Origin of the sequence: Streptomyces sp. SLBN-118 (assembly GCF_006715635.1) — a bacterium.
Classification (GTDB): domain Bacteria; phylum Actinomycetota; class Actinomycetes; order Streptomycetales; family Streptomycetaceae; genus Streptomyces.
The window spans coordinates 3945413-3988041 of the sequence record NZ_VFNP01000001.1 but is presented as its reverse complement, the minus strand read 5'-3'; the positions used below and the strand labels follow the sequence as shown (position 1 = coordinate 3988041).

Annotated in this window: 42 protein-coding genes, 3 tRNA genes and 1 pseudogene (1 of these 46 cut by a window edge); 13 read left to right on the top strand and 33 right to left on the bottom strand. The window is 70.0% G+C overall.

Features of this window, described 5'->3' with window-relative positions; all coding sequences use genetic code 11:
- The 14 genes and pseudogenes from FBY35_RS18310 to FBY35_RS18235 form a co-directional block, all read right to left on the bottom strand.
- Positions 1–1931: glycosyltransferase family 39 protein (locus FBY35_RS18310; protein ID WP_142214817.1), on the bottom strand; the 1931-nt coding region annotated here is incomplete at its 3' end.
- Entirely contained in the window at positions 1928–3238 is a 1311-nt protein-coding gene (locus FBY35_RS18305; RefSeq protein WP_142214816.1) for a glycosyltransferase, read from the bottom strand. The genes FBY35_RS18310 and FBY35_RS18305, both read right to left, overlap by 4 nt.
- A gap of 25 nt (positions 3239–3263) precedes the next feature.
- Positions 3264–4829 carry a cell wall metabolism sensor histidine kinase WalK gene (locus FBY35_RS18300; protein ID WP_142214815.1) on the bottom strand — a complete coding sequence of 522 codons (1566 nt, stop codon included), beginning with the start codon at positions 4827–4829 and terminating at the stop codon, positions 3264–3266.
- Positions 4829–5566, bottom strand: coding sequence for a response regulator transcription factor (locus FBY35_RS18295; RefSeq protein ID WP_313904666.1), 738 nt, complete (start codon positions 5564–5566; stop codon positions 4829–4831). Before FBY35_RS18295 ends, FBY35_RS18300 begins: the two co-directional genes overlap by 1 nt.
- Before the next feature lie 272 nt (positions 5567–5838).
- Complete coding sequence (locus tag FBY35_RS18290) at positions 5839–6243, bottom strand: hypothetical protein (protein WP_260848648.1); 405 nt, start codon at positions 6241–6243, stop codon at positions 5839–5841.
- 83 nt (positions 6244–6326) lie between these two features.
- Positions 6327–6695 (bottom strand): hypothetical protein, encoded by a 369-nt coding sequence (locus FBY35_RS18285; protein WP_142214813.1) that lies wholly within the window; start codon positions 6693–6695, stop codon positions 6327–6329.
- Positions 6696–7017: 322 nt separating this feature from the next.
- Positions 7018–7143 (bottom strand): annotated as a pseudogene (locus FBY35_RS37195) (transposase); the annotation flags it as partial.
- A gap of 22 nt (positions 7144–7165) precedes the next feature.
- Positions 7166–8041, bottom strand: coding sequence for an amidohydrolase family protein (locus FBY35_RS18275; protein ID WP_313904665.1), 876 nt, complete (start codon positions 8039–8041; stop codon positions 7166–7168).
- Complete coding sequence (locus FBY35_RS18270) at positions 8028–8372, bottom strand: antibiotic biosynthesis monooxygenase (RefSeq protein ID WP_142214811.1); 345 nt, start codon at positions 8370–8372, stop codon at positions 8028–8030. The genes FBY35_RS18275 and FBY35_RS18270 overlap by 14 nt, the downstream gene beginning before the upstream one ends.
- A gap of 87 nt (positions 8373–8459) precedes the next feature.
- Entirely contained in the window at positions 8460–9326 is an 867-nt protein-coding gene (locus tag FBY35_RS18265; RefSeq protein ID WP_142214810.1) for a DUF2797 domain-containing protein, read from the bottom strand.
- 141 nt (positions 9327–9467) lie between these two features.
- Positions 9468–9896, bottom strand: coding sequence for an NUDIX domain-containing protein (locus tag FBY35_RS18260; RefSeq protein ID WP_142214809.1), 429 nt, complete (start codon positions 9894–9896; stop codon positions 9468–9470).
- 387 nt (positions 9897–10283) lie between these two features.
- Positions 10284–10808, bottom strand: a complete 525-nt coding sequence (locus tag FBY35_RS37190; RefSeq protein WP_186356961.1) for a DUF5959 family protein — start codon at positions 10806–10808, stop codon at positions 10284–10286.
- A gap of 110 nt (positions 10809–10918) precedes the next feature.
- Positions 10919–10991 (bottom strand) — tRNA-Arg (locus FBY35_RS18240).
- A gap of 184 nt (positions 10992–11175) precedes the next feature.
- Positions 11176–11269 (bottom strand) — tRNA-Ser (locus FBY35_RS18235).
- Positions 11270–11505: 236 nt separating this feature from the next.
- On the opposite strand from FBY35_RS18235, the gene FBY35_RS18230 reads away from it, so the two are divergent.
- Both FBY35_RS18230 and FBY35_RS18225 read left to right on the top strand, forming a co-directional pair.
- Entirely contained in the window at positions 11506–11958 is a 453-nt protein-coding gene (locus FBY35_RS18230; protein ID WP_142214807.1) for an SSI family serine proteinase inhibitor, read from the top strand.
- 169 nt (positions 11959–12127) lie between these two features.
- A complete protein-coding gene (locus FBY35_RS18225) occupies positions 12128–15925 on the top strand; it encodes a PAS domain-containing protein (RefSeq protein ID WP_142214806.1) in 3798 nt (1265 codons plus the stop codon).
- A 63-nt stretch (positions 15926–15988) separates the two neighbouring features.
- Here the strand turns inward: FBY35_RS18225 and FBY35_RS18220 are convergent, their stop codons facing one another.
- The 8 genes from FBY35_RS18220 to FBY35_RS37185 form a co-directional block, all read right to left on the bottom strand.
- Positions 15989–17635, bottom strand: coding sequence for a long-chain fatty acid--CoA ligase (locus tag FBY35_RS18220; RefSeq protein WP_142214805.1), 1647 nt, complete (start codon positions 17633–17635; stop codon positions 15989–15991).
- Positions 17636–17838: 203 nt separating this feature from the next.
- The gene (locus tag FBY35_RS18215) at positions 17839–18411 is read right to left on the bottom strand and encodes a SigE family RNA polymerase sigma factor (RefSeq protein ID WP_142214804.1); all 573 of its coding nucleotides are present in this window, start codon (positions 18409–18411) and stop codon (positions 17839–17841) included.
- Between the two features lie 126 nt (positions 18412–18537).
- Entirely contained in the window at positions 18538–19704 is a 1167-nt protein-coding gene (locus FBY35_RS18210) for a lipid-transfer protein (RefSeq protein ID WP_142214803.1), read from the bottom strand.
- Positions 19701–20102 (bottom strand): MaoC family dehydratase, encoded by a 402-nt coding sequence (locus FBY35_RS18205; RefSeq protein WP_142214802.1) that lies wholly within the window; start codon positions 20100–20102, stop codon positions 19701–19703. The genes FBY35_RS18210 and FBY35_RS18205 overlap by 4 nt, the downstream gene beginning before the upstream one ends.
- Complete coding sequence (locus tag FBY35_RS18200) at positions 20089–21216, bottom strand: acyl-CoA dehydrogenase family protein (RefSeq protein ID WP_142214801.1); 1128 nt, start codon at positions 21214–21216, stop codon at positions 20089–20091. Before FBY35_RS18200 ends, FBY35_RS18205 begins: the two co-directional genes overlap by 14 nt.
- Positions 21216–22127, bottom strand: coding sequence for a bifunctional MaoC family dehydratase N-terminal/OB-fold nucleic acid binding domain-containing protein (locus FBY35_RS18195; RefSeq protein ID WP_142214800.1), 912 nt, complete (start codon positions 22125–22127; stop codon positions 21216–21218). The genes FBY35_RS18200 and FBY35_RS18195 overlap by 1 nt, the downstream gene beginning before the upstream one ends.
- Positions 22124–23314, bottom strand: coding sequence for an acyl-CoA dehydrogenase family protein (locus FBY35_RS18190; RefSeq protein WP_142214799.1), 1191 nt, complete (start codon positions 23312–23314; stop codon positions 22124–22126). Before FBY35_RS18190 ends, FBY35_RS18195 begins: the two co-directional genes overlap by 4 nt.
- Before the next feature lie 233 nt (positions 23315–23547).
- Positions 23548–23670, bottom strand: coding sequence for a hypothetical protein (locus FBY35_RS37185; protein ID WP_260848647.1), 123 nt, complete (start codon positions 23668–23670; stop codon positions 23548–23550).
- A 310-nt stretch (positions 23671–23980) separates the two neighbouring features.
- Here FBY35_RS37185 and FBY35_RS18185 point away from each other — a divergent pair, with 310 nt between their 5' ends.
- Positions 23981–24856: a bifunctional DNA primase/polymerase gene (locus FBY35_RS18185; protein ID WP_142214798.1), complete on the top strand. Its 876-nt coding sequence runs from the start codon at positions 23981–23983 to the stop codon at positions 24854–24856.
- A 98-nt stretch (positions 24857–24954) separates the two neighbouring features.
- Here the strand turns inward: FBY35_RS18185 and FBY35_RS18180 are convergent, their stop codons facing one another.
- The 8 genes from FBY35_RS18180 to FBY35_RS18135 all read right to left on the bottom strand — a co-directional run bounded on the left by FBY35_RS18180 (position 24955) and on the right by FBY35_RS18135 (position 30275).
- Positions 24955–25230 carry a hypothetical protein gene (locus tag FBY35_RS18180; protein WP_142214797.1) on the bottom strand — a complete coding sequence of 92 codons (276 nt, stop codon included), beginning with the start codon at positions 25228–25230 and terminating at the stop codon, positions 24955–24957.
- On the bottom strand, positions 25211–25657 hold the full coding sequence (locus FBY35_RS18175; RefSeq protein WP_142214796.1) for a MerR family transcriptional regulator: 447 nt from the start codon (positions 25655–25657) through the stop codon (positions 25211–25213). Before FBY35_RS18175 ends, FBY35_RS18180 begins: the two co-directional genes overlap by 20 nt.
- Positions 25654–25989 carry a hypothetical protein gene (locus FBY35_RS18170; protein ID WP_142214795.1) on the bottom strand — a complete coding sequence of 112 codons (336 nt, stop codon included), beginning with the start codon at positions 25987–25989 and terminating at the stop codon, positions 25654–25656. Before FBY35_RS18170 ends, FBY35_RS18175 begins: the two co-directional genes overlap by 4 nt.
- A 277-nt stretch (positions 25990–26266) precedes the next feature.
- A complete protein-coding gene (locus FBY35_RS18165) occupies positions 26267–26983 on the bottom strand; it encodes a hypothetical protein (protein WP_260848646.1) in 717 nt (238 codons plus the stop codon).
- A gap of 428 nt (positions 26984–27411) precedes the next feature.
- A complete protein-coding gene (locus FBY35_RS18150) occupies positions 27412–27714 on the bottom strand; it encodes a hypothetical protein (protein ID WP_142214794.1) in 303 nt (100 codons plus the stop codon).
- A gap of 535 nt (positions 27715–28249) precedes the next feature.
- On the bottom strand, positions 28250–28375 hold the full coding sequence (locus FBY35_RS18145) for a helix-turn-helix domain-containing protein (protein WP_399208315.1): 126 nt from the start codon (positions 28373–28375) through the stop codon (positions 28250–28252).
- 129 nt (positions 28376–28504) lie between these two features.
- A tRNA-Ser gene (locus FBY35_RS18140) sits at positions 28505–28591 on the bottom strand.
- A gap of 142 nt (positions 28592–28733) precedes the next feature.
- Complete coding sequence (locus FBY35_RS18135) at positions 28734–30275, bottom strand: S1C family serine protease (protein WP_142214793.1); 1542 nt, start codon at positions 30273–30275, stop codon at positions 28734–28736.
- A gap of 242 nt (positions 30276–30517) precedes the next feature.
- Between FBY35_RS18135 and FBY35_RS18130 the strand changes: the two genes are divergently transcribed.
- The 3 genes from FBY35_RS18130 to FBY35_RS18120 all read left to right on the top strand — a co-directional run bounded on the left by FBY35_RS18130 (position 30518) and on the right by FBY35_RS18120 (position 33133).
- Positions 30518–31318: a glycerophosphodiester phosphodiesterase gene (locus FBY35_RS18130; protein WP_142214792.1), complete on the top strand. Its 801-nt coding sequence runs from the start codon at positions 30518–30520 to the stop codon at positions 31316–31318.
- 5 nt (positions 31319–31323) lie between these two features.
- Positions 31324–31971, top strand: a complete 648-nt coding sequence (locus FBY35_RS18125; RefSeq protein ID WP_142214791.1) for an ATP-binding protein — start codon at positions 31324–31326, stop codon at positions 31969–31971.
- Between the two features lie 193 nt (positions 31972–32164).
- Complete coding sequence (locus FBY35_RS18120; protein WP_142214790.1) at positions 32165–33133, top strand: DUF5926 family protein; 969 nt, start codon at positions 32165–32167, stop codon at positions 33131–33133.
- 193 nt (positions 33134–33326) lie between these two features.
- Here the strand turns inward: FBY35_RS18120 and FBY35_RS18115 are convergent, their stop codons facing one another.
- Together FBY35_RS18115 and FBY35_RS18110 are read right to left on the bottom strand one after the other, a co-directional pair.
- Positions 33327–33965 (bottom strand): hypothetical protein, encoded by a 639-nt coding sequence (locus tag FBY35_RS18115; protein ID WP_142214789.1) that lies wholly within the window; start codon positions 33963–33965, stop codon positions 33327–33329.
- Positions 33966–34166: 201 nt separating this feature from the next.
- The gene (locus tag FBY35_RS18110) at positions 34167–34850 is read right to left on the bottom strand and encodes a bifunctional DNA primase/polymerase (protein WP_142214788.1); all 684 of its coding nucleotides are present in this window, start codon (positions 34848–34850) and stop codon (positions 34167–34169) included.
- Between the two features lie 488 nt (positions 34851–35338).
- Between FBY35_RS18110 and FBY35_RS18105 the strand changes: the two genes are divergently transcribed.
- Positions 35339–36889, top strand: a complete 1551-nt coding sequence (locus tag FBY35_RS18105; protein WP_142214787.1) for a PP2C family protein-serine/threonine phosphatase — start codon at positions 35339–35341, stop codon at positions 36887–36889.
- A gap of 131 nt (positions 36890–37020) precedes the next feature.
- On the top strand, positions 37021–38478 hold the full coding sequence (locus tag FBY35_RS18100; RefSeq protein ID WP_142214786.1) for an aminopeptidase P family protein: 1458 nt from the start codon (positions 37021–37023) through the stop codon (positions 38476–38478).
- A 37-nt stretch (positions 38479–38515) separates the two neighbouring features.
- Here the strand turns inward: FBY35_RS18100 and FBY35_RS18095 are convergent, their stop codons facing one another.
- Positions 38516–38980: an ATP-binding protein gene (locus FBY35_RS18095; protein ID WP_142214785.1), complete on the bottom strand. Its 465-nt coding sequence runs from the start codon at positions 38978–38980 to the stop codon at positions 38516–38518.
- Positions 38981–39207: 227 nt separating this feature from the next.
- On the opposite strand from FBY35_RS18095, the gene FBY35_RS18090 reads away from it, so the two are divergent.
- The 5 genes from FBY35_RS18090 to FBY35_RS18070 all read left to right on the top strand — a co-directional run.
- Positions 39208–40011 (top strand): hypothetical protein, encoded by an 804-nt coding sequence (locus FBY35_RS18090; RefSeq protein WP_142214784.1) that lies wholly within the window; start codon positions 39208–39210, stop codon positions 40009–40011.
- A 96-nt stretch (positions 40012–40107) separates the two neighbouring features.
- A complete protein-coding gene (locus FBY35_RS18085; protein WP_142214783.1) occupies positions 40108–40848 on the top strand; it encodes a YcnI family protein in 741 nt (246 codons plus the stop codon).
- 32 nt (positions 40849–40880) lie between these two features.
- Positions 40881–41534: an SCO family protein gene (locus FBY35_RS18080; protein WP_142214782.1), complete on the top strand. Its 654-nt coding sequence runs from the start codon at positions 40881–40883 to the stop codon at positions 41532–41534.
- Complete coding sequence (locus FBY35_RS18075; protein WP_142214781.1) at positions 41531–41977, top strand: copper chaperone PCu(A)C; 447 nt, start codon at positions 41531–41533, stop codon at positions 41975–41977. The genes FBY35_RS18080 and FBY35_RS18075 overlap by 4 nt, the downstream gene beginning before the upstream one ends.
- Positions 41978–41999: 22 nt before the next feature.
- Positions 42000–42629: the 5' end (the start) of a copper resistance protein CopC gene (locus FBY35_RS18070; RefSeq protein WP_142214780.1), read on the top strand. Its footprint extends 1296 nt past the window's final position; the window shows 630 of its 1926 coding nt (coding positions 1–630); it begins with the start codon at positions 42000–42002; its stop codon lies off the right edge, out of view.

Genomic DNA, 42629 nt, shown 5'->3' with positions numbered 1-42629 from the left:
AAGCCGCCGATCGCCATCACCGGCTTCTCGGTGGCGAGTTGATAGCCGGCGGCGTTCTGGGAGCCGACGGCCGCGGCGACCCAGGTGTAGTCGCCGGCGTTCTGCTTCAGCTTGGCCTCGACCTCGGCGCTGACCTTCGCGCCGTTGAGGAGACCGCCCATGCCACCGATCCCGGGGCCGCGCTCGCCCTGGCCGCTGGGGAATCCGCCCGGCAACTGCCCCTGGCCCTGACCGGCTCGGCCCTGGCCCTGGCCCTGGCCCAGTGGCCCGCCGGTCGGGGGCTGCCCCATGCCGCCGCCCTGCCCGGCACCCTGGCCATGGCCCAACTGCCCGGGCGGCTGCATCCGCCCACCGTCACCGCCGAGCCGCCCACCCGGACCGCCGCCGCCCGGACCGCGGAGGCCGCCCAGGCTGCCGGCCACCGCCGGTCCGGCCGTCACGATCGAGCCCGCATGGCTCTCGCTCACCGTCGTGAGGGAGTACGCGACGGGCCCGGCCAGCGAGGCCCCCAGCCCCAGAGCCGCCGCACCGAGCGCCAGTCGGCGGCCGATCCGGCCCGCGAGCAGCAGTCCGACCGCGGCCGTCAGTCCACCGATCAGCACCGCCCACCGCAGCCACGGAAGAAAGTCAGTGCTCCGGCCGAGCAAGGTGTACGACCAGTACGCCGTCACCGCGACCGTGGCGCCCAGCACCGCCGAGGCCGCGTACGAACGCCGCTCCTCCCACAGCACCGTCGCACCCATGCCGACCAGGGCGGCGATGTACGGCGCCAACGCCACCGTGTAGTACTCGTGGAAGATCCCGGCCATAAAGCTGAAGATCCCCGCGGTCATCAGCAGGGAGCTGCCCCAGGCCAGGAACGCGCCCCGCGCGGTGTCCGTTCGGCCGGCCCGCCAGGTGACGACAAGTCCCGCGACGAGCAGCAGCAGCGCGGCGGGCAGCAGCCAGGAGATCTGGCCGCCGATGTTCCCGGCGAACATCCGGTCGATGCCGGTCTCGCCCCAGCCGCCGCCCCGGCCTCCGCCGCCACCTCCGACGCTGCCGGTCTCGTTGCCGTTGATCCGCCCGAGGCCGTTGTAGCCGAAGGTCAGCTCCAGGAAGCTGTTGTTCTGCGAGCCGCCGACATAGGGACGCGAGGACGCGGGCCACAGCTCGACGATCGCCACCCACCAGCCGCCCGCGACGACCGTCGCGAGCCCGGCCACAGCGAGCTGGCCGAGCCGCCGCCGCACGGTCGTCGGTGCGCACACGGCATAGATCACGGCAAGCGGCGGCAGGATCAAGAACGCCTGCAGCGTCTTCGTCAGGAACGCGAAGCCGACCGCCACACCCGCCCAGACCAGCCATTTCGTGCGCGCGCCTTCGAGGGCACGCAGTACGCAGTACACCGTCACCGTCATCAGCAGCGCGAGCAGCGCGTCCGGGTTGTTGAAGCGGAACATCAGCGCGGCGACGGGTGTCACAGCCATCGCGGCGCCCGCGATCAGACCCGCGGCGGGGGAGAAGCGCCGGCGCACCGCCCCGTACAGCACAGCGACCGTCGCGACCCCCATCAGCACCTGGGGGACCAGGATCTGCCAGGAGCCGAGCCCGAAGAGCCGTACGGACAGGGCCATCGGCCAGAGCGAGGCCGGGGCCTTGTCGACGGTGATGGAGTTCGCGGAATCCAGCGAGCCGAAGAAGAATGCCTTCCAGCTTTCGCTGCCCGCCTGCGCGGCGGCGGAGTAGAAGGAGTTGGCGTAGCCGGACGCGCTCAGGCCGTAGAGGTAGAGCAGCGCGGTGACCAGCAGAAGTCCGAGGAAGGTGGGGCGCACCCAGGCGGCGTCGTCGGCGCGCCCGCGCCAGATACGGGTGCCCGGTGCGCTGCGGGTGCGGGTGTGCCCGGGGCTGTCCGCCACCGAGAGGCCGTCGTGCGGAAGAGCGGTTGTCATCGTGAGTTCCTTACGGTGTACGGGAGTGCGGAGGCGGTCCGCTTGTCGTCGGCCGGGACGTAGTTCTCGCGCCGGTCCGGGAAGACCCACGCCCGGAAGAGCAGGAAGCGCAGCATCGTGGCCGCGAGGTTCGCCGCGACCAGGACCGCGAGCTCGACGGCGTGCGAGGGATGTCCGGCCGCCGCTGACAGGGCGGCCAGCGAGCCGCTGGTCAGCGCGAGCCCGATGCCGAACACGACCAGGCCCTGCGCCTGATGGCGCATGGCCCGCTCCCGGCCCCGTATCCCGAAGGTGAGCCGCCGGTTCGCGGCCGTGTTCGCCACGGCGGACAGCAACAGCGCGCCCGCATTGGCTACTTGGGGTCCGGCCCCCGTCCTGAAGAGCGAATACAGCAGCAGGTACAACAGCGTGGACAGCGCACCGACCACACAGAAGCCGACCAGCTGCCGTGCGAGACCACCCGGCACCCCGCTGAGCTGCCGGTCGCGCGGATCGTCGCCGAAGGGCCTCGCCAGCCGGTCCAGCGGCAGCGCACCGAGGGCCAGCGCACGCCCCACCCGCCAGACGCCCTTGAGGTCCTCGGTCGCCGTGCTCACGATGTGCACCGTCGAGTCCGGGTCGTCGACCCAGTCCACCGGCACCTCGTGGATCCGCAGCCCGGCCCGCTCGGCCAGCACCAGCAGCTCGGTGTCGAAGAACCAGCCGGTGTCCTCGACCATCGGGAGCAGCCGCTCGGCCACTTCGCGCCGTATCGCCTTGAACCCGCACTGGGCGTCGGAGAAGCGAGCCGCGAGCGAGCCGCGCAGAATCAGGTTGTAGGCGCGCGAGATGAACTCCCGCTTCGGCCCGCGCACCACACGTGACGAACGCGCGAGCCGGGACCCGATCGCGAGGTCCGAATGCCCGGAGATCAGCGGTGCGACCAGCGGCAGCAGTGCGTTGAGGTCGGTGGACAGATCGACGTCCATATAGGCGAGTACAGGGGCGTTCGAGTGCGACCACACGGTGCGCAGCGCCCGGCCCCGGCCCTTCTCCTCCAGCCGGTACGCCTCCACCTCGGGGATCGAGTGGGCGAGCCATGTCGCCACCTGGGGCGTGCTGTCGGTGCTCGCGTTGTCGGCGACGGTGATCCGGAAGCCGTACGGGAAGGTCCGGGCGAGGTGGTCGTGCAGCCTGCGCACGCACCGTTCGAGGTCGTTCTCCTCGTTGTAGACCGGGATCACCACGTCGAGTACGGGCCGGCCGGCCGTGTGGGCGAGCAGATGCTCCCGGGCCGGAAGAGTCCCCCTTGGGGTGTCGGTTCGCATGGGACGACACTCGGCGGCGGCGCTGTCATGCCCGTGTGATGTGCCTGTGCGCCGTCTGTGAGTCGTGTGCGGAAGGCATGCCTGTGGAGGCGGGCAGGTCTGTGGAGGCGGGCATTCCCGCGGACGCGGGGATTCCCACGGAGAAGACCGTGTGCCCGGGTTCGGAGCGCACGGCCACCGTTCCGCTGTGCGCGGTGACGACCGCCTGCACGATCGCCAGGCCGAGTCCGGTCGATCCGGCGTGCCGGGACCTGGAGGCGTCACCGCGGGCGAACCGTTCGAAGATGTGCGGCAGCAGGCCCGGCGGAATGCCGGGACCGTCGTCCTCGACCTCGAGGATGACGCCCGGGCCGTCGCGTCGCAGGCGTGCGGTGACGGTCGTACCCGGTGGTGTGTGGGTACAGGCGTTCGCGAGCAGATTGACGAGCACCTGGTGCAGGCGGGCGCCGTCGCCCCGTACCGTCGCCGGTTCGGCCGGCAGCTCCAGCCGCCACTTGTGGTCGTGTCCCGCCGCCTGCGCATCCCCCACCGCGTCCACGATCAGCGGCGAGAGATCGGTGCTCTCGTAAGAGAGCGGTCGTCCGGCATCGAGACGGGCGAGCAGCAGCAGATCCTCCACCAGTCCCGTCATCCGCGTCGCCTCGGACTCGATACGCCCCAGCGCGTGCCGGGTGTCCGCGCCCACGTCCTCGCGTCCGCGCCGGGTCAGCTCCGCGTAGCCGCGGATCGACGCCAGCGGCGTGCGCAGCTCATGGCTGGCGTCCGCGACGAACTGCCGCACCCGCGTCTCGCTCTCCTGCCGCGCCGCGAGCGCCGAACCGACGTGCCCGAGCATCCGGTTGAGCGCCGCGCCGACCTGGCCGACCTCGGTCCGAGGATCGGCCTCGGCGTCCGGGACCCGCTCGTGCAGGGCGACCTCGCCACTGTGGAGCGGCAGTTCGGAGACACGGGTGGCGGTCGCGGCGACCCGTCGCAGCGGCCGCAGCGCAAAGGCGACCAGGGCAGTGCCCGTGATTCCGGCGGCGATCAGCCCGGCACCGGTGACGGAGACCTCGACCAGGACCAGCGTGGCCAGCGCGTCCTGCACGTCACTCAGGGGAACCCCTACGAGGTAGGACCCGCGAACCCCCGTGACGTACTCGACCCGGTAGTCGCCCCGGCCAGGCAGCTCCAGGGTGTGCGGACGGCCGTCTCGCGAGACCTGGGCGAGAGCCTTGGACTGGGCCTCGGTGAGGGGGCTCGGAAGGGGCTCCAGCGCATCACTCGTCCGTTCGACGCTGGCCACGGCCTCGGAGACCGTGCCGTCGCCGGCGAGCTTGGCGCCGACGGTGCCCACCGGCGTACCACCGCCGATGACGAAGTCGAGCGGCCCCCTGCCCGAAGGCATGCTGTCGACCGGGCCGGGTGGGCCGGAGGCGCGCATGCCGACCGTGGTCAGCTGAGTGTCCAACTGCCCGTACAGATAGGTGCGGTAGGCGATCGTCGTGACCGAGCCGATCACCGCCGACACCACCGCGATCAGCGCCACCGCCGAGATCACGAGCCGGGTCCGCAGCGACCATCTGCGCCGCCGTCCACGTGCGCCGGGCACTACTCACCCGGCTTGATCAGATACCCGGCCCCGCGCCGGGTGTGAATCATCGGCGGACGCCCCGCGTCGATCTTCTTCCGCAGATACGAGACATACAGCTCGACGACGTTGGCCTGCCCGCCGAAGTCGTACGACCACACCCGGTCCAGGATCTGCGCCTTGCTGAGCACCCGCCGCGGATTGCGCATCAAATAGCGCAGCAGCTCGAACTCGGTCGCCGTCAGACGGATCGGCTCACCGCCCCGGCTGACCTCGTGGCTGTCCTCGTCGAGGATCAGGTCCCCGACCGCGAGCAGCGATTCGCTGCGTACGGTCGCGGCGCCGGACCTGCGGATCAGACCGCGCAGCCTGGCCACCACCTCCTCCAGCGAGAAGGGTTTGGTGACATAGTCGTCGCCCCCCGCCGTCAGTCCGGCGATCCGGTCCTCGACCGCGTCCCTGGCGGTGAGGAACAGCACCGGCACCTCGGGCAGTTCGCGCCGCAGCCGCCCCAGGACGGCGAGCCCGTCCATGTCGGGCAGCATCACGTCGAGCACCACCGCGTCGGGGCGGAAGTCCCGCGCGGAACGCACCGCGCCAGCGCCGTCCCCGGCGCTGCGCACCTCCCAGCCCTCGTAGCGCAGGGCCATCGACAGCAGCTCGCTCAGCGCGGCCTCGTCGTCCACGACGAGCACCCGGACGGGGCTGCCGTCCGGCCTGAGCATTTCGATACGCCCCTGGGGCGAGGTCGCGGTCATGCTCGTCACTCTGCGACCCCGCCCTGAGAGGGTCCTTGCGCTCAGCTGTGAATTCCCTGAGAAAAAGCTGAGCGAGAGCGCTGGGCGGGAGCGGGGGCTAGGCCCAATGCCGGTGATTTTAGGTTGTCGGCTGGGTGATGGTGACTGTCGCTGGGGCTGGTAGTGGCCAGTTGCGGTGTGCTGCGCGTTTGAGGGGCCAGTTGGACATTTTCCGTTTGATCACGCGGGGGCAGGTCCGGTGGCGTCGTGGGGGCAGCAGGCGTTCGGTGATCTCAGTCAAGGTGCGGGTCAGTGCCCGGGCGAGTCTGCCGGGGGGAAAAGGCCGCCTGGGCCGGGACCTGGCGGCGCACGATCCGCAGGGAGCGTGTGAAGGACATGCGGTCGGGGTCGAGATCGTGGTCGAGGGCGGCCCCGGCCTTGCCGTAAGACATGAGCAGGTACACGATCGGGCCCGATGCCTCATCGATGACTGGTGTCGACGCCCACACGACGTTGCGGTCGACGTCATCTGGGTACTGCGCGACGAGGGCTTCCACGTACGCCGCGATGCGTGGCGCCGGAGGCACGACGACATCGTCCGACTCAAGGTAGCGCTCGTAGAGCTCGTCATACATCGAGCCCGCTTGGCGGTTGTCGAATGGACGGTCGCCGTCCCACACACCAAGGTCATAGCTCACAAGCGCATCGTCGCAGGCAGCAGTTCTGTCAACGCAAGCTGGTCCTGCAATCGAAATTCCGCCAGTGATCCGTAAGAGAGCTCCTAGGTCACCTCGCAGTACTCGTCTCCGCGAGTGGTGACGCAGTACTTGAGGAGGTTCCCGTCGGCGTCGAGGAGGTCGACCACGACCGAGGAGGCTCCGCCCGGCACGTCCCAGCTGAGCGGGATGTCCCGTTCCACGGCCCCGTTGCACACGAGGGACGTAGTCTTGTGGGCCAGCGGGTAGCCGCCGGCGTCGTAAGCCCATGCCCCTCCCCTGCGGCATCCGGTGCTCAGGCCCCGCAGGACGCCGTCGACAATGACCGATCGGTTGTAGAACTCGATCGTGCCGCGGTAGTAGGTCGCAGCTACGGTGACGTCGAACGTGGCCCGATCGGCGGCAGCCGCGTCGGGTGCACCTGCCAGATTCAATCCCGCTGCCGCCGCAAGGGTAGCTGCGACAGCGGTCGCTCTTTTCGTTGTCCGTCGGATGCGTGGACGCATGTCAACCTCACTTCTATTCAACACAGTTGATCTCGGACCGGTCGAGGTGCACCCCCTCAGTGCTTCCCGCGCACGCCCTTCAACAACCTCCGGACTGCGTCGACGTGGAAACCGGAACGTGTGGCCGACGACGTCGTCGTGTGGTTGAGGGATGGCCTCAACCGACCTTGGGGTCCGGGACAAGGCTCTTTGCCACTTCTAAAGCGGCTCACCACCAGGGCGACGTGTACCCGTGCACTCAGATCCCCTCAACGACCGCATCGATCACCTCACGGTGATCCCGCCACCGACCACCCCGCCTGGGCGTCCGGTCCGGTAACAACGGCTCGATCCTCGCCCACTGCGCGTCAGTCAACGACACGCCCAGACCAACGATCAAGTGATCCGAACGAAACGGCCTAGGCGAGGCCGAACAGCGCCGCCCCGTTGTCGTGACACACCGCCCGCAGCCAGTCGTCACCGAGATCCAGCCGCTCCAGCGACCGCAGTTGATGGACGTACGGATACGGAATGTTCGGGAAGTCCGTCCCCAGCAGTACGCGGTCCCCCAGCGCCGCCAGCCGGGCCCGTTCCCCGGCCGGGAAGGGGCTGAAGCGCTCGCTGAAGTCCGTGAACGCCATCGTCGTGTCCAGCCGCACCTCCCGGTAGCGCTCCGCGAGATCGAGGAAGTCGGTGTACTCCGGCATCCCCATGTGGGCGACCACCAGCCGCAGCCGCGGATGCCGCGCGAGCAGACGCCCCACCGGCTCCGGCCCGGTGTGCTTGCCGGGCACGGGCCCCGACCCGCAGTGCGTCACCACCGGGACTCCGGCCTCGGCGAGCAGTCCCCAGACGGGATCGAGCAGCGGGTCGTTCGGGTCGTACGCCCCCACCTGGAGGTGCGCTTTGAAGACCCGCGCCCCGCCCTCGACCGCCTCGCGCACGTACCGCTCGACGCCGTCCTCCGGGAAGAGGGTGGCGGTGTGCAGACAGCCGGGGGTGCGCTCGGCGAACTCGGCGGCCCAGCCGTTCAGCCAGGCGGCCATGCTCGCCTTGTGCGGATAGACCATCGAGGTGAAGGAACGCACCCCGAACTCCCGCAGCAGCGCGACGCGTTCCTCTTCCTCCTGCCGGTAGGTGATGGGCCACTCCATGCCGGTCAGCGGTCCGACGGCATCGAAGTACGCCCACACCTTCCTGAGTACCTGCTCGGGCATGAAATGGGTGTGTACGTCGACGAGTCCGGGCAGTCCGAGCCGCTGCCAGAACGTCCGGACGTCGTCATTCCCGCTCAAAGCCGTAACTCCGTTCCACCTTGCCGATATGCACGCTGTAGCTTTCGTACCACTCCGCGCGTCCGCGCTTCTGCGCGGCCTGGTGCTCCAGACTCTGCTGCCAGGCGGCGATGGCCTCCTCGTCCCGGAAGTAGCCGACGGTGATCGCGAGCCCGCCGGGAGTCCTGGCCGACTCGTACCCGAGGAACCCGGGCACCTCCTGCACCAGTTCGTTCAGCCGCTCGGCGGTCTCGCCGTATCCCTCGGGCCGGTCGGGCCGGACGGAGGTGAAGACCACTGTGTAGTAGGGCGGTTCATGCGCTGCGACACGTCCGATGTTCTCCATGCTCATGACGCCCAGCCTCCGTTCCCGGTCAGGGAGGTGTCCAGCCTCATTGCAGTAAGGGAACCAAAGGGGATCCAGCGTTTGACCATTCGGTCAGAAGATCCCGTCCTGAACGGCCCCGCCGGCGACGTCGAGCAGCGGCACCGTCACGCCCTCCCCCGCCTCGGCGCCGACGAGCGACCACCCGGTCATCAGCCGCGTATCGAGCACGACAAGCCCGTCGTCCGCGGTCCGCAGATGCAGATCGGGCCCGGCCGCCGCCACCACGCGCCCGGCGACGACCCCGCCGTCCACGAGCTCGCGCACGACTGCGGTCGCCGCGGGCAGACCATCGAGCCCGAAGACCTCGGCGTGGTCGACCGCCTCGAAGTCCAGCCGCTCCAGCGACCCGGCCCAACCGGCCAGCCCCACCGCGCGGCGGTGCAGCTCCCCGATCTCCGCGGCACGCTCGGCCGCCCCGGGCAGGCCGGCCCGCACGGCGCGCTTGGCCGCGTACGGAATCCGGTCCGGCACGCCGAGCGCGCTGCGCAGCAGTTCCTCGGTCCGCCGCGCGGCCATCAGCGGCCCGCGCCCCAGCCAGCTGAAGACGACGGCCCCCTGCTCCAGCAGCCGCGCGGGTCCGCGCTCCTCGGCGGTGATGCCGACCTTGACCATCGCGGGCCCGAACCAGGCGAGATACACGCGGTACGTCCTCGGATCGTCAGCGATGGTGTCGGCGGCCACCGAGTGCGCCCGGTCCAGCCGCGCGCACTGCGCACACCGCGCCTGTGTGGCCCGCGACGCCACAACGGCCCCGAGCGGACAGGGATTGCCCCGCGCCCCGAAGCACCGCCGCTCGCCCTCGGCGCAGAAGCCGAGCTCCTTCCCCGCGGTGAGCGGACTGACCCGACCGCCCTCCCACGCGAGCACGGCAATTTGGGTCTCCCGCGGCCAGCTGAGCCCCGCGCAGCGCCACGTCATACACACCTCCGGCCGAAAACGGGGACGTTACCGGAGCCCACGGACACCCGCTCAGGCTTACGGCTCGTCCACGGCATCGCCGAGGTGCCGCACCACCACTCGGCACCGGCAACCCGATCGGCCCAGAGGCGATCGACGAGGTCAGCCGAGAAAGGGACGCTCTCGGTACTCCAGGAAGTGACGAACCCTGAGTCGCTGCGTGTGATGCATCGGCAGTTGATCAATCTCCGCTGTCTCGACGAACCGCAGCTCCATGGACTCGTCCGAGATCGCGAGGCGGCCACTGACCACACGGGCGGTGAAGCAGACGTTGAACTGTCTGCGCACCTCACCGTCCGAATAGGCAATGACGTGGCGAGGGTCGTCGTACGAGCCCACGAGCCCGGTGATCTCCACGTCCAGACCCGTTTCTTCCTTCACCTCACGGACGGCCGTTCCCGGGAGTGAGTCGGTCATCTCCATTCCACCGCCAGGGAGCGCCCAGAGATCGTTGTCCCGGCGGCGCTGAAGGAGCACGCGCCCTTCGTCGTCGGTAACCACGGCGGACGCGGCGACCCGCAGCAGCCTCATCCCGGGGCAGGCTGGCAGTCTCCCCCGGGCGGTGGCACACCGTATGGAGCAGCACCGCCAAGAAAGAAACGGCGGAAGTGGCCGTGGGTACTACTCGTCCTGGTCCTGCTGGCGGCAGGCGGCTGCGTAGCCATCGTCGGGAGCATTTCCCACGAAGTGTCGAAAGAAGTCACCGTGGAATACACGGTCACTGGCGACGCGAGAGACGTAACCATCGCCTACTCCGTCTGGAACGATGACGGCATCTCGTCAAGATCCGAAACCGTCAAGTCGCTGCCGTGGCAGAAGACCCTGACGACGAAGGGCTTCGTGAAGGGCGGATCACTGCTCATCAGTCTCAGCGGGTCAGGGGGCACGGCCACTTGCTCGGTGACCGTGGACAACGACTCACCAAAGACGGCCACCGCCTCGGCCATCGGCGGCAGCCACATGCAGCGGCTTCTGAGCCGAGCCCTTTGAGGGCAAGCGGCAGGACGCCGGGCTCCGGTCGATCCCTCTCCGGAACACCCGGCACACCTGCACCTCTCTTCTGGTCGCACTCGAGGTGCACCCGAAGGTGGCAACGCGCATCCGTCGGCATTCACAGATCGCGATGACGATGAGGCATACGCCGAGGCTCGCGAGGAAGAAGTGCGCGACGCGCTCAGCAACCTGTCGGACGCCATGGGCGCCGCGTGATGGGGCGCCCAGGGGCACTCGAGTCGTCCTCGTCCCGTCGTCGACCTCCTCGACGACGTCCGGGAGCGAGCCCCACTCCTCGATGTCGCCGGCATCGAACCCGCTTCGAACCGAGGCGTTGACGAAGTCGCTACGGATGGCTATCTCGGCCTCGTAGTAGTCCCCCTGCTGGGAGAGCAGCCGGACCGTGACGCTCTGCAAGCCGTCATCCAGACGGATGAGTTCCAGCGGCATGGCCTCATCAGCCTCGGCTCCCCCTCGGGCTGACACGGTTGCTGTACTTCGCTGATGTACGGCCAAACGCCAGAGGGCCCGGACTTGTCGTCCGGGCCCTCTGGCATGTGTGCACTCGGCAGGATTCGAACCTGCAACCTTCTGATCCGTAGTCAGATGCTCTATCCGTTAAGCTACGAGTGCTTGTGCGTTCCGGGCTTTTCTGCCCGGTCGGCGTTGCGGGAACAACATTACATGACCCGCGCCTTCAGGTGAAATCCGTTAAGCACATCCCGCCTGACCTGCGAAAACGCCCTAGAAACGCCCCCACCAAGAGCCCGTGAACGACCGAAGCCCCGGCCATCAGGACGGGGCTTCGGTGATCAACTGGCGGAGGCGGAGGGATTTGAACCCTCGATGGGCTTTAAGACCCAAACCGCATTAGCAGTGCGGCGCCATAGACCGGACTAGGCGACGCCTCCAGCACACCCGCGCGGGCGCGAGTGGTGCGTGCAGATGATGACACAGCCCAGCGGGGTGTCACCAATCGCTGTCCACGGTACTAGGCACGCGGGCCACAGAGCAAAGTCCGAGAGCTGCGGGTGTCCCCCAGAGAGCACAGCTCCGGTTGCGCAACGCCGCGGCCCACGGAGCGTTAAAGATGCCAGGGCGCCACCGCCCCGGACGGAACCGTGACTCTCGAGCTCCAGGAGTTTCCATGCTGCGCCGCATCGTCCTCACCGCATTCGTCTCCGCCGCCGCCCTGGCCGCCGCCGTGCCCGCCGCCGGCGCCTCGCCGCTTCCGCTGCCGCTGCCGCTGCCGCTGCTGTCAGCGCAGGCGCCTGCGGGGGACCAGCTGACCGTGACCGTCTCCGACACCGCGCGGACCGACGGGCTGTACGAGCTTCGGTGCGGGCCCACCGGCGGGGACCACCCGGCGGCGCAGGCCGCCTGCGACCGGCTCGACGAGCTGGCGCAGCAGGGGGACGACCCGTTCGCGCCGGTGCCGCAGGACCAGATGTGTACGGAGCAGATGGGTGGTCCGGAGACCGCGCACGTCACCGGCACCTGGCAGGGCCGGCAGGTGGACGCCACCTTCAGCCGGACCAACGGCTGCGAAATCTCGCGATGGCAGACCATGGAACCCGTACTGCCGAACACCAGGTCATAGGCCCAGGGTGTACGCCTTGTGCACACAACCTTGGTGAGAGCTCCCCCTCATCCGCCGTCGCCAGCGCATCCGCTGCCTTTAGACTCCCTCCAGTGACAGGCTGGGGCCCGAGAGGCAGGATGGGACCGGCCGTCCGCACCATGCAGTAGGTCAGGGAGGAACCGTCGTCGTGAGCAGCAGGCCATCCCGAGGCGCTGCTCGCCTCGCAGCCATACTCGACGCGCTCCCGGACGGGCTCGTGCTCGTCAACTGCAATGGCACAGTCGTCAACGCCAACACCATCGCCCTCGAACTCTTCGAGAGCGCGGGCACCGCACTCGTCGGGCGCGGGCTGCTCGACCTGCTGCCCTCCTTCGACTCCCGGCTGATCCCGGGGTCCATGCGCCGGCCCGAGGCGGCCGACGAGCGGGGCCGCACCAAGCCCGCCCGGATGATCGCGCGGCGCACGGACGGCAGTGAGTTCCCGGTCGAGGTCACCAGCGCGAGCCTTGAGGACGGGCGCGAGGCGTACGACTCGTACGGCGGCGGCTACACCGGTGACGAGCTGCTGATGCTCGTTGTGCGTGATCTGTCCGGGACCGTGGACACCGAGGCGGAGCTGGCGCGTTCGCAGCGGCAGACCGAGATGATCCTGCGGGCCGCGTCCGAGGGGGTCGTCGGTACGGACACCGACGGGCGGGTCGTCCTGGTCAATCCGGCCGCCGCGCAGATCCTCGGGTTCCGGGCCAGCGACCTCGGCGGCCAGGAGCTGCATCCGCTGATCCTGCACTCGCGTGCGGACGGCGAGCCCTTCCCGTACGAGGGTTCGCCGCTCGCGGACACCCTCAAGTCCGGTCGCAAGCACCGGGTGCGCGGGCAGGTGCTGTGGACGAAGAACGGTTCGAAGGTGTCTGTCGATCTGACGACCGCGCCGGTACGGGACGGGGACCAGCTCGTCGGTGCCGTGATGACCTTCACCGACCGGCGCCCCTACGAGGAGCTGGCGGAGCAGCACTCGGCGGAGCTGGCGCAGACGACCGAGCGCCTGACGGCCGAGATCACGGAGACGACCGAGCGGCTGACGGCCGAACTCGCGGACCGGTCGGAGAGGTACGCCGCCGAGATCGAGGAGTGGACCGACCGGCACGAGGAACTGGCCGCACGGCATGCCCAGCTGACCGCCGTACTGGGTGAGTCGCTGCGCGGGCCGCTGGAGGAACTGCGCGCCGAACTGGGCACGCTGGCCGCCGATCCGGCCGGGCAGCTGTGGCCCGAGGCCAACCAGATCCTGCACCATCTGGCCGCCGGATATGCCCGGATGACGACACTTGTCGACAATGTCCTGAGTTATCAGCGCCTCGACACGGGCACGGAGGAGCTTCACAAGACCAAGGCGCTGCTCGACGAGGTGGTTGCGGCCGGTGTCGAGGGCGCGATCGAGCTGATCGGTCCGGGGCGGGCGCAGTTCGCGGTGCACTCGCCGCCGATAGAGGCCGAGGTGGACGCGGGGCGCCTCGCGACGGCGCTCGCGCATCTGGTCGCGGACGTGGCCGGGGTCGACTCGACCGGCAAGGCGCGTGTGGTTCCGGGCGGCGGGTATGTGGACTCGACGGTCGTCGTGGCCGCGGCGCAGCGCGGTGATGTCGTACGGATCGAGGTGCGCGGGCCGTTCGCCGGGGGAGACCCGGTGCACGAGCCGATCGTGCGCGGGGTCGTACAGGCTCACGGCGGGGTGCTGCAGACGCACGAGGTGCCGGGGATGAGCGGCAGCGCGTACGTCCTGGAGGTACCGCTCGGCGAGGGCTCGGGGACGGTGACGGCTCCGCCGCCGGCCGGTCCCGGGGACTCTGCGCTCGCCCTGCCCGAACAGCAGACCGCCTCGCCCGCCTCGCCCGCCTCGCCCGCCTCGCCGACCGGCGGAGGCGGGCGGCGGCGCGCTCGGCGGGCCTCGACGGATGCCTTCCTGGAGAGCCCCGTGGCCAAGGAGGACCCGGTGGCCGCGCAGCCGACGGGCCGCCGCAGGGGTCATGCGGAAGAGCCGCAGCAGGAGCTGATCCCCGCCCCGGACTCGGGTGACGGGAGCGGCTCGGGCAGCAGCGGGACCGGACGGCGGCGCGGGCGGCCGAGCCCCGCCGAGGACGCTGTCGCGGTCGCCGCGGGAGCGGCCACCCGGCCTTCCGAGGGTTCGGTGGTGACGGCCGCGGAGGGCGCGGCCGGGGCCGGGCGCGCGGCGCGCGGCGAGACGGTGCCGCCGCAGGGCGTGCCCGTCGACCCGCAGGGAACGGGCCCCTCGGGGCGGCGCGCGCGGCGCCCCGAGGGCGGGATGCCCCAGCTGCCCGCCGTTCCGGCCCAGGCTGCCTCCCCTGCACCTGCCCCTGCTCAGACTGCCGGCCGACGGGCCAGGCGGGCGCTGGCGACCGCCCCGCCCGAGGTGGAGCCCGCGCGCGCGGCGTTCGCGCTCCCGCCTGCCGAGGCCGACCGGATTCCGCCGACCGCGGGCGAGGCCGATGCCTCGCTGCCGGGTCGGCACGATGCCGTACGCACCGAACCGGGCGCCGAGCACCACACGCCGCCGCAGGAGCATCCGGTGCCGACGGGCCGCCGCCGGGCCCGCCAGGAGGCTCAGCCCCTGCCCGAAGCGACACCCGAAGCGTCCGCGGTGCAGCCCGTCGCGGAGCCCGTCGCCCAGCCCGCCATCCAGCCGGGCTGGACCGAGAACGGCACGGCAGGCACCGGCCTCGCCGCCGACAACGGGACCGGGCACCACGCGGCAGCCGTCGACGAAGCCGTGCACCCGTCCGCGCCCGCACCAGCACCCACCCCCGCACCAGCACCCGCGGAGAACCCGACCCTGAGCCCTGGCCGGACGGTCGCAGCCGCCGGCTCCGTATCAATGCCGCTGCCCGCCGAGGCTCCGGTTCCGGCCGACGCCTCGCAGGGACGGGCCTTCAGTGTGCGCACGCTCGGGCAGGGCGTGCCGTTCTCACAGCAGATCGCCGAGAAGCAGAACCAGACACTCGGCTCGGGCCGTCGCCGCAAGCTGGCCACGCCCCCGGCCGGCGAGCGTTCCGAACCGTCCGCCCGTCAGCACCCGCAGGGCCCGGCGCAGACCGGCTCGCTGTTGCCCGCCGAGCGGGCCGAGGGCCGGGCCTACGCGATCGGTGCCCCCGACGAGGGCGCGGAGGGCCCCGAGCCGCTGGACGGCCCGGGCGGCGCGGTCGAAGTGGCCAACCAGCCGCAGCCGCAGCCCGTCGACGACGAACTGCCCCCGGAGCCACTGGACAACCCGCGCCGTCTTCTCGTCTGGCCCGCGCCCGACGTCTCGACCCAGCAGGCGCTGAGCGACCGCGGCTACCGCCCGGTGGTCGTGCACTCGCGTGAGGAGGTCGACGCACAGATCGCGGCCTTCCCGGCGGCGCTCTTCGTCGACCCGCTGACCGGCCCGATCACCCGGACGGCGCTGCAGTCGCTGCGCCAGGCCGCGGTGGCGGCAGAGGTTCCGGTGCTGGTGACAGCGGGGCTGGGGCAGACGACGCGGGAGGCCGCGTACGGCGCGGATCCTGCCGTACTGCTCAAGGCCCTGGCTCCGCGCGACAGCGAACAGCACCCCCCGCGCGTGCTGTTGATCGAGGAGCACGAGGAGATCGCGCTCGCGCTGTCGGCGACGCTGGAGCGGCGCGGTATGCAGGTCGCCCGCGCCGGGGCGGACACGGACGCGGTCACGCTCGCCTCCCAGATGCGGCCGAACCTGGTGGTGATGGACCTGATGCAGGTGCGCCGCCGCAGGGCCGGGATCGTCGACTGGCTGCGGGCGAACGGCCGGCTGAACCACACCCCGCTGGTCGTCTACACCTCGGCGGGCCTCGACCGCGCGGATCTGCCGCGGCTCTCGTCGGGGGAGACGGTGCTCTTCCTGGCCGAACGCTCCACGAGCAGCGAGGTGCAGGCACGCATCGTCGATCTGCTGGCGAAGATCGGTACGAACTGATACGAAAGGGGCGGCGGTTTGTGGCCGCCGCCCCTGCCGTACACGCGCTACGGCTGCCCCGGACTACAGCTCCGTGACGTCCAGCTCGCCGTCCGCGTACTGCCTGCGGATCACCTTCTTGTCGAACTTGCCGACGCTCGTCTTCGGAACGGCCGGGATCACCGCCCAGCGCTCCGGCACCTGCCACTTCGCGATCTTCTCGGCGAGGAAGGCCTTCAGCGACTCGTAGTCCGCGGTCGAACCCTCCTTGAGCACCACGGTCGCCAGCGGCCGCTCGCCCCACTTGGCGTCCGGGACGGCGACCACGGCCGCCTCGGCGACCTCCGGGTGCGCCATCAGCGCGTTCTCCAGTTCGACGCTGGAGATCCACTCGCCGCCGGACTTGATGACGTCCTTCGCCCGGTCGGTCAGGGTCAGGAAGCCGTCGCTGCTGATCACACCCACGTCGCCGGTCTTGAGCCAGCCGTCCTCGCTGAACTTGTCCTCGGGCTTGAAGTCCTCGCCGCCCGCGCCGCCGTAGTACGCGCCCGCGATCCAGCCGCCGCGCACCTCCAGCTCACCGGCCGACTCGCCGTCCCAGGGCAGGAGCTCGCCGCCGGGGCCGACCAGCCGCCCCTCGACACCCGCCGGGAAACGGCCCTGGGTGACGCGGTAGGGCCACTCCTCCTCCGCGCTGAGCCCGGCCGGGGGGTGAGCCATCGTGCCGAGCGGGGAGGTCTCCGTCATGCCCCAGGCGTGGCAGAGCCGCACACCCAGCTTGTCGTACGCCTCCATGAGGGCGGGCGGGCAGGCCGCGCCGCCGATGGTGACCTGCTTCATGGAGCTCAGGTCCCGCGGGTTGGCGGTGACCTCGGCGAGCAGGCCCTGCCAGATGGTGGGGACGGCCGCGGCGTGCGAGGGCTTCTCGCGCTCAATCATCTCGGCGAGCGGGGCGGGCTGCAGGAAACGGTCGGGCATCAGCATGTTGATGCCGGTCATGAACGTGGCGTGCGGCAGGCCCCAGGCGTTGACGTGGAACTGCGGGACCACGACGAGGGTCGTGTCCCCGTCCGTCAGCCCCATCGACTCGGTCATGTTGACCTGCATGGAGTGCAGGTAGATGGAGCGGTGGGAGTAGACGACACCCTTGGGGTCGCCGGTGGTGCCGGAGGTGTAACACATGGCGGCGGCGGTGCGCTCGTCCAGCTCCGGCCAGTCGTACGTGCTCGGGCGGCCGGCGATCAGCTCCTCGTACTCGTGCACCCGCGCCTGAGCGCCGTCGAGCAGCGAACGGTCCCCGGGGCCGGAGACGACGATGTGCTCGATCGTCGGCAATTGCGGCAGGAGCGGAGCGAGGAGCGGCAGAAGGGAACCGTTGACGATGACTGCCCGGTCGGCGGCGTGGTTGGCGATCCACACCAGTTGCTCCGCGGGCAGGCGGAGGTTCAGGGTGTGCAGCACGGCGCCCATGGAGGGGATCGCGAAGTACGCCTCGACATGCTCGGCGTTGTTCCACATCAGGGTGGCGACGCGCTGGTCGCCGTCGATTCCGAGCTCGTCGCGCAAGGCATTGGCCAGGCGGGTCGCCCGCTCGCCGACCTCGGCGAAGCTGCGGCGCTGCGGCTCGGACTCTCCCGTCCAGGTGGTGATCTGCGACTTGCCGTGGATCGTCATCCCGTGGCGAAGGATGCGGGTCACAGTCAGCGGTACGTCCTGCATGGTGCTCAGCACGGCGTCCTCCCGGTGGGCGCTAGCGCTACGTGGCAGTAAGGGTAGAAAGATTCTGCTCACATACCACGCGGTATGTCACTACCCGGAGGTAATCAATCGGCGCCGGAAGATCGGTACGGAGACGGCAGGGGCTGCGGCAACAGGTGTGACGGGAGGGGTGCGGAAAGGTCCAGGGTCCGGGCCGGAACCGGCTTGGGGACGGGTCAGCGTACGGGTGCCAGCTCCGGGTCCTCACGGAGCTTGCCGAGCGCCCGCGACACCGCGCTCTTGACCGTACCGACCGAAACCCCGAGCACCTCGGCCGTCTGGGCCTCGCTCAGATCCTCGTAGTACCGCAGCACCACCATCGCGCGCTGCCGGTCGGGCAGCTTCATCACGGCGCGCCACATCGCGTCGTGCAGCACTTGCTGCTCGGCAGGATCGGGCGCGGGCACAATCTCCGGCTCGGGCAGTTCCTCGCACGCGAACTCGTCGACCTTGCGCTTGCGCCACTGCGAGGTGCGGGTGTTGAGCAGCGCGCGGCGGACATAGCCGTCGAGCGCCCGGTGGTCCTCGATCCGCTCCCACGCGACATACGTCTTCGTGAGCGCGGTCTGCAGCAGGTCCTCGGCGTCGCTCGGGTTCGCGGTGAGCGAGCGGGCGGTTCGCAGCAGCACGGGCCCCCGCGCCCGTACGTACGACGAAAACGATGAGTAGGTCGCATAGCGCGCGTTCGGCGTGTACGAGGCCGCCGGTGCGGCGGCCTTCGAAGCGCTTGTGCAGACTGGCGTGGTCATAGCTCCACGCTAGGAGTCGGCACTACCGTCGCGGATCGGCCCCAGGTCCCGAAGCGGTGTCCGCCTCAGGTTGTACGGGTGGTGCTGCCCCCACCTCCTGAAGGTGGAGGACACCCCCTGAGGGTGTCAGCCGTCCGCACCCAGGACGAGCCCGGATGTGGGGACGCCGGTGCCCGCGGTGACCAGCGCCCTGGACGCGCCGGATATCTGGTTCACCGAGGTGCCGCGCAGCTGTCTGACCGCCTCCGCGATGCCGTTCATCCCGTGCAGATACGCCTCGCCGAGCTGTCCGCCATGGGTGTTGAGAGGCAGCGCGTCCGCGGCCACGAACTCCGCGGCCTCGCCCGGCTCGCAGAACCCGAACTCCTCCAACTGCATCAGAACAAACGGGGTGAAATGGTCATAAATAATGCCGACATCGATATCGCCGGGGGCCAGCCCGGACGTCGCCCAGAGCTGCCGCGCGACAACCCCCATCTCGGGCAGGCCGGTGAGGTCGTCCCGGTAGAAGCTGGTCATCTGCTCCTGAGCCCGGCCCGCACCCTGTGCGGCCGCGACGATCACCGCCGGAGGCTGCCGCAGATCACGGGCCCGCTCGGTGCTGGTGACGACGATCGCCTGTCCGCCGTCGGTCTCCTGGCAGCAGTCCAGCAGACGCAGCGGCTCGACGATCCAGCGCGATGCGGCGTGGTCGGCGAGTGTGATCGGCTTCCCGTAGAAGTACGCGGCGGGGTTGTTCGCCGCGTGACGGCGGCCGGTGACGGCGACATGGCCGAACGCGTCGGGCGTCAGCCCGTAGGTGTGCAGATAGCGCTGCGCGGCCATCGCGACCCAGGAGGCGGGGGTGAGCAGCCCGAAGGGGAGGTTCCAGCCGAGCGCCGTGCCTTCGGCGGACGGCTCGCGATGCTGTACTCCGGAGCCGAAGCGCCGGCCCGACCGTTCGTTGAACGCCCGGTAGCAGACGACGACTTCGGCGATCTTGGAGGCAACGGCGAGGGCCGCCTGCTGAACGGTGGCGCAGGCCGCGCCCCCGCCGTAGTGGATACGGGAGAAGAAGGACAGCTCGCCGATGCCCGCCGCCTGGGCGACGGTGATCTCCGGGCTGGTGTCCATGGTGAAGGTCACCAGGCCGTCGACGTCGGCGGGGGACAGGCCCGCATCGTCGAGTGCGGCGTGCACCGCCTCGACGGCCAGCTTCAGTTCGCTGCGGCCGGAGTCCTTGGAGAACTCGGTCGCCCCGATGCCCACGACGGCCGCCCTGCCCCCGAGCGTGTCCCGGCTGCGGATGCTCATACGGCGCCCTCCGGGCTCGGTGCGAGGCTCACCGTCACCGAGCCGGTGACGTGGTCGCCGATGCTGTTGGCGCCGACGACTCGTACGCCGGCGATGCCGCCCTCGACGGAGGTGACCGTGCCGCTCAGCACCATCGTGTCCCCCGGGTAGTTGGGCGCGCCGAGCCGGATGGCGACCTTCCGGATCACGGCACGCTCGCCGAAGCAGTCGGTGATGTACCGCCCGACCAGCCCGTTGGTCGTCAGGATGTTCATGAAGATGTCCGGGGACCCCTTCTCCTTCGCGAGCTCCGTGTCGTGATGCACGTCCTGGTAGTCGCGTGAGGCCACGGCCCCGGCGACGATCAGGGTGCGGGTGATGGGGATGGTCAGCGGCGGGAGTTCGTCACCGGCTTTCACGTAGGGGCTCCTTTGCGGGTACCGGCGCGTGCGCGGGTACGGGCTCGTGCGCGGGTACGGGCTCGTGCGCGGGTACGGGCTCGTGCGCGGGTATGGGCTCCCGTGCGAGCAACCGGCCGAGTTCGGCGAGGAGTTCGGGACCGGAGCCGAGGTAGGCGTCCAACTGGCGGCCCCACAGGAAGTGCCGGTGGACGGGATGATCCAGGTCGGCACCGGTCCCGCCGTGCAGATGCTGCCCGGCATGGACGACGCGCCTGCCGGCCTCGGAGGCCCACCAGGCGGCGGTCAGCACTTCGGCGGCCGCTTCGAGCCCCTCGTCCTGTCTCCAGGCGGCCTCGTACGCCGTGACCCGTATCGCCTCGGTGTCCATGTACGCGTCGGCGGCGCGCAGCAGTACGCCCTGGTTGGTGGAGAGCGGACGACCGAACTGCTCGCGGGCCGAGGTGTGTTCGACGGCCCGGGCGAGCGAGCCCGCACACACCCCGGCCTGCAGTCCCGCGAACGCGGTACGGCCCAGAGCGAGCACGGACTCGTACGCACCTGGCCCGCCCAGCCGCTCGCCCGGTGTGCCCGACAGCACGAGCCGTCCCGCCGCCCAGGGCGCCGTGGTCTCCACGTCCGACACCTCGGCCTCCGCGGTCCGCACGAGCCACAGCGCGCGGTCGGCGTCCGGCACCAGCACATGCGTGGCGTCCCGCAGCCAGGGCACGAGCGGCGCCGTACCGCTCAGCAGACCCGAGGCGGAGACCCGTATGCCGCCGTGTGCCGGGAACGCCCCGGTCGCCACGGCCGTGCCGTCGCGCAGCGGGGGCAGCAGCCTGGTCCGCTGCTCGTCCGTGCCGTGCGTGGCCACCGCCAGCACTCCGTAGACACAGGTCGCGGCGAAGGGCACCTGAGCGGTGGTCCGCCCCTGCTCCTCCAGGAGCAACACAAGACCGAGCAGACCGATGTCCTCTGTGGCCCCCACAAGGCCTGCCGAACACAGCGCCTTCGACAACTCCGAGTCCGTACCGGTCCCGGCGGAAACCAGCCGCTCGTGCGTGGAGAGATCGCCGAATATCCGCGCTGCCAGGTCCCGGGCGGCCGCCTGCTCCTGGGTGGGGGTGAAGTCCATCAGCCCTCACCCCTCTCGGCGCCGTCGGCAGCGTTGAAGACCGGCAGCTCCAACTCTTCGTCCACCCGCAGGAATTCGAGCCGTACGGGCATCCCGATCCGCACCTTGTCGTACGGCACGCCGACCACATTGCTGACCATGCGGACGCCCTCCGCCAGCTCGATCAGCCCCACCGCGTAGGGCGGGTCGAAGGCCGGGAAGGGCGGGTGGTGCATCACCACGTACGAGTAGACCGTCCCCGCGCCGCCCGCCTCGATCGTGTCCCATGCCGCCGAGCCGCACGCCCCGCATCCCGGCAGCCAGGGCAGGCGCATCGTTCCGCACCCCCCGCACCGCTGGATGAGCAGTTTGTGTGCGGCGACCCCCTCCCAGAATCCGGCGTTGTCCCGGTTGATCACCGGCCGTGGCCGCCTGTCCGCAGCCTTCGGCTTCCGCCGGGCCGGTGCGTACTTGAGGATCCGGAAGCGATGCGTCCCGGCCGGCTCGCCGTCGGCCTTCACGTCCATCCGTGTCGTGACGAAGTGGCCGGCGCCCAGCTTCGTCGTCTTGAGCTCCGACACCGACTCGATCACCGCGTCGAAGGTGATCCGGTCCCCGGGCCTCAGCGGCCGCAGATACTCCTGCTCGCAGTCGGTCGCGACGACCGAGGTGTAGCCCGCGTCGTCGAGCAGGGCGAACAGCTCGTCCTGCGCTGCCGACCGGTCCGTGTGCCCCGAGAGACCGCCCATCGTCCACGCCTGGAGCATCGTCGGCGGCGCTGTGGCGTCAGGCCCGGTGTAGGCGGGGTTGGTGTCCCCCATCGCCTCGCACCAGTGCCTGATCATCGGCTCGTTGACGAGGTCCTTGCCCACGCCCGAGGTGGCGGCCGCCCGCCCCTCGTACGCCTTCAACCGCTCGTACAGGTCCGTCACCGCTTCCCCCTCTTCATGCCGAGTCGCATCGTCGCGACGATCTCCCGCTGCACCTCGCTCACCCCGCCCCCGAAGGTGTTGATCTGCGCCGCCCTGTTCATCCGCTCCAGCTCCCCGTCACCCAGCGGACGCTCCCCGGCGCAGATGTCGAGCGAGCCGGGCGAACCGGCCCGGATCAACCCCGCCTCCCCCGTGATTTCCTGGCACATTCGATACGTTTCGACCGCGGCTTCCGTTCCCGCGAACTTCACGCCGCTCGCATCGCCGGGGGTCGGCCGGCCTGCCCCCACATCCCCCACCAAACGCCAGTTGAGCAGGCGCGTTGCGGAGAGCCGGGCATGTACTTCGGCCGCTCTGAACTGGACCCACGGCAGGTCAATCCGGCGCTCACCCGTCACCGGATCGGGTGTACGGGCCCGCTCCAGCACCGCCGCGTAGAAGTCCTCGGCCTGCATTCCGATCGCCGCCAGCGCCACCCGCTCGTGGTTGAGCTGGTTGGTGATCAGTCCCCAGCCGCCGTTCTCCTCGCCGACGAGGTTCGCGGTGGGCACCCGTATCCCGTCGTAGTACGTCGACGTCGTGGCCAGGCCGCCCACCGTCTCGATCGGCGTCCACGAGAAGCCCGGCGCGTCCGTCGGAATCAGGATGATCGAGATGCCCTTGTGTTTGGGCGCCTGCGGGTCCGTACGGCACGCGAGCCAGATCCAGTCGGCGTTCTGGGCATTGCTGGTGAAGATCTTCTGTCCGTCGACGACCCAGGATTCGCCGTCCCGGACGGCACGCGTACGCAGCGAGGCGAGGTCCGTCCCCGCCTCGGGCTCGCTGTAGCCGATCGCGAAGACCAACTCGCCATTCACGATGCGCGGCAGGAAGGAGGACTTCTGCTGCTCGGTGCCGTACTTCATCAGGGTCGGACCGACGGTGTTCAGGGTCACCATGGAGACGGGCGCACCGGCACGGTACGCCTCGTCGAAGAAGACGAACTGCTCGTCGGCGCCGCGCCCCTGGCCTCCGTACTCCACGGGCCAGCCGAGACCGAGCATCCCGTCCGCACCGATGCGTCGCAGCAGGCGCCGACGGCCCGGTTCGTCGCCGGCCGGCGGTGGTCCGTCCGGCATCAGTGTTCGGAAGTACGAGCGAAGTTCGGCGCGCAGCTGCTGCTGCCGCTCCGTCGGGGCGAGGTGCACGGCGGCCGCCTCCCGGGCATACGGATCAGGGGATCAGGGTTTCTGACTGTCCGTCAGATCCATGCACCCTGTCAAGGTCAGCCGCCGCTCCGCCTGCCACCGGGTCGCGCCCGATACGCACGACGGCCTGCGCGTCGGCACTGAAGTACCGTCGCGCAGGCCGTGATCCACCCTTCGGTCATATCCCCCTCGGATGCCCCCCTCGGGCCGGACCCCCCTCGGGCCGGTCACGATTACAGACCCGCGAAGTTCACCGCCGCATGGGACTGGTCAGTCACCGTGAGGCCGGAGCCGCTCGCTGTGGTGTTGTTCCTGGCACCTACGGCGAGAGTGCGGGCAGTACGGATGCATGCCATGTCGTGTCCTCCCTGAACTGGAACTGCGGAACTACGGCTTGTTCCGGGGTGGTTGGCCGACCTCCCGGATCGCGGTCGCGGCGTCGCAAGATCAGAGTTGCCCATCGAATCCCCGGCGAACCACCCCAGAGGCCCCATTCCCCCTCAAGCGTGAAGACAAGTCGATAAACCCCCTTCGCCGCCAGAAAAGCCCAGCTCAGGATCGCGCGCATCACGTAACCGCGGCAGGGCAAGAGAGGAAGCGTTACGGCATGTTTTCCGCCAAACTCCCCCTCTTCCCTTCTTCGAACACCTGTACGAACATAGAGGCATGGCCACCCGCGACCGGCAGAACGCAACCCTGGCCCTCGCCCACGCTCTCTCCGCCGCGGAGCGCGGACTCCCCGTCATCCCGCTGTCCCCCAGCAAGCTCCCTGCCCTGCGCTCTCCCCACCGGGGCGAGGCCGAGCCGGTCCTGTGCCGCGGCGAATGCGGCCTCCCCGGCCATGGCGTCCACGACGCCACCACCGACCCTGCAGGCGTCCGCGCTCTCTTCGCCGCCGCCCCCTGGGCCACCGGATACGGCATCGCCTGCGGTCGGCCACCGCACCATCTGATCGGCATCGACCTCGACACCAAGTCCTCGACCGACTCCGTCGCCGCGCTCCAGGACCTGGCCCTGCGCCATCTCTTCACCATCCCGGAGACGGTCACCGTCCTGACCCCGAGCGGCGGCCGCCACCTCTGGCTGACCGGCCCACCCGACGTCGTCGTCCCGAACTCCGCGAGCCGGCTCGCACCCGGCATCGACGTACGCGGCGCCGGTGGCTATCTCGTCGGTCCCGGCTCTGTCAGCGCCCACGGCGCCTACCGCCTCGCCCCCGGCACGGCCGAACTGTCCCCCGCGCCCTGCCCCCGCGCACTCCTGCGCCTCGTGACACCCCCCGCACGCCTCCGCCACCCCACACAGGCCGGCCCGGCCCGCCCGGCTCAGGGACACGGCCTGGTCCAGTTCGTTCTCGCCGCGCACGAGGGCCAGCGCAACACCCGGCTGTTCTGGGCTGCCTGCCGTGCCTACGAGAACGGCTTCGGCGACGAGCTCGCTGACGCCCTCACCGAAGCGGCGGTCCACACGGGCCTGACCGAACGGGAGGCCCGGGCGACGATCGCCTCGGCGGAACGGCTCACATCGGGCCGCCGCCGCTGAACGGGTTCCGTCAAAGGGGCGGGTGAACGAGCCCAGTGAACGGATCGGCCGTCCGCCAAGGTCACTGACCCGATGGGCGGCTCACACGCCGGTGATCTTCAGCGGATCCCCGGACGCTCCGCAGCCCCATCCGCCCCTTCTGCGGTCTTCGAAGGGCAGGAGCAGGAGCGACGGCGCTGACCGAGCCACCACGTTCCGGCGGCGACCACGGCCAGGGCGACGGCGAGGGCGGGCAGTAGGCCCACCACCGCCCCGGCACCAGCGCCGAGGACACCCGCCGTGATCAGGACGGGCAGCACGCAGGCCAGAGCGGCCAGGCCCGCGAGCGCCTTCGAGGCCTTGTGGGCGCGCGGGTCAGCAGCAGGGTCCGGCATGGCGGTTCTCCTCGGCGAGGTCGGTGAAGGGGATGGGACAGCAGGCGCTGGAGGCACAGACGGTCAGGTCGTCGCAGCCCGCCTCGACGGCCGCGGCAAGCGCGGTGCGGATGGTGGTCAGGTCGGCAATCTTCGCGTCGACCTCGGTGAGCTTGGCCGCCGCGCGCCCCTGCAACCCGGCGACGGGGCGTCCGTGGCGGTGGCGGCCTGCCTCCAGCAACTCGGCGACCTCATCCAGCGTGAAGCCCAGACGCTGGGCGGCTTTGATGACCCGCAGGGCGGTCACCGCCTCCTCCCCGTACAGGCGGTGACCACCGTTGCTGCGCTCCGGCGCGGCCAGCAGGCCTCGCCGCTCGTAGTAGCGCAGCGTCTGGACGTTCACCCCGGCCGCCTCGGCGACCTGCCCGCTGCGCATGTCCGCACTCACTGCGGCTCCCCAGCGATACCGGTGCGCGCGGCGATGGCCTCCAGAACCGCCTCGTGCGCCGCGTCCACCGAGATCTCCAGACGGACCCGGTCCTGACCAGGGGTGATCGTGAGGGTGAAGAACGAGCAGCAGCGTCCCTCGCGGGTCACCAGATCACGGACCCGGTCCTCGACGCCCGGGCCGTCGGCCAGGTCTAGGCGGAGACGAAGAGGCTGGGGCCGGGCCAAGGCGGTCAGCCGCTCGGAGAAGAGGACATCCCACTCGGCGACCCGCAGGGGCCGCTCATCCGTGGGCAGCGTGCAGGACCGCGGCACCCACGCCAGTTCACTCATCGTGCTCACTCCCGTCATCACGTCCCCGGTGGTGGGACACCTCCGACGGTAAAGCTGTACCTGGGTACAGGTTGCAACGGCGCCTGGACGCGGAGGGGAGAACAAGAGGCGGATGCCCACGCGCTGCGTCGGCGAGGTGGACGATCTTCGCAATCGACCCCGCCACTACAGTGCGGCCGTGCTGTTCCGGTTCTGATCAGCTCTGGGAGCGGACTCGCCGATCAGCTGCGCGAGATCTCGGGGCGGGAGCGGGCGGAAGGCGAATCGGTGAGCGCGCTCACTCTCCGAACGCGGCCGCGGTAACTTCCCGTTCCAGGTTTGCTCGGTGGAAATCGTACGTCCCGATGTTGGAGACCTTGATCATCACGCAGAAGCGCTCGACCGACGACAATTGTCTGGCCACCTGCGCGTACTCGCGCCGCAGGAAGTGAATCGCGGCCAGGTTGGCCACCGAGGTCTGCCCGGCCACCAGGAATACCGGGCAAACGGACTCCGCGGGCGTGAACTTCGCCACGAGCGCGTACTCCTTATTGCCCTTGTCGTACAGGAACTTCTCCCCACCGACCTCTATGGCCACCGAGTCCGCACGGGTGGCGTCGTAGGGATGAATGACGACGCCGGGCATATGGGTGGCAAGGTGGCCGCCGGTGCGGAGGTTGGCGTTCCCGCTGGGGCCGCCGACACAAAACTCGGTGCGATCACCGTTGCTGCCACGGAAGTTGCCGGACTCCAACGAGACGCCGCAATCCAACTCAGCGGCAAGCAGGGCCAGTTCCAGTACTGCCCGTACATCCCGATGATGCGCGGTGCCGGGCGAGTTGTGCTTGTTGCCCAGCACCATCAGGCAGGTCTGCCCGGGCCGGACGCCGAAAAAAGCCGCCCTCCTGTTCACAGCCCGAGCGCGCTTGGCCCGCTCCCTCAACCAGACGAACCCACCGCCGAGCAAGCTGGTCACGAGCCCGATCGCGATGTTCGCGAGCACCGACTGAATCACGCCCCCCTCTCTCCGGCCGGCATCGTTTCACGGCCGGGAGACCGCGTCGAGGGATGGGGAGCCAGTCCACACCAGATGAGCGCCGGAGTCGCTGTGGCGCTCGCTGCACCGTGCAGCGGCGGTGAAGCCGCGCTGGAAGTCGGCCGAACGCCGTCGCTCGGGTTCATGTCGGTGTCAGTCGGGCCTGGGGGGGCCGGGTTGACGGTGACCCCGTGTGGGCCCAGCTCCCGAGCAGACCTCGGCCGCTACGGCACAGCGTTGAGGTCGCGGACGCCGTTTCGTACCTGGCCGGCGAGAGCGCCCGATACGTCACAGGCGCGGAGCTGGCGGTGGACTGTGGCTTCGCAATCTGAGCCCGCGCGGTCCGACGCAGGCCCCACGAGGCCCGCACTGCGCTGCGTTGGCGGGCCGCTCGGTTATCAGCGGCCTCAGTCAGTGTGGCACCCGTCGAAGCGCCAGCCCTCGTCCTCCCAGGTCCACGGCACGTGCTGCGGATCACGCCCCCCGGCTCCGATCGGGTACGACGCGACCGCGGAGCCCCCTGACAGCTCGTCCAGCTTGAACGACAGCACGGACCGGGGCCCCAGGTCCTCCGCCTCCAGAGCGAGCAATGAGTCGAAGCGCGCCCGCGGCACACTGTCGCGGCAGCGCTGCGACGAGAGGGTGTACGCCGTGTCACTGTCTGCGGTGTAGACGGCGGTGACATACCTCCGGACAGCTTGCTCGAGCACGGCGGCGGACTCCGCGCGCGAACCAGGCGGTGTCTTCCGTGGTGTGGGAGTACCGCTCGGGGCAGGCGGCGTCGCCGGCTCCTCGTTCGGTTCGGACACGCAACCGCTCAGGACCAGGACGGCCGATGCCGCCACGAGCCACCGGACCGATCTCATGCACTCCCCTCCAGGACATTGGGCCGGGACATCATGACAGGCGCCTTCGGGCACCCCCACGCGGGGGCTCACCAGGCCGGTTGGGCTATCCCTACGGCGCAGGAGTCGGCCCCCGCCTGCTGGATGATTACGTCGGTGCGGCCCTGCCGCGAGGCGAGCAGTCGGCTCGCTCCAGCTCTCACCGAGAGTGGGTCCGGCGACGAGAGGTCGTGGCCCACAAATGACCCTCACGCCCTGATCAGACATGGGATACGGGCGGCTCATGGTGCAGGTTGACCGTCTGTCAACTGTCCTGGCTGCGCCCTCGACCTCGGCCCGGTAGACGGCATCAGGCCGCTGATGTGACCCGGCTGCTTGACCGACGTCGCCGTCTCCACCTTCACGACGCCTGATGCGGACATGAGACCGGCCGACCCGAACGATCCGCCAACCCCGCCAGACCCAACACGGCATACCGGGACTTCCACCCGCTGACCGTCTGCCGCGACTGCTCGAGTCGCGGCAAGCTTACGTGCCCCGATCTCTCGCCCCATGGCAGCTCCAGCCCAAAGCCGCTCCACCGACCGCGCGGCTATCCTCGCGGCGTACGTGAACGGCCCCTGACCGGATTACCTGGTCAGAGGCCGTTCACCTGCGGTGGGTGTGGGATTTGAACCCACGGTGACATCGCTGCCACGACGGTTTTCAAGACCGTTCCCTTAGGCCGCTCGGGCAACCCACCCACGCCCCGGCCACCTGCGGCGGAGCGGGCTACAGACTACCGGCCCCGCGTCGTGCGTCGCAGCAGTGTTCTCCCGTACCGCGTTCGCCCGTGCCGAAACTCTGAGGTGCAGGGTTCTCCCGTACCGAAGGAGCAGCGACGGTCAGCTGTCGCCCGTGCGCTTGCCCAGGACGACCTCCGCCGTGTGTTCCTTGCCGTCGCGCTCGTACGTGAGGGTCACCTTGTCGCCCGGCTTGTGGTTCCAGATCTCGCTGATCAGCGTCGGACCGCTGTCCACCGGCTTGCCGTTGAACTGGGTGATGATGTCGCCCGCCTTGAGGCCCGCCTTCGCGGCAGGGCCGTTCGGGGACACCGCCGGGGTCCCGCCCGTGCTCTGGGTGGCGATCTTGGCGCCGGCGTCCTTGCCCGCCATGTCGACCGTGGCGCCGATCACCGGGTAGACCGGCTTGCCCGTCTTGATCAGCTGCTCTGCGACGTTCTTCGCCTGGTTGATCGGGATGGCGAAGCCGAGGCCGATCGAGCCCGCCTGCGTCTGACCAAGGCCGCTGCCCGCCGACTGGATCGCGGAGTTGATGCCGATGACCGCGCCTCGTGCGTCGAGCAGCGGGCCGCCCGAGTTGCCCGGGTTGATGGAGGCATCGGTCTGCAGAGCGCTCATGTACGAGTTCTTGCCGCTGGAGCCGTCGCCGGAGGCGACCGGACGGTTCTTCGCGCTGATGATGCCGGTGGTGACGGTGTTCGACAGGCCGAAGGGCGCGCCGATCGCGATGGTCGAGTCGCCGACGGCGACCTGCTCAGAGTTGCCGAGGGCCAGCGGGTCCAGCCCCGAGGGCGCGTTCTTCAGCTTCAGCACGGCGACGTCGTACCCCTGCGCCCGGCCGATCACTTCGGCGTCGTACTCCTTGCCGTTGGAGAAGGTCACGGACAGAGTGCCGCCGTCAGCCGCGGAGGCCACCACGTGGTTGTTGGTGAGGACGTGGCCTTCCTTGTCATAGACGAAGCCGGTGCCCGTGCCGCCCTCACTCTCACCGCTCTCACCGACCCCGGCACCGCCCGCCTTGGCCTCGATGGTGACAACGCTCGGCAGCGCCTTGGCCGCGACCGCGGCGACGGTGCCCGGCTCGCGCTTGAAGTCCTTGGGGGTGTCGGCCGCGGAGACCGTGGTCGAGTCGATGCCGTCGTCGTTGTGCTCGGCTGCCCAGTAGCCGATACCACCGCCGACGCCGCCCGCGACGAGTGCTGCCACGAGCACGGCGGCGACGAGGCCGCCGGAACGCCGGCGCGGAGGCTCCGAGACCTGGGGCGGTGCTCCCCAGAGCGGGCCGCCTCCGCTGTCACCGCCCCCGTGGGAGCCACCCACGTGGGAGCCGCTTCCGTACGCGGGGAGTGGGGGCGGCGGCGGCCAGCCCGCTCCGTGGGGCTGGGCACCGGAGGGTGCGGCGGCGGGTACGGGACCGGGCAGCGGCGCCGTGTCGGGCTCGGGCTGGGGGGAGTGCCCGGGCTCCTCGACCGCGGCCGCTGCCGGCTCGGCGGGGTAGGTGGCCCCGTTCGTATGAGAAGTCCGGTCCGCCCCGGCTCCCTCGGCGGACGCAGCGGTGCCCGCGGGAGCAGCGGCCGGCACAGGAGGTACGGAAGGGGCGGCCGGTACCGCGGTGCCTTCGTTGCCCTCGTTCTCGGTGCTCACAGCGGTTTCTCCTCAGGTTCCACGTCGGCGCTGTGCAGGTGTCTGCGGACAGCTTTTCTCACAGCACGTCAGGCCACTGTAAGCGGGACCTGTGCGTGTCTCTGCCATCCTTTACGTCCGACAAAACGGACGCATCTCCAGTGCCTCCGGACAGATCCTGCACTCCCCTCGGACGGATCTGCGGGTGACACACAAACGGCCCCCGGCACCCGCCTACCCCGTTGCGGTGACACCATGACGCGGTGACTCAAGCACGACAGCACAACATCCAGGTCGTCGCCCACCGAGGCGCCTCCGAGGACGCGCCCGAGCACACGCTGGCCGCGTACAAGAAGGCGATCGAGGACGGCGCGGACGCCCTCGAGTGCGATGTACGACTCACCGCGGACGGTCATCTCGTCTGTGTCCACGACCGGCGCATCAACCGCACGTCCAACGGCCGCGGCGCCGTTTCGGCCCTGGAGCTCGCGGATCTCGCCGCCCTCGACTTCGGGTCGTGGAAGGACAGCGAGGAGAGCCCCGACTGGGGAGACCCGTCCTTCACATCCGTACTGACGCTGGAGCGGCTGCTCGGGCTGGTGGCCGACTCGGGGCGCCACATCGAGCTGGCCATCGAGACCAAGCACCCCACCCGCTGGGCGGGCCAGGTGGAGGAGCGGCTGATCCAACTGCTCGGCCGCTTCGGGCTGGCCGATCCGGTCACGGCCGACGCCTCGCCCGTACGGATCATGAGCTTCTCGGCCCGCTCCCTCCACCGGGTCGCCGCGGCCTCGCCGAATCTGCCCACCGTCTATCTGATGCAGTTCGTGACTCCGCGGCTGCGCGACGGACGGCTGCCTGCGGGCGCGCGGATCGCGGGGCCGGGGATGCGGATCGTACGCAACCAACCCGGCTATATCGACCGGCTGCACCGTGCGGGCCATCGCGTGCACGTCTGGACGGTCAATGAGCCGATGGACGTGGAGCTCTGTGCCCGGCTGGGGGTCGAGGCAATCATTACCAATCGCCCCAAACTGGTCCTGTCCCAGTTGGGTCGCCTCTGACTCCGATGACAGGGAGTGCACCGGCGCGTTCGGTCCGTATTCGATGGTTACGAGTGCGTCACTGGCCCGCCCTTGGCCGGTTTCCGGTCCAGTCCATTGGGGCATTCACACCGTGGCGTGGGGCAAAGGAGGTCTCGGGGGTGGCGTTGGTGGTGGCACAGGAGGTGCCCACGTCGTCGAGCATGGCCGTACCCCATGGCCCTGCGGGCGTGGGTGAGGCACGACACCGGATGCGTGAGCAATTGGGAAGCAGCGGTGTGCCCGAATCGGTGGTCGACGATGCAGTTCTTATCCTTTCCGAGCTTCTCAGCAACGCATGCCGTCATGGCAGGCCGCTGGGCCACGCCGAGGTGGGTGACGGCGACATCCGTGCAGCTTGGCGAGTCGACACAGTCGGCCGGCTCACCGTGGAAGTGACGGACGGAGGTGGTCCGACCCGACCGGTTCCGGCCACGCCCTCGGTCACCGCACGAGGCGGCCGGGGGCTGAACATCATCAGCGCGCTCGCCCAGGACTGGGGTGTCCGGGACAGTGCGGCCGGTGAGGTCACGGTGTGGGTGATTGTCACCGAAGGACACCGTCGCGAGGATTTCGCTACGCGCGTCGCCGGGCCCGGCTTCGACTTCGCGGACTCGTACGACGACCTCGACTGAGACTGGAAGCCGCGTCCGAAAGCCCCGCCTCAGGCGGGAGCGCGAGGGGGAGCGGGGGGAACGGGGAGCGGAACGGGCACCACCGGTTCGGCGCACCCGCCGCGCCTTGTGGGCCGCTGCTCCCCCGTTACGGCGACAGAGGACTAGGCTCGCGCCCGACACAGCACCACCGCAGTCGGGAGAAAGCCACACCATGGCCAAGAAGCGCCCCCAGACGAAGGCCGCCAAGCCCCGGACCGAGAGCGGGGAGATTCCGGTCGTCGGGGCCCGCGAGCCCTGCCCGTGCGGATCGGGCCGCCGCTACAAGGCCTGTCACGGCCGGGCCGCCGCGCACGCCGTGACCGAGCTGGTCCAGCGCCCGTTCGAGGGCCTGCCCGGCGAGTGCGACTGGGTCGCCCTGCGCGAGCTGGTGCCCGCCGCGACCGTGGAGCTGACCCTGAAGGGCGAACTGCCCGAGGACGTGCCGTCGGTGACCCTGGCGACCGTCCTGCCGATGGCCTGGCCCGCGCTGCGCCGCGACGACGGCTCCGTGCTGCTCGGCCTGCAGAACGACACGTCGTCGGGCGATCTGAGTCGCGATCTCGCCAATACGCTCCGGCGTGCGCTGAGCACCCAGCCCGGCACCCCGGTCGCCGCCCAGCGGGTGCCCGCCGACGGCCCGCGCCTGCAGGACCTCCTCGACGAGAGCGCCGCGTTCGAGCCGGTCGTCCACTCCGGCTTCGAGTTCTGGATCCCGGACTCCGCGGACAATGCCAGCCCCGAGGTCTCCGCCTCGCTGGAGCGCGCGAACGCCGCTGCGATCCCGACCGTGAAGCTCTCCGGCGTCGACGCCGCCTACTGGTGCGAGACCCCGGAGAAGAACCATTTGCGCTGGGTCATGCCGCACCCCGAGGAGCAGCTCCTCGACGCGCTCGCCCGGCTCCACGCCCAAGGCACCTCCTCGCTCGGCGAGGGCACCCGGCTGGTCGGCTCCTTCCGCGCGCACGGCCTGATGGTCCCGGTCTGGGACCTGCCGAGCGGGATGGGCGCCGAAGAGTGCGAGAAGCCCGCGGCCGAGCTCGCCGAGCGACTGGCCAAGGCTCTTCAGACGGACGCACCGCTGACCGCGGAGGAGCGCAGGGCGCGCGGCGGACTCACCAACCGCCAGGTCACGCTGAGCTGAGAGTGACGGTTTCTGTCGACCGATAGGTGACTCCAGTCACAACTCGCCCGATCGGCAGGTAAATCCCTGTCCGAATACCCGAGATCGAATTTGCGAACTGCCGATCTCTTGTTACCGTTCTAGAAGCCCGGTCGCTGGTGCATCCCCCGTCGCCAGCGACCGGGCGCTTCCATTTCGCGGAATGGCTCATTCCTCAACGGCTCACCGGAGCAGCCGAGTTGCTCCCTGATCGCAGCAGCAGCGGCCCGTCGCCCGCCTCATCCGCAGTCGCGAACTCCGCCACCGCCGAATACTGCGCAACAGGCCCACGAGAAGGCTCACGGGGCGTCTCACAGGCGTTCGGTTCATCGCCCGCCTCGACCACACAGTTGGTCTGCAAAGTGCGCCCGCCGGGCCCCATCAGAGTGAGTACGGAACTCAATTCCTCGCCGGTGGCATTGCGGTAGTAGGTACGCGCCCAGGTGTCGCGCCCCTCTCTCAGTACGCAGGTCTGTGCCTCGACGCCTTCGGGAGAGGTGAGTTCCGGCCCACATCGGGCCGATGTCTGCGGGGCAGTGGCTCCGGTCACATGTGAGGGCTCGGCGGCGTCGGAGGTGTCGGAAGCGCCTGCCCCGCCCCCGGCCCTTTCGCCCGGACCTCCGCCCGGCGCTTTGGCGGAGCCGAGCCCGGAGAGCAGGCCGGGCCCGCGCCGGGCATCGCTCTTCGGCTTCGCCTCGTCCGGCGCTGCGCCGGATCCCGGCCAGAGTCCGTCGCTCGGTCCGGCGGACGCGGCCAGCGGCAGCAGCGTGGTGAACAGCACGACAGTGCAGAGCCCGATCATGCGGAGATTCATGGGTCCACCTGAAGACTGCGCGCGGAAATTGTTGACGGTGGGCCGAAGATATCGACGGAATGCGTGCATCCGGGGTGCCGCGCGCCCAATTCCCGTACAACTCGGGCCGGCTCCTACCCGTACGAGTGACGGAGCCGGCCCGGATCAGTGCGCACCCTCAGTACGCGCGGTCAGTAAGACCGTCCGTACGAGAGAAAAGGGTCAGTACGCGAGACGGCTGCCGCCGTCCGGTGCGCTGGTGCTCGCCTCGACCAGCGCGTCCACCACCGCCTCCACATCCGGCAGCCAGGGAGCCGAGGAGCCGGGCAGCGGCGCGCGTTCCCAGCGCACCTGTCCGGTCCCGGCCTGCGAGGGCGGCAGCACGAGATAGCCGCCCTCTCCGTGGAAGCGCAGTGAACTGGGCACGCAGTCCTTGACGAAGAGAAGTTCACCGAGCCGTTCGAGGGTGTAGGGAGCCACCAGCAGGGACCAGCGGGTGGGCGTCGCCACCACCGGGCCGAGGCGCATGCCCATCCGGTCCAGCGCCGACAGGGCTCGCGCCCCGGCGACGGCGGGCAGGCTCACGGCACACGGCGCACGCCCTCCGGTGGCCAGCATGACCGGAGCGGTGGGCCGGTTGGTCCACCACCAGCGCACCATCCGCTCGTCCGTCGTCGCAGCGAGGATTCCGGGGTCGAAGGGGTGCGCGCCGGGTACGACGCACTCGGGATCGGGGCAGGCGCAGCCGCGCCCGCGGTCACCGCGACTTCCGGCCGCTTTCAGTCCTACACCAGGGAGTACGGGCCATTGCCACTCGGCGGCGCAGGTGAGCGCCGCGTCCAGCTGGACGGGCCCCCTCTTGCGCCGGAACCGGAGCCTGCGTCGCCTTCCGAGGATCTCGCGCATGAGCGCTCGTTCCTTTCCGTTGAACGCCGAGGTCCACCACATCACACGACGTGTGCAGCTCTTCACTGTGCGTACAGTCGGCGCATCGCCGCCCCTTGCCGGTGGCATGGGCGGCCCGCCTCTTCGCCTGCGGCAGGATCGCCGCCCGGGGGCCGAACGTGGGCTGTAGTCCATTAAACGCGTGGCGAGGGGTGGCGCGCGCCTGGCGCTTGCAGTCCCGCTGAACTTTTCCCCGCCACTCGGGGATGAGGCGCGGCCTCCGGCTGTTAGGACGCCCGGGCCCGTCGCCAGGTTCCGGGGCGATCTCAACTGCCCCTGGCCATCACCGTTTAGGTACCCATCACCACTTGGAATGACTCCCCCTCGGGCTTCGCCCGGGGAGGATCCCCCTTGCCGAACAGTCCTCAGTCGACCTCAATTGACCGCCCTGGGGTGCTTTTTTCGGCCAAGTTCAAGGTCACGTAGACACCATCGATCCCACTGGTCCAATGCTGGACATCCCCTTACTTGTGCGTGTACATGTGGATGCATTGATAGCGGCGCAGAATGACATGGGGGTTTGCGATGCTATTGAGCAAAACGCACCAGTCGGAAAGCCGGCTGCCATGAGCCCCTCTCACCTGCCGAAAGTGGCTGGAATCGATTCAGCGGTTCCCAACCCCGCGCACACTGCCGCCTCCCTGCCCGCCATCCCCGCTGTGCCGGCCCCTCCCGGAGCGGTCATTCAGGACCGGCTTGCAGGCTGGGTCTCCGACCTGACCACCCTCCACGAACTCACCGAGCGCCTGGTCCGGACCGCTTCACTCGACGACGCCCTGCATGAACTGCTGCGCGCGGGTGCCGCCCTGGTCGGCGCGCGCCGCGGCCTGGTCGTACTCGAACCCGCCACCGTCGTCTCGCGAGCCGACTGTTTCGAGCCGGACCGCGGTCCCGCCCTCACCAAGGGCCTCGGGTTCACCCATGCCGAACTTGGCCATATCGAGACGGTGCCGCGCTCCGCGACCGCCCACGGGCGGATCCTCGACGGCCGCCTCCCGGACGGACGGCCGGGCCCGGGCGGCCTGCCCGAGGCAGTCGCCCATCCGGATCTGCTCGGCGACAAGACGCTCGACACCCGCCTGCGCGAGGTCGTCGTCCGCCTCGGCTATGCCGCCAGTTACACCGTGCCGCTCGCCTCGGATGCGGCCGGAACGCTCGGCGCCGCCGTGTGGATGTACGACGAGCCCGCCACCCCGGTGGAGCGCCAGTGCCACCTGGTCGGGCTCTATATGCGCTACGCCAACGAGCATCTGGCCCGGCTCGTCGAGCTGGAGCAGGCGCGTGCCACGGTGGCCACCGTGGCCGAGGAGCTGCTGCCCAGCCGGCTGCCCCGGGTGCCCGGCGTCCGGCTCGCCGTCAGACACCGCACCACTCCCCATGGCGGTGGCGACTGGTACGACGCGCTGCCGCTGCCCGAGGGCGCGCTGGGACTCGCGGTCGGATCGGTCAGCGGATCGGGCCCCAGTGCGCTGGCCGCGATGGGAAGGCTGCGCGCTTCCCTCAGGGCGTACGCCGTGATGGAGGGCGAGGACCCCGTCGCCGTACTGTCCGATCTGGAGCTGCTGCTGCGGCTGACGGAACCGGCCCGTACCGCGACCGCGCTCTTCGCTTACGCGGAGCCCGCCGACAGAAAGATCGTGCTGGCCGGGGCCGGGCACACACCGCCGCTGGTGGTCGGGGAGCGGCGTACCGAGTTCGTCGAGACGTCCCTGTCCGCACCGTTGGGGATGCTCGCCTGCTGGGAGGCGCCGAGCGTGGAGCTCGCGATCGAGCCCGGAGAAACGGTGCTTCTCTACACGGACGGGCTGCTGCGGCGTACCGGTGACCCCATGGACCGGGCTTTCGCCCGGCTGCACGCGGCGGCCGCGAGCGTGCCGAAGTCGCTGCGCGACGACCCCGGAGCCGTCGCCGAGCATGTGCTGCGCACGGTGCTGCCGGAGGGTCTCGACGAAGCCGACACCGGTGAGGACGTGGTGTTGCTCGCCGCCCGTTTTGACTGATTCCTCACGCCTTTTCCACAGGACGCCTGGCCGTCTTCCGCTCACACATACGATGGTGGAGTCGCCCCAGGCTGAAGCCAGGGGAGGTCCAGTTTCGTATCAGGAAAGGCCGACAGGCCCAGGAGGCAGACGTGGCCGAGGAGCTCCCCCCGGAGACCCCGGAAGAAGAAGAGCAGCCGATCAAGCAGCGTAAGAACGGCCTGTACCCGGGCGTGTCCGACGAGCTCGCCGAGAACATGACGACGGGCTGGGCCGACACCGAGCTGCGCGACCTGGAGCCCATCGCGCAGGCCTCGCAGACCGCCGCCCGCCGTGCCGCACTGTCGGCGCGTTTTCCCGGCGAGCGCCTGGTGATCCCGGCGGGCAACCTGAAGACCCGCTCCAATGACACCGAGTACTCCTTCCGTGCCTCCACCGAGTACGCGTACCTCACCGGCGACCTGACCGAGGACGGCGTCCTGGTTCTGGAGCCCAGGAACGGCGCGCACAGGGCCACCATCTATCTGCTGCCGCGCTCCAACCGTGAGGACGGCGAGTTCTGGCTGTCGGGCCAGGGCGAGCTGTGGGTCGGCCGCCGTCACTCCCTGGCCGAGGCCGAGAAGCTGCTCGGCATCCCGGCCAAGGACGTGCGCAAACTTCCGGAGAAGCTGCGCGAGGCGAGGGGCCCGGTCCGCGTCGTGCGCGGCCACGACGCGGATATCGAGACGGCACTGACCGACAAGGTCACCGCGGAGCGCGACGAGGAACTGCGCGTCTACCTCTCCGAGGCGCGTGCCGTGAAGGACGAGTTCGAGATCGGCGAGCTCCAGAAGGCGTGCGACTCCACCGCGCGCGGCTTCGAGGACGTCGTCAGGGTCCTGGACAAGGCCGAGGCGACCAGCGAGCGGTACATCGAGGGCACCTTCTTTCTGCGCGCCCGAGTCGAGGGCAACGACATCGGTTACGGCTCGATCTGCGCCGCAGGACCGCACGCGACCACCCTGCACTGGGTGCGCAACGACGGCCCGGTCCGCTCCGGCGAGCTGCTGCTGCTGGATGCCGGCGTGGAGACCCACACCCTCTACACCGCGGACATCACGCGCACGCTGCCGATCAACGGCCGCTTCAACGAACTGCAGCGCAAGATCTACGACGCGGTGTACGAGTCCCAGGAAGCCGGCATCGCGGCCGTGAAGCCGGGTGCCAAGTACCGCGACTTCCACGATGCCTCCCAGCGGGTGCTTGCCGAGAAGCTCGTCGACTGGGGGCTGCTCGAGGGCCCGGTGGAGCGGGTGCTCGAGCTGGGTCTGCAGCGCCGCTGGACGCTGCACGGCACCGGCCACATGCTCGGCATGGACGTCCACGACTGCGCCGCCGCGCGCACCGAGGCCTATGTCGACGGGACCCTGGAGCCGGGCATGTGTCTGACGGTGGAGCCCGGGCTCTACTTCCAGGCGGACGACCTGACCGTGCCGGAGGAGTACCGCGGCATCGGCGTCCGGATCGAGGACGACATCCTGGTGACCGCGGACGGCAACCGCAATCTGTCGGCGGCGCTGCCGCGGCAGGCCGACGAGGTCGAGGCCTGGATGGCCTCGCTCCGGGGCTGACCCGGCCCGACAGGGACCGGAGAGGAGGGCGCGTTGCTCAGGAGACCTTGAGCAGCGCGCCCTCCCGCCATTTGAGGATCTTGTCGAAGCTCACCACCGCACCCCGGCCGGGCCGGTTGCGGACATGGACATGGTCGGCGAGCTGCTCGATGAGACAGAGTCCGCGGCCGCTCTCGGCTGTCGGGGACGGCGGTTGCGCGGCATACGCCGCGCACTGCCCGCCGCGCCGAACGGGAAAGCCGGGCCCCGAATCGGCTACTTCGATACGGCACTTCTCGCCGTCCAGATACGCGGTCACGCGGTACGCGGCCGATGCTTCCCCGGCCCCCCGACCGCCGCCGTGTTCCACGGCATTCGCGCAGGCCTCGCTGAGGGCGACCGACAGATCGTAGGAGATGTCGGGGTCGACTCCCGCGTTCTCCATCGTGCCGAGCAACAAGCGGCGGGCGAGCGGGACGCTCGCGGCATCGCGCCGCAAGTGGAGTGACCACCAGATGCTCATGCTCCGGCCTCCTGGCTGCGGCTCGACATACCGATACGTATTGCCCCAAGGCACAGTGCGTAAGCGCACAGTTGATGTGATTGCGCTCATTCGGCGGATGTGCGCGGTTCGGGCGGCGGTGTATGTGGCGGCTCTTGCGTCCGTATGCGCGCCGGCGCGTGCCGGAAAAGGGATCTTCCGGACCTGCCGTATGGGCGCTGTCGGCACAGTGCGATGATGAGCCGGCCATGTCGTCCATCCCCGTTGCGCGCGCCGGAGCCGGTGCCCGGCTGCTGAGGGCCGCGGTGTTCACCGCGGTCTGCGTTGTGCTGGCCGCGACGGGACACGCGCTCGCGGCCTGTGCCGCCATTGACGCATGGACACTGGCGGCGGGCTTCATCGGGATGTTCGCGCTGGTCGCGCCGTTCGCGGGACGGGTGCGCTCGCTGCCGTCCATCGCCCTCTCCCTCACGGCCGGACAGCTTTCCCTGCACGTCCTGTTCGGGCTCGGACAGCATCAGCTGCGCTTCGCCCCGACTGCCGACGACGCGCTGATCAGGATGGCCGCGAAGCTGATGTGCGGGGCGGGCGCCGCCTCGATCGGCCCGGCGGACGCCCGGCGGATCGTCACCAACTCCGGTGTCACCCCGCCCGGACCCGGCGCGGTCGGCGGACACCTCGGCCACGAGCACATGGCGCATACCGCCGTCGCTTCTCCGCCGCTGCTGCCCTCCCTCCCCATGCTGCTGGGGCATCTGCTGGCCGCTCTCGCGACCGGCTGGCTGCTGCGGCGCGGGGATCTGGCGCTGGCGCGGCTGATCCGCCTGTCGGCGGACTCGGCCCATGAGGTGGCCGAGGCGGGCCGGCTGCGTTCGCTGCGCGCCGCGCTCCGCCTCGTAAGGGCGCTGCGTTCCGGTCTGGTGGGAGCGCCCGCGGTGGATCCGCGTGCTGCCCGGATCTCCTGCGGCCCTGATGTGCTCTTCGCCGGTGAGGCACTCCAGCACACGGTGATCAGGCGCGGGCCGCCGGCCCGCCTCGCTCTCGCAGTCTGACGCGGCCCACTCGACGGAAGTGGTGCCGTGGCGTCCGTGCACCCGTATGCGCGCGGCACACATTCACTTCTTCTGAACTGTGGAGTGTCCTCACCCATGAACGTTTCCCGTATCGCTGTCGCGACCGGAATCGCCGCTTCCTCCGTGCTGCTCCTCTCGGGCACCGCCTTCGCACACGTCAGCGTGCAGCCGCAGGGTGCGGCCGCCAAGGGCGGTTACGCGACGGTCAACTTCAAGGTCCCCAACGAGCGCGACAACGCCTCGACCGTGAAGCTCGAGGTCAGCCTCCCGGCCGACCACCCGATGGCCTCCGCCATGCCGCAGCCCGTCCCGGGCTGGAAGGCCGTGGTCACCAAGACCAAGCTGGCGAAGCCTCTTGAGGTGCACGGCAAGCAGATCACCGAGGCTCCTTCCAAGATCACGTGGACCGCGGACGGCGGAAAGATCGCTCCGGGGGAGTTCCAGCAGTTCCCCGTCTCCCTCGGCCGACTGCCCGAGGACACCGACCAGTTGGTGTTCAAGGCGCTCCAGACGTACGACAACAAGGAGGTCGTGCGCTGGATCGAGGAGGCGAAGGAGGGCGCCCCGGAGCCCGAGGCCCCCGCGCCCGTTCTGAAGCTGTCCGCCGCGGCCGAGGACGGGCACCACGGCGCCGGAGCCAAGGACGCGTCCGCGAAGGACGGCAAGAGCGCCGGGCAGGACGAGGACACGAAGTCCGGGACAGCGTCTGCCGACAGCAGTGACACGACCGCCCGCATCCTGGCCGTCGTCGGCATCCTGGTCGGCATCGCGGGTGTGGCCTTCGGTGTCCTGGCCGGCCGCCGTCGCTCCTCCTGACGGTCCGCACACGACATTTGGGACATTTCTCCATGCGTAAGAAGATCGTGCTCGCGGCCACGCTCGTCGTTGCCGCCGCACTCAGCCTCTCCGCCTGCTCGGGCGGCGACGACTCCGCCAAGGGGCCCGTCGCCGATGTCTCGGCCGCGGCGAACAGGCCCGCGACGGTGCTCGACCAGCCGTTCACCAAGCCGAACCTCGTGCTCACGGACACCCACGGCACGAAGTACGACCTGCGTGAGCGCACCAAGGGCAAGCCCACGCTGATCTACTTCGGCTACACGCACTGCCCCGACGTCTGCCCGCTGACGATGAGCAATATCGCCATCGCCAGAAAGCAGCTTCCCAAGTCCGACCAGGACAAGCTCCAGGTCGTGTTCGTCACCACCGATCCGGAGCGCGACACCCCGGCCGAGCTGGCCAAGTGGCTGCCGAGCGCCGGAGACCCGTCCTTCACCGGGCTGACCGGCGACTTCCCGACCATCCAGGCCGGCGCACGGCAGATCGGCATCGGGATCGATCCGCCGAAGAAGGAGAAGGACGGCACGGTCGTCTCCATGCACGGCGCTCAGGTCATCGCCTTCTCCCCGAAGACCGACAAGGGCTATGTGCTCTACGGCGAGGACACCACGGCGGACGACTACGCCAAGGACCTCCCGAAGATCATCCGCGGGGAGAACCCGTGAACCGCCAAACGACCCTCGCCGCCGTCATAGCCCTGACCACGGGGCTTGCGCTGACGGGCTGCTCGTCCGCCGGCAAGCCGGAGTTGAAGGTCAGCGGCGGGTTCATGCCGCAGCCCGTCGGTGACATGGCAGCCGGTTTTCTGAGGGTGCACAACAGCGGCGGCGGGGCGGACAAGCTCACCACCATCACCAGCGACATCTCCGACGACATCACGATCCACGAGTCGAAGAACCAGACGATGCAGGAGGTGAAGGCCTTCGACGTCCCGGCGGACGGCGACCTCGATCTCGAACGCGGTGGAAGCCACATCATGTTCATGAAGCTCAAGCAGCAGCCGAAGCAGGGCGAGAAGGTCACCGTGGAGCTGCATTTCGAGAAGTCCGACCCGATCACGGTCGAACTTCCCGTCAAGGAGCCCACGTACAACCCGCAGAAGCACTGAGCACCGAGGGACTGATCACTTCATGACAGCCACCGCCCCGCGCCTCGGCCCGTCCCCGGTCGTCCGGCTGCTGCTCGCCGCGACCGTGCTCATCGGCACGCTCATGGGCGCGCTCCTGGCCGGCGCGAGCCCCGCGGCGGCCCATGCCGCTCTGACCGGGAGCAATCCGAGGGACGGGGCGGTGGTCGCCACCGCCCCCAAGGAGGTGACGCTCACCTTCTCCGAGCAGGTCGCCATGGGTAACGACTCGATCCGGGTCCTCGAACCCAGCGGCAAACGCTCCGACAAGGCGAAGATCCGCGATCTGAGCGCCGGCGGCAAGGTCACCTACGGCGTCGATCTGCTGCCCGGACTGCCCGACGGCACCTACACCGTGGCTTGGCAGGCCGTCTCGGCCGACAGCCATCCCGTCTCCGGTGCCTTCACCTTCTCGATCGGAGCGCCCTCCAAGACCACCGCGATTCTCCCCGACCAGACGGCCGGCGGCGGAGTGGTCGGTGTCCTCTACGACATCGCGCGCTACGCCTCGTACGCCGGCTTCGTGCTGCTGACCGGCGGCGCGGCCTTCGTGCTCGTCTGCTGGCAGCGCGGCGCTTCCGTACGGCCGCTGCAACGCCTGGTCGTACGGGGCTGGGTGACGCTCACCGCGGCC

Bases quoted from the DNA above. Each gene is read 5' to 3' on its own strand.
- FBY35_RS18185 (WP_142214798.1), top strand. From the start codon at position 23,981: ATGGCCACCCGCGACCGGCAGAACGCAACCCTGGCCCTCGCCCACGCT.
- FBY35_RS18180 (WP_142214797.1), bottom strand. From the start codon at position 25,230: ATGCCGGACCCTGCTGCTGACCCGCGCGCCCACAAGGCCTCGAAGGCG.
- FBY35_RS18200 (WP_142214801.1), bottom strand. From the start codon at position 21,216: ATGGACTTCACCCCCACCCAGGAGCAGGCGGCCGCCCGGGACCTGGCA.
- FBY35_RS18080 (WP_142214782.1), top strand. From the start codon at position 40,881: ATGCGTAAGAAGATCGTGCTCGCGGCCACGCTCGTCGTTGCCGCCGCA.
- FBY35_RS18230 (WP_142214807.1), top strand. From the start codon at position 11,506: ATGCTGCGCCGCATCGTCCTCACCGCATTCGTCTCCGCCGCCGCCCTG.
- FBY35_RS37185 (WP_260848647.1), bottom strand. From the start codon at position 23,670: ATGGCATGCATCCGTACTGCCCGCACTCTCGCCGTAGGTGCCAGGAAC.
- FBY35_RS18115 (WP_142214789.1), bottom strand. From the start codon at position 33,965: ATGAATCTCCGCATGATCGGGCTCTGCACTGTCGTGCTGTTCACCACG.
- FBY35_RS18295 (WP_313904666.1), bottom strand. From the start codon at position 5,566: ATGACCGCGACCTCGCCCCAGGGGCGTATCGAAATGCTCAGGCCGGAC.
- FBY35_RS18120 (WP_142214790.1), top strand. From the start codon at position 32,165: ATGGCCAAGAAGCGCCCCCAGACGAAGGCCGCCAAGCCCCGGACCGAG.
- FBY35_RS18105 (WP_142214787.1), top strand. From the start codon at position 35,339: ATGCTGGACATCCCCTTACTTGTGCGTGTACATGTGGATGCATTGATA.
- FBY35_RS18125 (WP_142214791.1), top strand. From the start codon at position 31,324: ATGACAGGGAGTGCACCGGCGCGTTCGGTCCGTATTCGATGGTTACGA.
- FBY35_RS18215 (WP_142214804.1), bottom strand. From the start codon at position 18,411: ATGACCACGCCAGTCTGCACAAGCGCTTCGAAGGCCGCCGCACCGGCG.
- FBY35_RS18085 (WP_142214783.1), top strand. From the start codon at position 40,108: ATGAACGTTTCCCGTATCGCTGTCGCGACCGGAATCGCCGCTTCCTCC.
- FBY35_RS18110 (WP_142214788.1), bottom strand. From the start codon at position 34,850: ATGCGCGAGATCCTCGGAAGGCGACGCAGGCTCCGGTTCCGGCGCAAG.
- FBY35_RS18270 (WP_142214811.1), bottom strand. From the start codon at position 8,372: ATGAGCATGGAGAACATCGGACGTGTCGCAGCGCATGAACCGCCCTAC.
- FBY35_RS18305 (WP_142214816.1), bottom strand. From the start codon at position 3,238: ATGCGAACCGACACCCCAAGGGGGACTCTTCCGGCCCGGGAGCATCTG.
- FBY35_RS37190 (WP_186356961.1), bottom strand. From the start codon at position 10,808: ATGCCGCTGGAACTCATCCGTCTGGATGACGGCTTGCAGAGCGTCACG.
- FBY35_RS18210 (WP_142214803.1), bottom strand. From the start codon at position 19,704: ATGAGCATCCGCAGCCGGGACACGCTCGGGGGCAGGGCGGCCGTCGTG.
- FBY35_RS18260 (WP_142214809.1), bottom strand. From the start codon at position 9,896: ATGAGGCTGCTGCGGGTCGCCGCGTCCGCCGTGGTTACCGACGACGAA.
- FBY35_RS18090 (WP_142214784.1), top strand. From the start codon at position 39,208: ATGTCGTCCATCCCCGTTGCGCGCGCCGGAGCCGGTGCCCGGCTGCTG.
- FBY35_RS18170 (WP_142214795.1), bottom strand. From the start codon at position 25,989: ATGAGTGAACTGGCGTGGGTGCCGCGGTCCTGCACGCTGCCCACGGAT.
- FBY35_RS18095 (WP_142214785.1), bottom strand. From the start codon at position 38,980: ATGAGCATCTGGTGGTCACTCCACTTGCGGCGCGATGCCGCGAGCGTC.
- FBY35_RS18265 (WP_142214810.1), bottom strand. From the start codon at position 9,326: ATGACGTGGCGCTGCGCGGGGCTCAGCTGGCCGCGGGAGACCCAAATT.